Raw genomic sequence first — 56,744 nt, 5'->3', positions numbered from 1 at the left:
TTGATGCGCAGCGAGGTCACGTCCCAGCCGCGGGTGCGCAGGCGCGCCGTCAGGGCGGGCACCATGTGGCGCAATTTGGCGGCCGCTGCGCTGTTGCCCACCAGCAGGCACCAGGTGTCGCCTTCAGCCGGCCCGGCCTGCAATCCGGGGCGCATTTCGGGGGGAATCAGGTCCTGGATGGCGCGCATTCGCTCGTTCGTGTCGCGCACGCGCTCGGCCAGGCTCGCCAGGGCTGGCGAGGCTTCGGTGGCCTGCTGCAGGGTCACCGCGTTGTAGCGGCGGTTCACGGACGATGACGATGAAGACAAGGTGGCTAAAATCAATGGTTTGCCGGCATCCCGGCGGCCTGGACCGCTTGCATTCATGCATTGCGCGCCCAAGTGTTGCTTTTGTCTATCTTAGGGTTTTCGATCGAAGTGCCTGTGTTTGATTGCGCGTACTTCGATATCCACTCATGGCCACCAATTTCCTGACCCAAATCTTCGGCAGTCGCAATGACCGTCTCCTCAAGCAGTATCGCAAGACGGTAGAACGCGTCAACGCCCTCGAATCCGATTTCGAGAAGCTCAGCGAGGAAGCCTTGCGCGCCAAGACGCAGGAGTTCAAGGACCGCATCGCCAACGGCGAAACGCTCGACTCGCTGGTGCCCGAGGCCTTTGCCGTGGTGCGTGAAGGCTCCAAGCGCATCATGAAGATGCGCCACTTCGACGTGCAACTGTTGGGCGGCCTGGCGCTGCACAACGGCAAGATCTCGGAAATGCGTACGGGCGAGGGCAAGACCCTCACGGCCACGCTGCCGGTGTACCTGAATGCACTCACGGGCAAGGGCGTTCACGTGGTCACGGTGAACGACTATCTCGCAAGCCGGGACGCCAAGTGGATGGGGCGGCTCTACAACTACCTGGGCCTGAGCGTGGGCATCAACCTCCCGCAGATGCCGCGCGAGGAAAAGCAGGCCGCCTACCGCGCCGACATCACCTACGGCACCAACAACGAGTACGGCTTCGACTACCTGCGCGACAACATGGTCTACGAGACGCAGGACCGCGTGCAGCGTGGCCTGAACTACGCCATCGTCGACGAGGTGGACTCCATCCTGATCGACGAGGCCCGCACGCCGTTGATCATCTCCGGCCAGGCCGAAGACCACACCGACCTTTACCTGGCCATCAACAAGGTCGTGCCGCTCCTGACCAAGCAGGAAGGCGAAGCCGATCCGCGCACGGGCGAAGGCGTCACCAAGCCGGGCGACTTCACCGTCGACGAGAAGACGCACCAGGTGTTCCTCACCGAAGACGGCCACGAGAAGGCCGAGCAGGTGCTGGCCGAGTTCAAGCTGCTGCCCGAAGGCGCGTCGCTGTACGACCCGGCCAACATCACGCTGATGCATCACCTGAATGCGGCGCTGCGTGCCAAGCACCTGTACCACCGCGACCAGCACTATGTGGTGCAGCAGGGCGAGATCATCATCGTCGACGAGTTCACCGGCCGCCTGATGACGGGCCGCCGCTGGAGCGATGGCCTGCACCAGGCCGTCGAAGCCAAGGAAGGCGTGCAGATCCAGGCCGAGAACCAGACGCTCGCTTCGATCACCTTCCAGAACTACTTCCGCCTGTACGGCAAGCTCGCCGGCATGACCGGTACGGCCGACACCGAAGCCTACGAATTCCAGGAAATCTACGGTCTCGAGACCGTCATCATTCCGCCGAACCGCCCGAGCAAGCGCGACGACCAGCTCGACCGCGTCTACAAGACGACGCGCGAGAAGTACGAAGCGGCCATCGGCGACATTCGCGAGTGCTACGAGCGTGGCCAGCCGGTGCTGGTCGGCACCTCGTCCATCGAAAACTCGGAAATCATCGCGGACCTGCTGACCAAGGCCGACCTGCCGCACCAGGTGCTCAACGCCAAGCAGCACGCCCGCGAAGCGGACATCGTGGCGCAGGCCGGTCGTCCGAAGATGATCACCATCGCCACCAACATGGCCGGCCGCGGCACCGACATCGTGCTCGGCGGCAACGTGGAAAAGGCCATCGAAGCGCTGGAAGCGGACGAAACCGTCGACGAGGCGACCAAGAAGGCCGAGACCGCACGCCTGCGCGCGGAGTGGACCAGGGAGCACGAGTTCGTCACGGCGCAAGGCGGCCTGCGCATCATCGCCACCGAGCGCCATGAGTCGCGCCGCATCGACAACCAGCTGCGTGGCCGTTCGGGCCGGCAGGGCGACAACGGCTCCTCGCGCTTCTACCTGAGCCTGGACGATCCGCTGATGCGCATCTTCGCGGGCGACCGCGTCAAGGCGATCATGGACCGGCTGAAGATGCCCGACGGCGAAGCCATCGAAGCGGGCATCGTCACGCGCAGCATCGAAAGCGCGCAGCGCAAGGTCGAGGCGCGCAACTTCGACGTTCGCAAGCAGTTGCTCGAGTACGACGACGTCAGCAACGACCAGCGCAAGGTGATCTACCAGCAGCGCAACGACATCCTCGACGCGGCCGACCTGCAGGCGCAGATCGCGGCGCTGCGCGAAGGCTGCTTCACCGACCTCGCGCGCCAGTACGTGCCGGCGGAATCCGTCGAGGAACAGTGGAATCTCGATGGCCTCGAAAAGGTGCTGAGCACCGACTGGCACATCGAACTGCCGCTGCGCAAGGAAGTGGAAGCGGCGAGCGCGATTTCCGACGAAGAGGTCGTTGAAAAGGTGGTCAACGCCGCCAACGAAGCCTTTGCCGCCAAGGTCGCGCAGATCGGCCAGGAGAACTTCACGCAGTTCGAGCGCATGGTGCTGCTGCAAAGCATCGACACGCACTGGCGCGAACACCTGGCCTCGCTCGACTACCTGCGCCAGGGCATCCACCTGCGCGGCTATGCGCAGAAGCAGCCCAAGCAGGAATACAAGCGCGAAGCTTTCGAACTCTTCGGGCAGTTGCTCGACTCGGTCAAGAACGAAGTCACGCGCCAGTTGATGACGGTGCGCGTGCAGTCGAGCGAGCAGTTGGAAGAAGCGGCCGAGGCCATGGAAAGCCGCGCCGACAGCATCTCCAACATCACGTACACGGCGCCCACCGAAACCGGTGAAGCCGAGGTGCGGGTGGATGAAGAAAGCCTGCGCCGCGCCGCGACGAGCGGCCTGAGCGCCGGCGCGCTGGCCTTTGCGCGCGTGGGCCGCAACGATCCTTGCCCGTGCGGGAGCGGCAAGAAGTACAAGCAGTGCCACGGCAAGCTGAGCTAAAGCTCGCCCCCAGGCTGCGCGACACTCCGTGTTGCTGCGCCAACCCCCTGCCGGGGGCAACACCAGCGGCCCGGCAAAGCCGGTTCCGCGGTGTTCCGCGAATGGATTGCGCCCTTTAGGAGAAATTGATATGCCGGTGAATTTGTCTGCCCCTGATCCTGCCGCGCTGTTTGCGGTCCCTGGCGTTCGAATCGGTGTGGCGGAGGCGGGCATCCGCAAGGTCAACCGAAAGGATCTGACGGTCGTGCTGATCGACGAAGGTGCTGCGGTCGGCGGCGTGTTCACGCAGAACCGCTTTTGCGCGGCGCCGGTGCAGGTGTGCCGCGACCACCTGGACAAGAACTTCGGCATCCGGGCGATGGTCATCAACACCGGCAACGCCAACGCGGGCACGGGCGAAGACGGACTGGCGCGCACGCGGGCCACCTGCATCGCGATGGCCCGCAAGCTGGAAATCGCGCCGGAACAGGTGCTGCCCTTTTCAACGGGCGTGATCATGGAGCCGCTGCCCATCGATCGCATCGAGGCGGGCTTGCCTGCGGCGATCGCGGACGCGGCGGACAACCACTGGGCGCGTGCGGCCGAAGGCATCATGACGACGGACACGATCCCCAAGGCCTTCAGCGCACGCGCGCAGGTCGGCGGGGCGACGGTCACGATTTCCGGCATCAGCAAGGGCGCGGGCATGATCCGGCCGAACATGGCGACCATGCTCGGCTTCATGGCGACGGACGCGAAGATCGACGCGAAGCTCATCCAGCCGCTGGCGAAATTGCTGGCCGACGGCTCCTTCAACCGCGTCACTATCGACGGCGACACCTCGACCAACGACTCCTTCGTGGTCATCGCCACGCAGAAGGCGGCCAACGCGACCGTCACCTCGCTGGATTCGGCCGATGGCCAGGCACTGGTGGCGGCCATGCAGGACGTGGCACGTCAACTCGCGCAGGCCATCGTTCGCGACGGCGAGGGCGCGACCAAGTTCATCACCGTGCGCGTCGAAGGCGGCCGTGACGGCGCCGAGTGCCGCAAGGTGGCCTACGCGATCGCGCATTCGCCGCTGGTCAAGACGGCGTTTTTCGCGAGCGACCCCAACCTGGGCCGCATCCTGGCGGCGGTCGGCTATGCCGGCATCGACGATCTGGACCAGACGGGCATCGACCTGTACCTGGACGACGTGCACGTGGCCATCAAGGGCGGACGCAACCCTTCGTACCGCGAAGAAGACGGCCAGCGCGTCATGAAGCAAAGCGAGATCACGGTGCGCGTGGTGCTGGGCCGGGGCGACGCCGCGGACACGGTGTGGACCTGCGACCTGAGCCACGACTACGTGTCCATCAACGCTGACTACCGTTCCTGAAGGAAGCGCGCCCATGAACGAGAAGTTCGAGCGCCTGATCGAGCGGGCGGAACAGCTGATCACCCGCATCGAATCGATCCTGCCGCAGCCGCTGTCGGCGCCGGCCAACTGGGATGCGTCGATTGCCTGGCGCTACCGCCGCCGCAGCTCCGGCCACGGCACGCTGGAGCCGGTGCGCCACGTCGCCATGATGGCGCTCGATTCGCTCAAGGAAATCGACCTCCAGAAGGAAAAGATCGAGCGCAACACGCGCCAGTTCGTCGAAGGCAAGCCCGCCAACAACGTGCTGCTGACGGGCGCGCGCGGCACGGGCAAGTCCTCGCTGATCCGCGCGTGCCTGCACGCGTATGCGCATCAGGGATTGCGTTTGATCGAGGTCGACAAGGCCGAGCTGGTCGATCTGCCGGACATCATCGAGGTCGTGTCGCAGCGTCCGGAGAAATTCATCGTCTTCAGCGACGACCTGAGCTTTGACGAGGGCGAGCCGGGCTACAAGGCGCTCAAGTCCATCCTCGATGGCTCCATTGCCGCATCGACGCCCAACGTGCTGATCTACGCGACCAGCAACCGGCGCCACCTGCTGCCCGAGTACATGAAGGACAACCTGAGCTACACCCACACCGAAGACGGTGAGGTGCATCCGGGCGAGGTCATCGAGGAAAAGATCTCCCTGTCCGAGCGCTTTGGGCTCTGGGTGAGCTTCTATCCCTTCACGCAGGCTGAATACCTTGCCATCGTGGCGCAGTGGCTGTCGTCTTTCGGCGCGAGCCCTGAGGCCATCGAGGCGGCGCGGGCCGAAGCGCTCGTGTGGGCGCTGGAGCGGGGATCGCGCAGCGGCCGCGTGGCCTACCAGTTCGCGCGCGACTACGCAGGGCGCGGCCGGTGAGCGAGCCGCGCAAGCACACCGAGGTGGCGGTGGGCATTCTCATCCGCGAGGACGGCGCGCTGCTCTTGTCCACCCGCCCCGAAGGCAAGCCGTACGCGGGCTACTGGGAGTTTCCGGGCGGCAAGATCGAGACGGGTGAAAGCATCGAGGAAGCGCTGCGCCGCGAGTTGCATGAAGAACTCGGCATCACCATCGGCGGCGCCGAGGTCTGGAAAACCACCGAACACGACTATCCGCACGCCCTGGTGCGCCTGCACTGGTGCAAGGTCACGCAGTGGAGCGGCGATTTCGAGATGCGCGAAGGGCAGGCCATGTGTTGGCAGCAGCTTCCGCTGGAGGTGACGCCGGTGTTGCCGGGTGCGATGCCGGTGCTTGAATGGCTTTCGCAGGAGCGTGGGCTGGCGGGTTGATTCGGTCAAACGCTCGGGCTGGATGCTCGCGACGTGTGCGCGCGACGCAAAGGCAGGTCCGTTGATTGCCGAGATCGCGCCCGACGCAAAGGCGCCTGCGGGCCCGGCGTGACGCGCCACTGCAGCGGTCGGTGCTGCGCACCGACTTCCCTCCGATGCTCGCGCGCCCGGCCTGCCGCGGAACTCGCGACGTTCACTTCGTTCACTGAGCTCGGACAGCCGCGGCAAGTCAGATGACGAAGCACGCGTGTCCTTCGGCACGCGTGCAGGCCGGTCGCGCTGCGCTTCTCGGCGCTGCAGAGGCGCGTCACGCCGGGCCCGCAGGCGCCTTTGCTCTGGAAACTGTGGGGGTGCACTACCCGGCAGGGATCGCCCCGACGCGCAATAGCGGCACAGCTTCCGCTCCCCTCTCTGAACAGCACGACGTATCTCGCCGCGGCAGGTGGTCTGCGGCACGGGCGATTTCCGGGGCGGCGAGGAGCGCAGGGCGCGGGGCGGCGCGTGCCGTAGGACACGCGCTTCGTGAACTGACTCGGTGCAGCTGTTTGAACGGAGCGCGCCGAAGGAGCGCGCAGTGAGTTCTGCACCGCGCCCCGCGACCGAGCACCGGAGTGCAGTCGATGCGCAGCATCAACCGCCCCGGATGAGCCCGTGCCGCAGACCACCTGCCGCGGCGCGCCCCAAGCGCACCATTGCAGGAGATCCGAAAGTGTCGACTGCCCATGATGAGCCCGCACCGCAGACTACTTGCCGCGGCGCACCCCCAACGCCGCTATTGCAGCCTCGGATCCCCAAACGGTTCGTCATCCGGCGGTGCATCCGCCGGCAACTTGAATTCTTCGCTCGCCCAGGCGCCCAAGTCCACCCCCTTGCAGCGCGCGCTGCAAAATGGACGGTAAGCATTGGTGGGTGCGTAAACGCTGTCGTTGCCGCATGCGGGGCACTTCACGATGCGGGGTGCAAAGTTGGTGGCGTCAGTCATTGGAATAGCGTTGTCACAGTGCGCCGTGGCGTTCGTTTCGCAAGCGGCCGGGCCGCTCAAGCGCACAAGGTCAATTCGAAAGCGGTGTTGTCGGTGCTCTGGTGGAGCCGGTCGTCGGCTTCATGGCGCATCAGCCGCACAGACACCATCAGCCGGTTGCCGCTGATTTCCGGCACCAGCCCCAGCGACGAGTCGATGCGCAGGCGCAGCAGCTGAAACGTGCGGCCCTGCGGCAGCGTTTGCTGAAACTGCCCGTTGTTGGCCATGACCTTGTAGGGCACGTCCGCGTCGCGCAGCAGCTTGAGCAGCAAGTAAACGGATTCGGCCAGCGGCGCCAGCGTGGTCGCCCAGCGCTCGACGTCCGCGCGGCGCGACGCCGCACTGCGATGCTGCCACGCGTAATAGCCGGGCAGGTCGAACTCGCAGGTGCCGCCCGGAATGTTGGCGCGGCTGCGGATGCTCATCAGCCATTCGTTTTCGGTGAGCGACTGCCCGGCTTTGCCCGGCACCGTGTTCAGCGTGTTGAAGTTGCGCTCGAGTTGCGCAATCACCTGGTCGAGCACCGTCTCGGAAATCGCAGGATTTCCGCGGTAGCTGTTGAACACCGCCTTGTGCTTGTCCAGGTCACGCAGCACGTCGGCCTTGAGATCGGCTCGCGCCGCGACGTCCATGATCTCGAAGATCGTGACCAGCGCGTAGTGATGCGATAGCGGTGAATCGGCGGGCACCAGTTCCCCGAGACGGCGGAAGAGGTGCTCCAGCCGCAGGTAGGTCCGGATACGCTCGTTGAAGGGGTACTCGTAGAGAATCACGCGTGTCGGTTTCCAGTCGCGGTCATCATATCGTCAAGGCGCTTGATCGACGAAGATCTGCGCGATAGACAGCACTTCGCACTCCAGTTCCGCAAGACTCATATTTTCGTTGTATATGACCGCGTCAGCCGCCGCACGACGCAATGCCCGCGTGGCCTGCTGGTCGATCACGGCGCGAACCGCTTCAGGTGCCCAACCCGATCGTGTGACGACTCGTTTCAACTGAAGCTCCTCGCTTGCATCGACAACGAGCACGCGATCGACGATGGCGCGCCAGCGTCGCGACTCCACCAGCAAGGGCACATCGAACACGAGCAGCGACCCGGTGGCGGCGGCCGCCTGCCGCTCGCACTCCTGGCCAATCAGCGGATGCAGGATCGCTTCGAGCCGTCGCTTGGCCTGCGCATCGCCAAAGACCAACTCGCGCATGTGGGCGCGGTCCAGTCCGCCGTCAGGCGCGATGACGCCGGGTCCGAATTCCGCCTCCAGCGCGGGCATGGCCGCGCCGCCGGGCTGCGCAATGGCGCGGGCGATGGCGTCGGTGTCGATGAGGGTTGCGCCGTGCGCCACCAGCATGGCCGCGACGGTGCTCTTGCCGCTGCCAATGCCGCCCGTCAGGCCGATGCGTAGGGCAGTCACCGCGCGCCCTCGCTCACAGGCCGATCGCTTGCAGGATCGCGTTGGGGCCGAAGATCATGGCGGTGAGTCCGGCGCCCGCCAGAAATGGGCCGAAGGGAATGTAGCCGCCTTCGCGCAGGCCATGGAACACCTTGAGCGCAACGCCGACGATCACACCGATCACCGAGGACATCAGGATGATCGGCACCAGCGCCTGCCAGCCGAACCACGCGCCGAACACCGCGAAGAGTTTGAAGTCGCCGTAGCCCATGCCTTCCTTGCCGGTGGTCAGCTTGAAGAGCCAGTAGATCGCCCACAGCGAGACATAGCCCGCGGCCGCGCCCCACACGGCGTTGGCGAGCGTCACACCCGTCAGTCCCATCGAAGCCGCCAGCAGTCCAGCCCACAGCAGCGGCAGCGTGATGTCGTCGGGCAGCAGCGTGGTGTCCCAGTCGATGAGGGCCAGCGCGACCAGCGCAGCTGCAAATCCGCACCACGCCAGTGCGGCGTAGTTGCCGGGCATGCGCCAGACGCAAAAGGCAAAAAGCGCCGCCGTGACCAGTTCTACCAGCGGGTAGCGCAGGCTGATCGGCGTCTTGCACGCGGAGCACTTGCCGCGCAGGATGACATAGCTGAGCACCGGCACATTCTCATACCAGCGGATGACGTGCCCGCAGTTCTGGCAGCGCGAGCGCGGCACCATCAGGTTGAAGCGCTCCGGCTCGGCCGGCGCATCGGCGGCCTTGTTGCCGTCGGCGGCGACGGCGTATTCCGCACTTTCGGCCGCCCATTGCATCTCCAGCATCTTGGGCAGCCGGTATATGACCACGTTCAGGAAACTGCCGATCAAAAGCCCCAGGACGCCGGCCAGCGCGGCGTCGAACCCCTGCGAAACGAGCATCAGACGACCTGGCCCAGCTTGAAGATCGGGAGGTACATCGACACCACGATGCCGCCGATGATGACCCCGAGGAACACGATGATGATCGGCTCCATCAGGCTGGAGAGGCCCGCCACCATTTCGTCCACTTCCGATTCGTAGAAGTCGGCCGCCTTGCCCAGCATGTGGTCGATGGAGCCGGATTCCTCGCCGATCGCCGTCATCTGCAGCACCATCGAGGGGAAGAGGTTGGCGTTGGTCATGGCCGTGGTCAGGCTCGTGCCGGTCGAGACTTCCTGCTGGATCTTGACCGTGGCGTCCGCGTAGACCGAGTTGCCCGATGCGCCGCCCACCGAGTCGAGCGCCTCCACCAGTGGCACGCCTGCGGCAAACATGGTGGCCAGCGTGCGCGTCCAGCGTGCGGTGCACGACTTTTCGATCAGGATGCCGAAGATCGGCAGCTTGAGCAGCAGCCGGTCCATGAAGGCCTGCACGCGCTCATTGCGCTTCCAGGCCTGGAAGAAGAAGTAGAGCCCGCCGCCGATCACGCCGAAGATCAGCCACCAGTACGCCACAAAAAACTCGCTCATGGCCATCACCAGCAGCGTCGGGGCCGGGAGATCGGCGCCGAAGGAGCTGAACACCGACTTGAAGGCCGGAATCACGAAGATCATGATGATCGCCACCACCACGAAGGCCACCACGACCACCGAGGTCGGGTACATCAGTGCCGACTTGATCTTGCCCTTGATGGCTTCCGTCTTTTCCATGTAGGTGGAAAGGCGGTCGAGCAGCTCTTCGAGAATACCGGCCGCTTCACCGGCTTCCACCAGGTTGCAATACAGGTTGTCGAAGTACTTGGGGTATTTGCGAAAGGCCGACGACAGCGAGGTGCCGGTTTCCACGTCGCTGCGGATGTCGTTGAGCAGCTTCGACACGCTGGCGTTGGCGTTGCCGCGGCCCACGATGTCGAAGGCTTGCAGCAGCGGCACGCCGGCTTTCATCATCGTCGCCAGCTGGCGCGTGAAGATCGCGATGTCCTTGGGCTTGATGGCCTTGCCCGAGCGGATGCGCTTCTTCTTGATCTTGGTCGTCAGCACGCCTTGGCGCCGCAGCGAGGCGCTGACCTGGTTTTCGCCGGACGCGCGCATTTCGCCGCGCACGATCTTGCCGTTGCGGTCCTTACCTTCCCATTCGAAGATAAGTTCCTTGTGTTGATTTCGGCTGGAAGCTGCGGTGGCCATTGATTCTCCGATGCGCAGTGTTATTCGTTGGTGACCGCCACCACTTCTTCAAGCGATGTCAGACCCTGCATGACTTTTTGCAAGCCCGATTGCCGCAGGGAGCGAACGCCCTCGGCCTCGGCCTGCCGCGCGATGTCGAGCGAACTGCCGTCACGCAGGATGATCGACTGGATTTCTTCGCTGATCGGCATGACCTGGTAGATGCCCACGCGGCCCTTGTAGCCGCCGTTGCAGGCGGCGCAGCCCACGGCGCGATAGGGTTTCCATTTGCCGGTGAGGTCCGACTCCTTGAAGCCCGCGTCCACGAGCGCCTCGCGCGGCACTTCGTGGATTTCGCGACACACCGTGCAAAGGCGCCGAGCCAGGCGCTGCGCGGTGATCAGGATCACGCTCGATGCGATGTTGAAGGGCGCGATGCCCATGTTGCGCATGCGGGTGAGGGTGGTCGGCGCGTCGTTGGTGTGCAGCGTCGACAGCACCAGGTGACCCGTCTGGGCCGCCTTGATGGAAATGTCCGCCGTTTCCAGGTCGCGGATTTCGCCGACCATGATGATGTCGGGATCCTGCCGCAGGAAGGCGCGAAGCGCGGTGGCAAAGGTCAGCCCCGCCTTTTCATTGACGTTGACCTGGTTGACGCCCGGCAAGTTGATTTCGGACGGGTCTTCGGCCGTCGCGATGTTCACGCCCGGCTTGTTCAGCAAATTCAGGCAGGTGTAGAGCGACACCGTCTTGCCCGAGCCGGTGGGCCCGGTGACCAGCACCATGCCGTAAGGGCGGCCGATGGCCGTCAGCAGCCGCTCTTTCTCGACCGCGTCGTAGCCCAGCGCGTCGATGCCCAGGCGCGCACTGCTCGGATCCAGGATCCGGATCACGATCTTTTCGCCGAACAAGGTCGGCAAGGTGCTCACCCGGAAATCGATGACGCGCTCGGGGCCGATCTTGAGCTTCATGCGGCCGTCTTGCGGCACGCGCTTTTCGGAGATGTCCAGCCGCGAGATCACCTTGATGCGCGAGGCCAGCTTTTCCTTGATGACCACCGGCGGCGAGGCAATTTCGCGCAGTTCGCCGTCGACCCGGAAGCGCACGCGGTAGTTGTGCTCGTAGGGCTCGAAGTGGATGTCCGACGCGCGCATGCTGAAAGCGTCCAGCAGCATCTTGTGCAGGAAGCGAACGACCGGTGCGTCGTCCACTTCCGCGATGTTCTGCTCGTTGCTGTCGGAGGTGTCGGCCGCAACCTCGTCGAACTCGAACTCGACGCCCACGATGCTGTCGATGGTCTCCGAGGCGGAAACCGCCGCGGCTTCGACCATGCGCGAAAGCTTGTCGTATTCGGCAATGACCCAGTCCACGCCCATCTGCGAGGCGAACTTGATCTTCTCGACTGCCTGCTGGTCCGACGGATCGGCCGTGGCCACGATGAGGCGGTTGCTGCGCTTGCTCAGCACCACGATGCGGTAGGCCGCGCACATCTTGGGATCCAGCAGATCCTTGGGCAGGCGTTGGGCGTCGATGGCGTCCAGGTCGAGCAGCGGCGCGCCGAAGGCGCTGGACAGGGTGTGGGCGAGGTCGGCGGCCGAGACGGCGCCGGTGCCCGTCAGCTCCGCGATGAAGCTGGTGCGCGAGCTTTGCGACTTCTGGTAGATCTCTTCGGCGACCTTGGCCTGCAGCTTGCCAGCCGATATCAGCGCGCGGGCAAGCCCCGGTAGCGCGATCGGTGAGCTTTCTTTGGCAAGGGGTTCGGCGGCTGCCATCAACTAGCTATCAGTAAAACTCGTCACAAATTGATACTTGATCATCGCTGATCAACAACATGCTGTAAACCGCCGAACTCTTCAGACTCCGAGTAGCATTTGGCACTACACAAAGATAATTCGGTCAGAATTTTCAGGCGATGCGCACACGCCCCGACGCCTCTTCAGCACGGCCATCCGGAGGATAGCGCAATGCCGCCGACGCACGACGGCCATTGAGCCAACACCTCAAAGGTTGTCAACTCCACGCCACGTTTGTTAGTGATTCTTTACAACTTTGGTGTCGCTCAACGGGCCTTGATCCAGACGGATTTGCCCTGCAGGAACTCGTCCATGTGCCCCGTGCCGGATTCGCGGCCGTAACCCCCAAAGTTGTAACCGCCGGAGGGCACGGCCGGGTCCACGGCGCGGTAGCAATTGATCCAGACCGTGCCCGTGCGCAGGTGCTTCGCCACGCGGTGCGCATTGCCGATGTCGCGGGTCCAGATGCCGCAGCCCACTGCGTGGCGGTTGTCGCTGGCGCGCCGCATGAGGTGCTCGACGCTGTCGAAGGCCATGACGGCCAGCACAGGGCCGGAGATCTCCTCGCGCGACAGCACCATGTGGTCCTGCACGCCGGCAAACACCGTGGGTGCCACGAAATAGCCCTTTGACAGGGGCCCTTCGGAAAGGCGTGCGCCGCCGGCGACCGTTCGCGCGCCCTCGGCCTTGCCGATTCGCAGGTAGCCGACGATGCGCTCGAGTTGGGCCTCACTCACCAGGGGCCCGATCTGGGTCTTGACGTCCAGTGGGTCACCTGCCTTCAGGGATCGCGTGAAAGCGGCCAGGCGCTCCACGAATTCGACATGGATCTCCCGCGCGACGAACAGGCGCGTGCCGGCGGAGGATGCCTGGCCCGCGTTCGCGAACACCGCCAACGCGATGCCCTGCACTGCTTCCTCCACATTGGCGTCGGCAAAGACGACGTTGGGCGACTTGCCACCCAGTTCTGCCGACACCCGCTTCATGTGGCCCGCGGACGCCCGGATGACCTGCTGGCCCACTTCGGTGGAGCCGGTGAAGGCGACCTTGTCCACGCCCGGATGCGCGGCCAGCGCCGCGCCGACTGCACCGAAGCCCATCACCACGTTGACCACGCCGGGCGGGATGCCGGATTCAAGACACCACTCGCCCAGCAGCAAGGGCGACAGCGGCGCGTGCTCGGAAGGCTTGAGCACCACGGTGCATCCCGCCGCCAGGGCAGGTGCGATCTTCGCGATGGCCAGGCCCAGCGGGCAGTTGCAGGCGTTGATGGCCGCCACCACACCGACCGGTTCCCGCGTGGTGTAGGAGACATGAACGCCGGTCATCGAGTTGGCAATGGACTGGCCGTGCGTCGAGGTGGCCAGTCCCGCGAAGTGGCGCAACTGTGCAACGACCCGGCGACGCTTGTCGCCCATGCCGGCCACGGGCGCGCCCATGTCCAGTGTGTCGAGCAATGCGAGGTCGTGGAAACGCGCGTCCACCAGATCGGCCAGCCTGAGGAGCACCGCCTGCCGGTCGAAAGGCTTGAAGCGGCTCCACGGCCCTTCGAAGGCCCGGCGGGCCGCGGTCACGGCCTGGTCGACGTCGGCTGCGCTGGCGTCTGCCACCTCGGCCAACACCCTGCCTGTGCTGGGATTGATCGTCGCAAAAGTCCGTCCGGACAGGGCCGGCACAAGCCGTCCGTCAATCAGGAGCAACTTGGCGCGCCCGTCAAGAAAGTCGTGACGGACTTGGTCATGCGCGAATGCTTCCATGGCGTTGACGGGCTCGGTCATGCAGGCGCGAGGCACTGCCGTTCAACGGGCCGTGAAGCCGCCATCGACCGGAAGCGCGACGCCGGTCACGAAGGAGGCGTCGTCCGACGCCAGCCACAGCGCGGCATGCGCAATTTCCTGCGGACGCGCGAGGCGGCCCATTGGCACCGCGGCCAGCACGCGCACCTGTGCGGCCTTGGCTTCCTCGACGCTGGCCCCCGGGTCGAAGAACAAGGGCAGCATGGGCGTCTCGACCAGGCCGGGGCAGATGGCGTTGACGCGAATCTTGTCTGCCGCCAGCCGCAACGCGAACGACTTGGCCATGCCCACGACGGCGAACTTGGCCGTGGAATAGATCGGGCTGACCGTGGCGCCCACGAGGCCGGCGATCGAGGCGGTGAACAGCACCGAGCCACCGCCCGAGCGACGCAGATGCGGCAGCGCGGCGCCGGTGGCGCGGAAGGCGCTGCGCACGTTCAGGTTCATGCAGGTGGCGTAGTCGTCCTCGGACAAGGTCTCGATGCCGCTCACGCCCGCGATGCCGGCGTGGTTCCAAAGCACGTCGAGGCCGTCCATGCGACGGGCGGCTTCGTCGATCCAGCCGGTGCAGTTGTTGTCGCTGAGCAGGTCGGCGCGAATGGCCGAAATGTGCCCGCCCCCGGCGCGGATGGCTTCCACCATGGCGTCGAGCCGCGGCTGGTCGATGTCCACGGCGACCACCGTGGCGCCTTCGCGCGTGAACAGTTCGCAGCCCGCACGGCCCATGCCGGATGCTGCAGCGGTGATGACGACGCGCTTGTCTTTCAGTCTCATGTGGTGAACCTCCCATTCGTGTTTTGTTGACGGCGATGTGCCTGTTGACCTGCAGACCGCTTCATCCGGTACGGCATCGGCAGCGAGAACGTTGCGTCAAAAGAGTTCATTGCGCGCTGCCTTGTCCTGGAGCAACTGCGGCGGCGCAAAGCGCTCGCCATAGCGCTCGGCCAGGTACGCCGCGCGCGCCACCGACTTGTCCAGCCCGTACTGGTTGAGGAACTGGAAAACGCCGCCCGTCCACCGCGGAAAGCCGATGCCCAGCACCGAGCCGAGGTTGCCGTCGCCCACGTGGTCGAGCACGCCTTCTTCCAGCGCACGCACCGCTTCGATGGCCATGCAGAACAGCAGGCGATCCTGCTTGTCCTGCTGCGGAATCTGCGCGCCGGGCCGCAAGAAGTGCTCGGCGAGTCCGGGCCAGAAGTGCTTGCTGCCGCCTTCGGGATAGTCATAAAAGCCGCCACCCGAGGCGCGGCCCTTGCGTTGGAATTCGCCCAGCATGCGCTCCATGACCGCGTCCGATGGATGGGCGGGCAGGGGCTTGCCTTCCGCCGCATGGGCCTTGAGCGTTTCGCAGCGGTTGTTGTACGACAGCGAAAGGCTCACCTCGTCGAGCACCGCGAGCGGTCCGACTGGAAAGCCCGCGAACAGGCCTGCCGACTCGATGGCCGCGGGCTCCTGCCCTTCGCCGACCATCGCCGCGCCCTCGCGGGTGTAAGTTCCGAACACGCGGCTGGTGAAAAACCCCCGGCTGTCGTTGACGACGATGGGCGTCTTGCCCAACTGCATCACGAAGTCGAGCGCGTGCGCGAGCGTTTCGCGCGATGTCTGCGCGCCCTTGATGACCTCGACCAGGGCCATGCGGTGAACCGGCGAAAAGAAGTGCAGGCCGATGAACCGCTCGGGCCGGGTCGATGCCTTGGCCAAACCGGTGATCGGCAAGGTCGAGGTGTTCGACGCCCAGAGCGCCTCATGGCCCAGCAGCGGTTCAGCACTGCACGTGATCTCGTCCTTGAGAGCGGGTGTCTCGGGCACGGCTTCCACCACGAGATCGACATGGGCCATGTCGTCATAGCGCTCGATGGCGTGCATGCGCGAGGTGATGTCGCGGCGGCGGGCCCCATCGATCTCGCCTTTTTCTTCGCGCCTGGCCAGCAGCTTGTCGGCGGCCGTGATGGCACCCTGGGCCAACGCCTGCGTGGCGTCCTTGATCCAGACCTCCATGCCACGTGTGGCCGCGACGTAGGCGATGCCCTTGCCCATCATGCCGGCGCCCAGCACCGCCACGGTCTTGACTGCGCGCTTGTCCACGCCGGCCGGCCGCTGCGCGCCGGACTTGATCTCGTTGGCGCGAAACCAGAAGGTGCCGATGATGTTCTTGGACACCTGGCCGGTGGCGAGCTGGACGAAGTAGCGCGTCTCGATGCGGCTGGCGGTGTCGAAGTCCACCTGCATGCCTTCGACGCTCGCGCAGACGATGGCTTCCGGCGCGGGGTAGCAGCCGCGCGTCCTGGCACGCACCTGCGCGGCCGCGCTGCTGATCCAGCGCTTGGCCTCCGGCGTGTCCGCATAGCCGCCCGGCGGCGTGTAGTCGGGCGTGTCCCATGGCTGGCGGGGTGCGGGTGTCGCGAGGATCCACGCGCGGGCCTGCGCAAGCATCGCTTCGACCGTGTCGGCAACGGCATCGATCAAGCCTGCTGCGAGCGCTTCGGCAGGCGACATCAGCTTGCTCTCCTGCAAATAAGGCTGGCTCGCCGCGAGGCCCAGCAAGCGGTTCAGACGCACCACGCCGCCGGCGCCGGGCATCAAGCCCAGCGTGGCTTCGGGCAGACCGAGGCGGACCTTGGCGTCGTTCAGCGCAATGCGGTGATGGCAGGCCAGCGCAATCTCGAATCCACCGCCGAGGGCCGCGCCGTTGAGGGCAGCCACGACGGGCAGGCCGAGTGTCTCCAGGCGGCGCAACGATTGCTTGCCCCGTTCCGTGGCATCGAACAGCTTCTGCGCATCGGCGGGCTGCATGTTGTAGAGCCGCTTGAGATCGCCGCCCGCGAAAAAACTCTCCTTGGCGGAGCGCAGGATGACGCCGGTGAGCGTGTCCTTTCCGGCCTCGAGTTGCGCAACCCGTTGCGCAAGGCATTCGCGCATCGCGTCCGTCATGGTGTTGACGCTTTGCCCGGGCGCGTCGAAGGTCAGCGTGACGATGCCGTCGTCGGCGCGGTGGTAGTGGATGGGGTCTTGCATTCTGGTCAGCCTGCCGTTTGATTCAAAGGCGCTCGATGACCGTGGCCACGCCCATTCCACCCGCCACGCAAAGGGTGACCAAGCCATGGCGCAGTTGCCGGTGTTCCAGCTCGTCGAGCAAGGTGCCGAGCAGGATGGCGCCCGTGGCACCGATGGGGTGTCCCATCGCAATCGCGCCGCCATTGACGTTGATCTTGTCCATGGGTACGCACAGTGTTCGGGCGAAGTGCAAGGGCACCGCGGCGAAGGCCTCGTTGACTTCGAAGAGGTCGATGTCGTCCACACGCAGTCCTGCGCGTGCCAATGCCTTTTGCGACGCGGGCACCGGCCCCGTGAGCATCAGGGTGGCATCGACCGTGGCGAGGCCGGTGCCAAGGATGCGCGCACGCGGCGTGAGTCCCAGTACTTTGCCGATGCCTTCACTGCCGACCAGCACCAGCGCAGCGCCATCGACGATGCCCGATGAGTTGCCCGCGGTGTGCACTGCTGCAATGCGGTCGAGTTGCGGATGGCGCTGCCGTGCCACCAGCGTATTCGCCGCAGCCGAAGCGCCGCCGAAGGCCGGCTTGAGCGCCGCAAGGGACGCCGCGCTCGTGTCTTCGCGGATGTACTCGTCGTGATCCAGCACCATGAGGCCGCTCGCGTCGCGTACAGGCACAAGCGACTTGCCGAAGCGGCCACGGCGCCGCGCGTCGGCGGCCCGTTGCTGCGATTGCAGTGCGATGCCGTCCAGCAGCTCGCGGTCGAAGCCCTGCAACGCGGCCAGCATGTCTGCACTGAAGCCCTGCGGCACATAGCCGATCTTCAGGCTGGTCGCGGGGTCGTAGATCCATGCGCCGCCGCTCGCGCCCAAGCCAAGGCGCGACATCGATTCCACGCCGCCGGCGGCGATCAGCTCATGCCAACCCGAACGTACCTTGTCGGCCGCGAGGTTCACCGCCTCCAGGCCGGAACCGCAAAAGCGCTGCAAGGCCAGGCCGGGCACATCGCGCCAGCCGCTACGAGCGCACAGCGCCGCGATGCGGGGCAGGCAGGAGCCTTGGTCGCCCACGGCGGAACTGATGCCCATGATGAGGTCGTCGACGCGCGCGGGGTCGAACCCCGATCGTTCGACCAATGCGTCAAGCAAGCTGACGACCAAGTCGATGGGCCTGGTTTCATACAGCGCCCCGCCTGCGCGTTTGCCTTTTCCACGCGGCGTTCTTACGGCGTCATAGATGAGCGCCTCTCCCATTTTTTCTTCTCCCTGATGCGAATTCAGTGTCTCGTATTTTGTTGAGGTGGTCAATTATTTTGAGCACAATGGACGCAGGGATACACTAAATGGAACCAGAGTCTCGATTTGCAGATGCTCAGGGCGATGCGGACAAGCCGGGCGGGAGCGCGCTCGCCCGCGGCGTGAGCATCCTTCAGGCCTTCACCATCGAAAGGCCGACCATGACGACGCGCGAACTCATGGTCGCGACCGGTCTTCCCAAGCCCACGCTTTTTCGTCTCGCCACCACGCTGTGCGAGGCGGGCCTGCTGCGCTACGAAGAGTCCGATGGGCGCTTCATGCCGGCGCCCGGACTCGCACGCCTTGCGGCACCCTTGCTCGCGCGCATTTCGATTCGCCAGTTGGCCTTCGGGCCGATGCAGGCGCTGGCCGAGCGGCTGTGCGCGCAGGTCTCGCTGGCCTTGGGCCTGGGGCTGGACCTGGTGTTCATCGAACTCGCACAGTCCCGCGATTGCGTGACGGTGCGTCCCGCCATGGGGAGCCACATCTCGCTTTCGCGCACGGCGTCGGGCCGCGCCTATCTCGCCGCATTGCCGCCGCAGCAACTCGAGCAATATATGGAAGAGGTGCGCACGAAGAGTCCGGCCGGCGCCGACGTGCTGGCCGAGCGCATGCAGGAAACCCGTCGCGATCTGGCCGAGCGGGGCTTTTGCGTGAGCCATGGCGATCTTCATCGCCAACTCGAAGCCGTCGCCGTGCCCTTGCGCGCAACAGGCAGGCACGACGAGATCTACGTCTTTGCGTGCACCGTGCCCAGCTTCGAACTGAAGCCGGGGCAGTTGTTCGAGGACATCGGTCCGCGCCTGGCCACGCTGGCGCGCAGCATCGAAGCCGGATTGGGCGCACCGCCCACCATGGGGGCCTGAGAGCGTTCATTCATGAACTTCAACTTCTCTCCTGAACAGCACGCACTGTGCGACGCGGTCGAGCGCATCTGCACACGCTTTGACGACGACTACTGGCTGCGAAAGGACAAGGAAGGCGGCTTTCCCTTCGAGCTGCACCAAGCGCTGGCCGAGTCGGGCTGGCTGGGTGTCTGCATTCCGGAGGCCTATGGCGGCTCCGGACTCGGCATCACCGAGGCGGCGTTGATGATGCAAACCATCAGCGCCTCCGGTGCGGGCATGAGTGGCGCGTCCGCCGTGCACATGAACATCTTTGGACTCTCGCCGGTGGTGATCTTCGGCACCGAGGCGCAAAAGCAGCGGATGCTGCCGCCCCTGGTCAACGGCACCGACAAGGCCTGCTTTGCGGTGACCGAGCCCGATGCGGGCCTGAACACGACCCGGCTGAAGCTGCGCGCCGAGCGGGTGGGCGAGCACTACGTCCTCAACGGTGCCAAGGTCTGGATATCGACCGCGCAAGTGGCGCAGAAGATGCTCATCCTTGCGCGCACCACGCCCATCGAAGAAGTGCAGCGCCACACCGATGGGCTGAGCCTGTTCTACACCGACCTCGATCGCCGCTTCGTGGAAGTGCGCGAGATCGACAAGATGGGCCGCAAGGCGGTGGACTCCAACCAGGTGTTCGTCGATGGACTGCGCGTGCCGGTGGAGGACCGCATTGGCGAGGAGGGCAAGGGCTTCCACTGCATCCTGCACGGCATGAACCCCGAGCGCATCCTGATCGCGGCAGAGGCGATCGGTCTTGGCCAAGCCGCATTGCGGCGCGCCACGCGCTATGCCAACGAACGCGAAGTGTTCGACCGCCCCATCGGCCAGAACCAGTCCATCCAGCACCCGCTGGCCGAATGCTGGATGCAACTGGAAGCGGCCAACCTGATGATGTTCAAGGCCGCCGATCGCTTCGATCGCGACCTGCCGTGCGGTGCCGAAGCCAATGCCGCGAAGTTCCTTGGCGCCGAGGCGGGCTACCAGGCGTGCCTGCAAGCCGTGATGACGCACGGCGGCTATGGCTACGCACGGCAATATCATGTGGAGCGCTATTTGCGCGAAAGCTTGATCCCACGCATTGCGCCGATCAGCCCACAACTCATACTGTGTTTCATAGCGGAGAAAGTATTGGGACTGCCGAAGTCCTATTGAGTCTCGAAGAATAAAAAGGGAGGATGGATGGACACACTCGCCGCCGTTGACCGGCTGGCGCACTGGGCACGCGTATGCCCCCGCAAGGCCGCAGTGCACCTTGTCGACGAGGAGGTCGTCACGACATTGAGTTTTCGTGCGCTCGATGCGCGCGCGACTCTCGTTGCCAAATGGCTCGTGTCCCTTGGCTTGCGCGAAGGCGATTGCATCGCGCTGTTGATGGAAAACCACCCCGACTTCTTTGCGTTGGCGTGGGGCGCACGCCGGGCGGGTCTTTACTACACACCGGTCAGCACGCAACTTCATCCAGAGGAGGTGCACTACGTCCTTGCGGATTGCGGCGCCAAGCTGCTGGTCGTCACCCGCAAGACCGCGCCGCTGGTCGGCGAATGGTCCGGCCTGTGTTATCTGAGCGATGGCGACGCACGTGGATTCCGCTCACTGTCCCGAGCCATTGCGGACTCTGCCGGTGCATCGTTGCCACGGCGCTGCGTGGGCCGGGACTTTCTTTATTCGTCGGGCACGACCGGGCGGCCCAAGGGCATCAAGCGCGCGCTAACGCCATTTGCCAACCGCTTTCACGATCCGCACGATGCGGTGGTGTGGCGCGACTACTTCGGTTTTGGTGCCGATTGCGTTTACCTCACGATGGCGCCGCTCTACCATGCCGCGCCCTTGCGCAGCAGCATGCGCAACATCGAATGGGGTGGCACCTGTGTGGTCGCGAGCCGCTTCGACGCCGCACGGGCCTTGCGCCTGATCGCCCGGTTCCAGGCCACGCACAGCCAGTGGGTGCCGACGATGATGATTCGCATGCTGGCCTTGCCCGAGGACGTGCGCGCGCAGGCCGATCTCTCCAGCATGCGTGTGGCCATTCACGCCGCCGCGCCTTGCCCGCCTGCGATCAAGCGACAAATGATCGATTGGTGGGGACCGGTCTGGTATGAGTACTACGCGGGTTCCGAGGGCATCGGGCTCACTGCCGCCGACAGCGCGCAGTGGTTGCAAAAGCCGGGCACGGTGGGGCGAGCCATTCTGGGCGTCGTCCACGTCAAGGACGACGAAGGGCGCGAACTGCCGGCGGGCGAACAGGGCCGCATCTGGTTCTCCGGCACGCCGCGCTTCGAATACAACAACGACCCGGAAAAGACCGCCGCCGTCTACGACGCCCAGGGTTGCGCCACGCTGGGCGACATCGGCCACGTGGATGCGGAAGGCGACCTGTTCCTTTCGGGGCGGCGCACCGATCTCATCCTCTCGGGTGGCGTGAACATCTATCCGCAGGAGATCGAAAACCTCCTGGCCACCTACCCGGGTGTGGGAGACGTCGCCGTCATCGGCGTGCCGCATGCGGAGTTCGGGGAAGAGGTCAAGGCCGTCATCGAACTGCGTGATGCCAGCTCCGCCACGCCTGAACTGGCCGCGCAGATCATCGGCTGGTGCCGCCAGCACATGGCCCATCTCAAATGCCCGCGCAGCGTGGACTTCGTGCCCGCGTTGCCGCGCATGGACAACGGCAAGCTCTACAAGCGCCTGCTGATCACTCAATACCACAACCACAACGCTGTCACGCCCAGGGAGGGCCCGGATGCGCACTGCACTTAGGGAAGACCACGAACTGTTCAGGGACCAGGTCCGCCGATTCGTCGCCCGCGAGATCGTCCCGCATCACCACGATTGGGAAAAAGCTGGCATCGTGCGGCGAGAGACCTGGCGCAGGGCGGGCCAGGAGGGCTTGTTGCTGCCAGCCATCCCTGAAGCGTATGGGGGAGGCGGCGGTGATTTCGGCCATTGCGTCGTGGTCATCGAAGAGTTGATGCGCGTGGTGGCCACCGGGCCGGGCTTTGCGTTGCACTCCGACATCGTGGCCCCGTACCTGCTCGCCTACGGCAGCGAAGCGCAACGCCAGCGATGGCTGCCAGCCATGGCACGAGGAGAGCAAGTCGGCGCCATCGCCATGAGCGAGCCCGGCATCGGCAGCGACCTGAAGGCTGTGCGCACGACCGCCAGGCGAGAGGGCGAGCACTACATCGTCGACGGCGCGAAGACCTTCATCACCAACGGCGCGAACTCGGACATCGTCATCGTCGTGTGCAAGACCGACCCTGCGGCCGGCACGCGCGGCATCAGCCTCATCGTCGTCGAAGCAGGCATGAGCGGCTTCAGCAAGGGGCCCTTGCTGGAGAAGATTGGCCTGAGGGCGCAGGACACCTGTGAGCTTTTCTTCGACGAAGTCCGTGTGCCGGTGGCCAACTTGCTGGGCGAGGAGGGCAAGGGATTTGGCTACCTGATGGAGCAATTGGCCAAGGAGCGACTGATGGTCGCGGTGCGCAGCCCCGCCCTGATGGAGGCGATGCTGGAAGAAACCGTGAGCTACACGCGCAACCGCAAGGCCTTTGGCCAGTCGGTGTTCGAGCACCAGAACACGCGCTTCACGCTGGCCGAGGTCAAGACGAAAACGGTGGCGTGCCGCGTGTTCGTGGACCACTGCATCGCGCTTCACCTGGAAAGCAAGCTGACGCCGGAGCTTGCCGCCATGGTCAAGCTCTACGCCACCGAGGCGCAGGGCCAGGCCGTCGACCAGTTGCTTCAATTGCACGGCGGCTACGGATTCATGCGCGAGTACCCGATCGCGCGTGCCTTCGTCGACAGCCGGGTGCAGCGCATCTACGGCGGCACCTCCGAAATCATGAAAGAAATCATCTCGCGTGGGTTGTGACGCCATGCTGAAACCCATGCTCAATCCAACCATCATCGACACCAGCCTGCGCGCCCTGGCCGAACCCACGCGCAGGGCCATCATCGAGCGCCTGAGCCGCGGCGCGGCCAGCGTGAGCGAGTTGGCCAAGCCTTTCGACATGACACTGGCCGCCGTCGTGCAGCACCTGCAGGTGCTGGAAGAAAGTGGCCTCATCCAGACCAAGAAGATCGGCCGCGTGCGCATGTGCCGGCTGGACACGGGAGGCCTTGACTGTGTCGCGGACTGGGTCGCTGCGCGCCGTACCTTTCTGGGGACCCGCATTGAACGCAGCGGTCCGGACGACATCGGGGGCGGCGGCGGCCTTCCGATGTGAGGCTTGGCAGCGCGTGAAAACAAAAAAGCCCGCCATCGTTGGATGGCGGGCTTTTCGGCACTCGCGAGGAGAAATTTTGGTGGGCCCTGAGTGACTCGAACACTCGACCTACGGATTAAGAGTCCGCTGCTCTACCAACTGAGCTAAGAGCCCCTGAATCAACATTGCTGTGATCAGGCAATCCCACGATTATAGCCAGCTTTTGAGTACTTCTGCCAGTGGCTCCAAATTCTTTGACATTCAACCCGATCGCGCGGCGAAGGGTGCTGCTTCGGCGAGGCTGCTCAAGCCAGTCGACGAGAACGCCTAAGAAGAAGGTCTACAGCGCGCCGCGCGAGCCAAATCATCGCTTGAAGCAAAGGCGCTGTCGGCGCCAACTAATGCCCAAATTGTTAACGGCGAGATGACATTTGACGGCGCAGTGACGACCTCGGGCCCCTAGGATCGGCGCAACCAACCGAGAGTCAATCCATGTTCTTTCCGCATGCACGTGTGCCCCAAGCGATCCTCGTCCTGACCCTTGCAGCCGCCAGTGTTGCCGCGTCCGCCGAAATTCATCGCTGCAAGGACGACAGCGGTCAGACGGTGCTTTCCGATCGTCCGTGCGGCGCGGACAACGCAGCGCAAGATGCGCGCAGGGCGCCGGTTGGTGTCGTGGCGGACCGCATCGCCGCGCCTGAAATGGTCAGCACGCGGACGCGGGATCTTTCAGGGCAGTACGAATTCATCGCCGAGCGAGGTGCGAAGTCCGCCGCGCGGGCAAACCCATCGAAATAAGGGTTCGCAGCGACGTTGAGCACAAGGCGCTGCAAGCGCCTTGCAAATGGTCTGCCGCGTCGGTGCCTTCGCACGCACGCAGCGGTGTGACGTGAAGTTGGCAATTACTCGCCCGATGCGCGGACTCGACAGTCCTTCAAAGTCGTTGGTGGAGAGGATGAGGATCGAACTCACGACCTCCGCATTGCGAACGCGGCGCTCTCCCAGCTGAGCTACCCCCCCAACGCACGATTAGTTTAGCGCGGAAGCACCCGATGGCGCTTGGTGCAAACGCCATGACAAGATCTCGGCTTTTCAATCCGGACAGCAAGGAGAAACGCTCGATGGCTCAGTACGATCCCGCCTGGCTCGAAGTCATGTACAACAACCGGGCGCGCGTGCCCGAGCACGGCGACTACTTTGCGCGATGGGCGCTCGAGTCCGCCCGGGTTCGCGACTCGCAGCCGTGCAGCATCGACCTTGGGTACGGCGACGGCGTCAACGAAACCCTCGACATCTTTCCCGCGCAGCGGGCCGACGCACCGGTGCTATTCTTTGTCCACGGCGGGTACTGGCGGGCGCTGGACAAGAGCCAGCATTCCTTCATCGTGCCGCCATTCACCCGCCGCGACGTATGCGTGGTGCTGCCCAACTATGCGCTGTGCCCAGGCACGGCCGCGGCGCCGGTCACCATTCCCGACATCGCGCTCCAGATGGCGAAGGCGCTGGCGTGGACGCATCGCAACATCGCCGCACACGGCGGCGATCCGGCGCGCATCACGGTGGCGGGCCATTCGGCCGGCGGGCACCTGGCCGCCATGCTCTTGGCTTGCAACTGGAAAAAAGTCGGGCGCGACTTGCCGGCGCAGGCCGTGCGCAACGCCTTCTCGATATCAGGCTTGTTCGACCTGGAGCCCATGTACCTGACGCCGTCGTTCCAGTCGTCGCTGAACCTCACGCCGGAGGATGTCCGGCGCACGAGCCCTGCGCTGTGGCCCGCACCGAAGTCCGGCGTCCTGTACTCCGTGGCAGGCGCCGAAGAGAGCGAAGAGTTCCTGCGCCAGAACGCATTGATCGAGGCCACCTGGGGCCAAGGCGTGGTTCAAGTGTGCGAAGCGGTGCCGGGCTGCAATCATTTCAACATCCTGGATGCCTTCGCCAACCCGGAGCACCGGCTCCACCAGCAGGCGATGCACTTGCTGGAGAGCTGAGAAAAAGCGCGGCAGCGGGGCCGCGCCGCGCGGCTTACATCAGCAGGTGTTCGCCCGCGTTGTCGCCGCCCAAAGTCACGTAGTTGACCTTGCGGATGTCCATGAGCTTCTTGCCGCCGGCGTAGCTGATGGAGCTTTGCACGTCCTGCTCCATTTCGACCAGCGTGTTGGCCAGCTTGCCCTTGATGGGTTCAAGGATGCGCTTGCCCTCGACGTGCTTGTATTCGCCCTTGTTGAAGTCGCTGGCCGAGCCGTAGTACTCCTTGTAGGCTACGCCGTCGACCTCGACCGTCTTGCCGGGCGATTCCTCATGCCCCGCGAACAGCGAGCCGATCATGACCATCGAGGCGCCGAAGCGGATGCTCTTGGCGATGTCGCCGTGGTCGCGAATGCCGCCGTCGGCAATGATCGGCTTGGTGGCCACGCGTGCGCACCATTTCAGCGCCGACAACTGCCAGCCGCCCGTGCCGAAACCGGTCTTGAGCTTGGTGATGCACACCTTGCCCGGGCCGATGCCGACCTTGGTGGCGTCCGCGCCCCAGTTTTCCAGGTCGATCACGGCTTCCGGCGTGCCGACGTTGCCGGCGATTATGAAGGACTTCGGCAGCTTTTCCTTCAGGTAGCCGATCATGTTCTTCACGCTGTCGGCATGGCCGTGGGCGATGTCGATGGTGATGAATTCAGGCACCAGCTTTTCAGCAACGAGCTTGTCGACCGTTTCGTAGTCCGGCTTCTTCACGCCCAACGAGATCGATGCGAACACGCCTTTGGCGTGCATGTCCTTGACGAACTTGACGTTGTCCAGGTCGAAGCGGTGCATCACGTAGAAGTAGCCGCTCTTGGCGAGCCAGGTGCAGATGGTCTCGTCGACCACCGTTTTCATGTTGGCCGGAACGACCGGAATGCGGAACTTGTGGCCGCCGAGTTCGACGCTGGCGTCGCACTCGGAGCGGCTTTCCACGCGGCACTTGCGCGGGAGGAGGAGGATGTTGTCGTAGTCGAAAATCTGCATGAACCAGGCTCCTGAATGGAATCGTTGATAACGCTTGAGCGCTTGGTCCGGCCGGTTTTTGTGGTCCGCTAGAGAAAGCTTCGGCCACAAAAAACCGGGCGCAAGAAACTTGGGCCCGGTGTCTGATTTTACGCTACCTGCCAGACCCACGTAACAAGCGGGTTCATATCACCGTCATCCGCCGTGCTTTCTACAATGGGTCAATGTTTACCGAACTCCCGGCGGTTGCCGAATCTCCGCTGCTGCACAACCTGAACCCCGAGCAGCGCGCCGCCGTCACCTTGCCAGAGGGAAACGCCCTCATCCTCGCCGGCGCAGGCTCGGGCAAGACCCGTGTGCTCACCACCCGAATCGCCTGGCTCATGCAAACGGGCCAGGTCTCGCCCGGCGGCATCCTGGCTGTTACCTTTACGAACAAAGCCGCCAAGGAAATGCTGACGCGCCTGTCGGCCATGCTGCCGGTGAACGTGCGGGGCATGTGGATTGGCACCTTTCACGGCTTGTGCAACCGCCTGCTGCGCGCGCACTGGAAACTGGCCAACCTGCCTTCGACTTTCCAGATCCTCGACACGCAAGACCAGCTCTCGGCCATCAAGCGCCTGATGAAGCAGTTCAACGTCGATGATGAGCGCTTTCCGGCCAAGCAGACGCAATGGTTCATCGCCGGCGCCAAGGAAGACGGCCTGCGTCCGCGCGACGTCGAGATCCGCAACGAGGACGACCGCAAGAAGGTCGAGCTGTACCAGCTTTACGAAGAGCAATGCCAGCGCGAAGGCGTGGTCGACTTCGGCGAACTCATGCTGCGCAGCTTCGAACTGCTGCGCGACAACGATCCCATTCGCGAGCACTACCAGCGGCGTTTTCGGCACATCCTGATCGACGAATTCCAGGACACCAACCGACTGCAGTATTCGTGGATCAAGATGCTGGCCGGCAACGTGGTCAACGGCCAGTTCGTGCCGGGCGGCGCCAATAGCGTGATTGCCGTGGGCGACGACGACCAGAGCATCTACGCATTCCGCGGCGCGCGCGTTGGCAACATGGCCGACTTCGTGCACGAGTTCGATGTGCGCCACCAGATCAAGCTGGAGCAGAACTACCGCAGCTTCAGCAACATCCTGGATTCGGCCAACGAACTCATCAGCCACAACACCAAGCGCTTGGGCAAGAACCTGCGCACCGACCAAGGGCCGGGCGAACCGGTGCGCGTGTACGAGTCGACCAGCGACTTCGCAGAAGCGCAGTGGATGGTCGAGGAGATGCGCCAACTCGCACGCGATGGCATCGAGCGCAAGGAAATGGCGGTGCTCTACCGCAGCAACGCGCAGAGCCGGGTGATTGAAACCGCGCTGTTCAACGCCAGCGTTCCCTATCGCGTGTACGGCGGCCTGCGATTCTTCGAACGCGCCGAAATCAAGCATGCGCTGGCCTACCTGCGTCTGCTGGAAAACAAGGACGACGACACCAGCTTCCTGCGCGTCGTCAACTTTCCGCCGCGCGGCATCGGCGCGCGCAGCCTGGAGCAACTGCAGGATGCCGCGCGTGCCGGCGGCAAATCGCTGCACGACGCCGTGAGCGCGCTCAGTGGCAAGGCCGGCGCCAACCTCTCGGCCTTCGTGGCCAGGATCGACGTGCTGCGCGAGCAAACGCAGGGCATCACGCTGCGCGAGATCATCGAACTGGTGCTGCAGCACAGCGGCCTCATCGAGCACTACAAGGCGGACCGCGAAGGCGCCGACCGCATCGAGAATCTGGAAGAACTGGTGAACGCGGCCGAGAGCTTCGTCACGCAGGAAGGCTTCGGGCGGGACGCCGTCGCCATGCCCATCGACGAACTGCGCCAGTCGCCGGCCAGCCAGGGCATCGACACCTCGCGCCCCGTGCTCGACGACATCCTGCCGCCGCCAGATGCCGACACGGGCGAGACCCTGAGTCCGCTCGCCGCCTTCCTGACCCATGCCGCCCTCGAATCGGGCGACAACCAGGCGCAGGCCGGGCAAGACGCCGTGCAGCTCATGACGGTGCACGCCGCCAAGGGGCTGGAATTCGATTGCGTCTTCATCACCGGCATGGAAGAAGGGCTCTTTCCGCACGAGAACTCCATGAGCGACCACGAGGCGCTGGAAGAAGAGCGGCGCCTGATGTACGTGGCCATCACGCGGGCGCGCAAGCGCCTGTACCTGAGCCACTCGCAGACGCGCATGCTGCACGGCCAGACGCGCTACAACGTCAAGAGCCGCTTCTTCGAGGAACTGCCCGAAGGCGCGCTTAAGTGGCTCACGCCGAAGAACCAGGGCTTCGCGCCCTCGGCTTTCGGCTATGGCGGCGGCTACGCCACCACGCGCGGAGGCGCCGGCGGCTACAGCAAGGAAAACTTCGCCAGCCCGCCCGTGCCGCCGCAAAAAGCAGCACCGTCACACGGCTTGCGATCGGGAATGCAGGTGTTTCACAACAAGTTCGGCGAAGGCACCGTGCTGGCGCTGGAAGGCACGGGAGACGATGCGCGCGCACAGATCAATTTTCCGCGCCACGGCGTGAAGTGGCTGGCGCTCAGCGTCGCGAAGCTCACCCCCGTTTGATTCGGGGAGGGCGGCTCAGTCGGCCGTGAAGCTGTCGCGGAAGGTGAACCAGATCGAGCTGAAAAACATGGCGGCCATCACCAGGGCGCCGCCGACCATCAGCGCTCCGCCCAGTGCCGTGACACCCTCGCCGGCACCCATCGCGCCAATCGCCATCAGCAGGCCGGTGACCAAGCTGATCACGATGCCGGCCGCAATGAAGACGCCGAGCCAGACGATGCCGAAGATCGTCAGCGCGCCGATGTTGCGCAGGCACGCCACCATGCTGAAGAAAATGCTCTTGATGGGCGGCACCTTGTGCCAGTGCATCAAGGCCGGCGCATGCCAGAAAGCCAGCGACAGCGGCATGTACAGCGCCATCGCGATCCACAGCGCGACTTGGAACTCGGTGGTCTGCGCGACTTCGCGCGTCAGCGGGCGGCCCAGCAGATAGACCCCGGCGAACTGGCCGCCATCGGCCAGCGCGGAGATGGCCATCACGGCCAGGAACGCGACGGCGTAGGCCACGCCCAGCACCAGCAGGGGACGGATGTCGCTGCGCACGGCCTGCATCGCGGACATGAAAACGCTGCCGGCGGGCGGCTTTTCTGCTTCCGCGGCCCGCGCGGTGGCGGCCATCAGGGCCAGCGTCATCGTGGGCAGCAGCATCAGGGCGAGTGCGCCGCCGACGACGGGAATCTGCGAGGCGATGGACACCACCGCCATGAAAAAGAAAAAAAGCGCCGTGAATGCGAGCGGTTGCCGGAAAAAGGCCTTCAGGCCCTGTCGCACCCACTGGGTGCCATTGCGCGCGGGAACGAGGTTCAGCTTCATTCGTCAGGTGGCCATCTCGGCCGATTCCTCGTAAAGATCAAAGGCAGGCAGGTGCATGGCACGCGCCCGCAGCACGCGTTCGAAATGCGTGGGGTCATGCGGCTTGAGCATGGACGCCTCGCGCGGAAGGTAGAAGTCCCACAGGCGCGAAATCCAGAAACGCAAGGCCGCGGCGCGCAGCATGCCCGACAGCAGGGAACGCTCGGATGCGTTCAACGGCCGCACCGATTCGTAGGCCGCCAGCAGGGCGGTGGCGCGCGGCAGGTCTTCGACGCCGGTGGGCAGGTCGATGGCCCAGTCGTTCAAGCACACCGCGATGTCGAACAGCCAGCTGTCGGTGCCTGCGAAGTAGAAATCGAACACGCCCGTGAGGTGCGGTGGATGTCCGGGCTCGCCTTCGCGCGTAGCGAACATGACGTTGTCGCGGAACATGTCCGCGTGGATCGGGCCACGCGGCAGCGCGGCATAGGCCGACGACTCCGCAATGTGGTTCTGGTAGGCGAGTTCGCTCGCCAGCAGGGTGGCCTGCGCGGTGTCCAGGTAGGGCAACACCACCGGGGCGGTTTCGTTCCACCATGCAAGGCCGCGCAGGTTCGGTTGGATGCGCGGAAAGTTGCGGCCTGCCAAGTGCATCGCGGCCAACAGGCGGCCGAGTTCCGCGCAGTGCGCCACGGTGGGCGCCAACTCGCTCTTGCCTTCGAGTCGCTGCACCACGGCAGCAGGCTTGCCGGCCACCAGATGCAGGAATTCGCAAGGCGCGTTGGCCGGAATTTCGAGCGCGTGCCCGTCTGGCGGCGCAATGGCCAGGTCGGCGACCGGCGCCGGCACCGCGATGCCCCGCTCCGCCAAGTGCTTCATCAGGCACAGGTAATAGGGAAGCTGCTCGGCGCCCAAGCGCTCGAACAGTGTCAGCACGTATTCGCCACCGTCGGTCGTGGCGAAGTAATTGGTGTTCTCGATGCCGCCCTCAATGCCCTTGAGTGCCTGCAACTTGCCCAAACCGAGGCGCGCCATCAGCGCGTCGGCTTCGTCGAACCCGACTTCTGTAAAGACAGCCACTGACCGATCAGAACTTCAGGACGTTCCAGACCGCGGGTCCGGTGCCGCCGACGCCTGTCTGACCCTTGCCGTCCGCATTGGGGCCGCTGCTGTTGGGCAGCACCTCGTACGAAGGCATGTTGTTCTTGGGCGTGACGGTGATGCTCTGGGTTTGGCCGCCGTAGCGCTGTTCGTCGATCTTGGCGCCCGAATCCTCGATGTGGATGTTCTCGATCTTCTGGTTGCGCCGGCCGGCGTCGACCGGATCGTCCTTCACCGAGTTGGTGCCAGGCGCCGGCGCGGGCGGGGGAACGTTCTGCGCCTGGGCCGCGCCAAGGGCCGTCATGCAGGCCAACGCCAGCATGGCGCTGCGAAGAGACAAGATATTGAGGCGGGACATGAGTCCATTGTAGGTCGCACAGCGGACTTCTGCTAAGCGCCTTCGCCGTCTTTTTGGTGCGGGTCGAAGGCCCGCGGCGACGGGCAAAATGGCCGCATGACCGATAACAAGACCTTGCTGCTCGTGGATGGTTCGAGCTACCTTTACCGCGCCTTTCATGCCATGCCGGACCTGCGCGCGGTGCCGGGCGACAACACCAGCCCCGCCACGGGCGCCATCCGCGGAATGATCAACATGATGACGGCGCTTCGCCGCGAAGTGCGGGCCGACTACGCCGTCTGCATATTTGATGCGCCCGGAAAAACCTTCCGCGATGAGTGGTATCCGCAGTACAAGGCCAACCGCTCGCCGATGCCAGACGACCTGCGCAGCCAGATCGACCCCATCCACGAAGTGGTTCGCCTCCTTGGCTGGCCGGTGCTGTGCGTGCCCGATGTCGAGGCGGACGACGTCATCGGCACGCTCGCCCACGTCGGCGCGCAGCAGGGCATCGAAGTCATCGTTTCGAGCGGCGACAAGGACTTGAGCCAGCTGGTGAACGAGCACATCACCATCATCGACACGATGAACGGCAAGAAGCGCGACGTGGCCGGTGTCACGGCCGAGTTCGGCGTGCCGCCCAGCCTCATGATCGACTACCAGACGCTGGTGGGCGACACGGTCGACAACGTGCCTGGCGTCGAGAAGGTGGGCCCGAAGACGGCGGCCAAGTGGCTGCTCGAATACGGCTCGCTCGATGCGCTGGTGGCACGGGCCGCCGAAGTCAAGGGCGCGGCCGGCGAGAACCTGCGCAAGGCGCTGGACTGGCTGCCGCAGGGAAGGCGCCTCGTGACGATTCGCACTGATTGCGACCTGAGCGCCCACGTGCAGGGCTTGCCCGCGCTGGACGCCATTGCCATCGGCCCGCAGCAGGTCGATGCCCTCAAGGTGTTCTACGACCGCTTCGGCTTCAAGAGCCTGGTCAAGACGCTTGAAGCGCACGAGACGCCGCCCGAGCTGATCGAGGAATCGAAAAAGAAGAACGCGCCCGAAGGCGGCACCGGCCTGTTCGACGACCCGAATTTCGAAGCCGTCTCCAAGGCCAGCAACCTTGAATACGACACGGTGTTGACCTGGGAGATGTTCGATGCGTGGCTGGCAAAGCTGGAAGCAGCTGACCTGGTCGCGATCGACACCGAAACGACCTCCCTCGATGAAATGGTGGCCGAAATCGTCGGCTTGTCGTTCAGCGTGAAGCCGGGCGAGGCAGCCTACATTCCGGTGGCGCACAACTACCCCGATGCACCCGCGCAATTGCCGCGCGACGAAGTCCTCGCGCGCCTGAAGCCCTGGCTGGAAAACGGCGCCAGGAAAAAGCTCGGCCAGCACGTCAAGTACGACCGCCATGTGTTTGCCAACCACGGCATCGAAGTGCAGGGCTACGCACACGACACGATGCTGCAAAGCTACGTGCTCGAAGTGCACAAGCCGCATGGCCTGGCGAGCTTGGCCGAACGGCATCTGGGCCGCACCGGCATCGACTACGAAGACTTGTGCGGCAAGGGCGCGCACCAGATTTCCTTTGCGCAAGTCGACATCGCCAAGGCGGCGGAGTATTCCTGCGAGGATTCCGATCAAACGCTGGACGTGCACCACGCACTGTGGCCGCAACTTGAGGCCAATGAAAAGCTCGGCTTCATCTATCAACTCGAGATGGACAGCAGCGAGGCCCTTTACCGCGTCGAGCGCAACGGCGTGATGATCGACGCGCAGCAGCTCGCGGCGCAAAGCCACGAGCTGGGCACGCGGATCATGGGGCTGGAGCAGGAAGCCTTCACCATCGCGGGACAGCCTTTCAACCTGGGCAGCCCCAAGCAGATCGGCGAGATCTTCTTCACCAAGCTGGGCCTGCCCGTCATCAAGAAGACCCCGAGCGGCGCGCCAAGCACGGATGAAGAAGTGCTTGAGAAACTGGCGGAAGACTATCCCTTGCCGGCGAAGATCCTCGAGCATCGAAGCCTCTCGAAGCTCAAGGGCACCTACACCGACAAGCTGGGACAGCTCGCCAATCCGCGCAGCGGCCGCGTGCACACGCACTACGCGCAGGCGGTGGCCGTGACGGGGCGCCTGTCCAGCAACGATCCGAACCTGCAGAACATTCCGATTCGCACCGTTGAAGGCCGGCGCGTGCGCGAGGCATTCGTGGCGCCTCCCGGCCGGGTGATTGCCAGCGCGGACTACTCGCAGATCGAATTGCGCATCATGGCGCACATCAGCGGCGACGCGGCCTTGCTGCGCGCCTTCACCGAGGGCATGGACGTGCATCGCGCAACGGCCAGCGAGGTGTTTGGCGTGCCGCCGGACCAGGTGAGCAGCGAGCAGCGGCGCTACGCCAAGGTCATCAACTTCGGCTTGATCTACGGCATGAGCAGCTTTGGGCTGGCGCGCAACCTGGGCATCGAGAATTCGGCGGCCAAGAGCTACATCGACCGCTACTTTGCGCGCTATCCGGGCGTCAAGGCGTACATGGACGAGACGCGGCTGTCCGCCAAGGCCAAGGGCTACGTCGAAACCGTGTTCGGCCGGCGCCTGTACCTGCCCGAGATCAACTCGCCCAACGGCCCGCGCCGCGGCGGCGCCGAACGCGCCGCCATCAACGCGCCGATGCAGGGCACGGCCGCGGACCTGATCAAGCTGAGCATGGTCAAGGTGCAGGACGTGCTCGACACCCAGAAGCGGGACACCAAAATGATCATGCAGGTGCATGACGAACTGGTCTTCGAGGTGCCCGAAGCGGAAGTCGAGTGGGTGAAGGACGAGATTCCGCGCCTGATGGCGGGGGTGGCGCAGCTCAAGGTGCCGTTGCTGGCGGAGATTGGGGTGGGGCCCAACTGGGACAAGGCGCACTGATTTCGCTGTTTTCGGAGTTGCGGCGGGAGGCAGCGGCTCTTCGAGTTCGCCGAGCGGCGCATCAGGCGCCTCAATGGCGCGCCTGCGGTTTTGAGCGCGAATGCGATGTTTGCCGTCTCTTTTCTTGCAGAGGGGTCTTATTTTCCGCGTTTAGTTAAAGTGTACTTATATAGATTGGATGATTTCGGCCATCACGGGTCTGCCTGTCCCGCAAGGCGACTCGCCACGGGCGAAAATCCGGGCGCCCTTGCTGTGCTACTGGATGGGCGCCAGCGAACTCAACGAAACTGACGCGCCAATCCAGTCGGTCAGGCGGCCGCCCCGATCTCCTTCGAGATCCGCAACGCCGAGCCAAACGCCAGCGTGAAACCCAGGGCGCCATGCCCGGTGTTGAACAACATGTTGGAAGGCGCACGCCCGCACCGGCCGATGATCGGCACGCCCGTTGGCGTCGCGGGCCGCATGCCGGTCCACGGGTGCACGTCGTCGAAGTGGCTGCAGTGCGGAAACAGGTCGCGCGTGGCTTGCGTCAACGTCTCGATGCGCTCGGCGGGAATGCTCGCATCGTGGCCGACCAGCTCAGCCATGCCCGCGACGCGCAGCCGTGATCCGATGCGTGCGAAAACCACCTTGCGCGCGCTGTCCGTGACGTTGACGATCGGCGCAGCGCCGGGCGTGTCGTCGATGTCCACAGTGATGCTGTAGCCCTTGAGCGGATAGACCGGCAGGTAGGCACCCAGCTCGCGCCCCAGCCGCTGCGACGCGGTGCCCAGCGCCATCACGAATGCGTCGGCCTCGAAGGGGCCGGCGCTGGTGCGCAGCGCCTTGACGCGGCCTTCGCTGCATTCGAAACCCTGCACGTCGGTGCCAAGGTGAAAGCCCACGCCGCGGTGCGCCAGCACCCGCGTCAGTTCGGCACAGACCTTCAGGCAGTCGGCAGCGCATTCGCCCGGCGTGTAGACGGCCCCGGCGACGTGGTCGCGGTAGTGGGCCAGCGCGGGTTCGAGGGTGATGCATTCGTCCGGCGTCACCATCCGCTGCGTGCTCCCCAGTTCCCGCTGCAGTTGAAGCTGCCGACGTGCGCCTTCCACCGCTGTGGCGCTGGCATACAGCACGAGTTTGCCGGTGGCCGAGAAGTCGCACTCGGGCTGCACCTCGGCCATCATCTGCTCAAAGCCCGCGCGGCTTGCGGCGGCGAGTTCCAGCAGCAGGACGGTTGTCTCGCGAGACGTGCGTGCGTTGCACGCGGCCAGAAAGGCGAGCCCCCAGCGCCATTGCACCGGATCGAGTTGCGGCCTCAGCTTGAGCGGTGAAGTGGGAGAAAAAAGCAGCTTGGGCAGCTGCTTCCAGATCGACGGGTCCGCCAGCGGCTGGACGTACGAATAGCTCAGTTGCGCCCCGTTGCCCCCGCTGGCCCCGTGGCCGGGGGCGGAACGGTCGATGACGCTCACCTGATGGCCGTCGCGCTGCAGTTGCCATGCAGTTGCCAGTCCCACGATGCCGGCGCCAAGCACACAGATGTGCATCAAATTCTTTCCGATTGCGATGGCGCGAGGCTACGGGTGAAAAGGAATTGCATCAAGTTGCAACTCGTTCTTACACTGAATCTTTCACACATTCCATAGAGGGTTCGCATGAAGTTTTCCGTCCTGATGGCCGCGGTTTTGCTGACCGCCACCGGCGCGCACGCGGCCGATACGCTGGCCAAGATTGCGCAGTCCGGCAAGATCACGCTGGCGTATCGCGAGTCTTCGGTGCCGTTCAGCTACCTGAACGGGCCTGACAAGCCCATCGGCTTCTCGGTCGAGTTGTCCAACGCGGTGGTCGAGGCGGTAAAGAAGAAGCTCAACAAGCCGAACCTCGAAGTCGCGCTGATGCCGGTCACCTCGCAAAACCGCATTCCGCTCATCACCAACGGCACGGTGGACCTGGAGTGCGGCTCGACCACCAACAACTCCCAGCGCGCCAAGGACGTGAGCTTTGCCGTCAACCACTTCTATACCGGCACGCGCCTGCTGGTGAAGAAGTCCTCGAAGATCAAGGACTACGCCGACCTGGCGAAGAAGACCATGGCGACGACCACCGGCACGACGAACGCGCAGGTCATGCGCAAGTACAACAACGACAACAACCTGGGCATGGACATCGTGCTGGCCAAGGACCATGCCGACGCCTTCCTGCTGGTCGAGTCCGACCGCGCCGTGGCCTTTGCGATGGACGACATCCTGCTGTACGGCCTCATGGGCAACGCCAAGACGCCGTCGGACTTCGAAGTGGTGGGCGAAGCGCTGCAGGTCGAGCCCTACGCCTGCATGCTGCCCAAGGACGATCCGGCCTTCAAGCAACTGGTGGACGACACCTTCGTCGGCCTCATGAAGAGCGGCGAGTTCGAGAAGATGTACACCAAGTGGTTCCTCTCGCCCATCCCGCCCAAGAACACGCCCGTGGGCCTGCCGATGAGCCAGCAGCTCAAGGACAACATCAAGGCGCCAAGCGACAAACCCGCGACATGAAGCTCGCCCCCAGGCTTGCTCACTTCGTGTAGCCTCCAACCCCCTACCGGGGGCAACACCAGCGGCCCGGCGAATTGTTGCTCGCCCCCAGGCTTGCTCACTTCGTGTAGCCTCCAACCCCCTGCCGGGGGCAACACCAGCGGCCCGGCAAAGCCGGTTCCGCGGTGTTCCGCGAATGATCGCGTTCCCGCTTGAAGCGGTGGGATCGTATGTGACGCCAACGAGCGAGAGCGCTTGACACGATTGTTAAGATCAAAGGCGTGCCGCAAAGCGGCGCGGGTCCCCCTCTTGACGGAAAAGCCGACGAAGGTCGGCTTTGCTTTTTCTCAGCGCCCATGAATCTGGTAGCAATCATCGCCGCGACGCTCGTCTCGGGCATCGGCAGTGTCTGGATCGCAGCTTTGCTGCTTCGCCTCGGCGTGGACCGCAGCGGTGCGGGCGAGGCGGGGCAGGGCGCGCAGTCGCTGCTCAGCCTTGCGGCAGGCGCTTTGCTGGCAACGGCCTTCATGCACCTGTTGCCCGAGGCCTTCGAAAGCGGCATCGAGCCGGCCGTCCTGTTCGCCATGCTGCTGTTCGGGCTGGTGTTCTTCTTCCTTCTTGACAAGGCGGAGCTGTGGCACCACGGCCATGAACACCACCACGGCGGCGAAGGCGAGCACGGCAAGGCGCACGACCATGGGCACGCACACCACCATCATCACCACAACGGTCACAACGACGCGCATGGCCACGCCGCTCCGCGTGCCGGTGGATGGGCCGTGCTCACCGGCGACAGCGTCCATTGCTTCGGCGACGGCATCCTGATCGCCTCGGCCTTCACGGCGGACCTGCGGCTCGGCGCGGTCGCCGCGCTTGCCGTGCTCGCGCACGAGGTGCCGCACCACATCGGCGACCTGGTCGTGCTGCGCCAGACGTCGCCCGATGCGCGCATGGCCTTCGTCAAGGTCTCGCTGGCGGGCACCATGACGGCGCTGGGCGGGCTGGTGGGCTGGTGGCTGGTGGACCAGTTGCACAGCCTGCTGCCCTATTTCCTCGTGCTTGCCGGCAGCAGCTTCATTTACGTGGCGCTGGCGGACCTGATTCCGCAGCTCCAGCGGCGGCTCACCGCACGCCAGACCGGGATGCAGATCGCGTGGCTGGCGGCGGGAATCGTCATGGTGACGCTGGTGAGCCGGCTGGCCCACGGCGACCACGGGCACGAACGCGAAACGGGCGCGGCGCCGCACACGCACCAGCCGGCCAGCCGCGCACCCTGACACGGGGCTGAGCGCAGGGACCGCCTCCGGGACCGCGCCGGCGCGGCACATTTTCTGACATCGTCGTTTGGCCTTGACTCTGGCGCTGGGCGCCAAACGCGCGCAACATCGGGTTTTGTCCGCCGGTGGCCTGTGCAGGCCGCTGGTCCCCGTCATCAAGGAATCCAATCATGACGCGCGCCGTTTCAAAGCCTCCATCCGCCCAGCCTCCCAGCGTCAAGGCTGGCAAGCAGATGCCGGAAGGCGGTTTCGAGCCGGAAGAGGCCGAAGAAGAAGACGATCCCGATGCGCCGGACGAACTCGCCGACGAAACGGGGCTGGACCTCACTGACGCGAGCGAGCTCGACGCCGACAACGTGCTGGCGGACGAGGAGTTCGACCGCGTGATGCAGGCGCCCGACTGACCACGCCTGCGTCGCCGGGCCTCGCGGCCAGTGCGCTGCACGCCCCGGTCCTTCGCAATGCTCGATGTTGCATCGCGGGGGGCGGCCCTGCAGGGATGATGCTGGCCCTGCTGCTGGCACGGGCCGGGATTGATGTCGTCGTTCTGGAAAAGCACGGCGATTTCCTGCGCGACTTTCGTGGGGACACGGTGCATCCGTCCACGCTCGCCGTCATGTCCGACCTCGGACTGCTCGATGCCTTTCTCGCCCGGTCCCACGACAAGGCGACGCTCTTGCGCGGCACCATTTCCGGCCAACGCGTGGTGCTGGCCGACTTCGGGCGATTGCGCAAACACCCACCCTTCATCGCGATGGTTCCACAATGGGAGTTCCTGGACTTCGTGCGCGACGAGGCGGAGCGTTACGCAAACTTTCGCCTGATGCTCGACGCGGAAGCCGTCCACCTCGTGCAACGCGGCGGCCACGTCAGGGGCGTGGAAATCAAGGATGTCCATGGCGCGCTGGCGAACATCACGGCGGACCTGGTGATTGCCGCGGATGGGCGCCATTCCGTCTTGCGCGGTGCGGCGGGCCTGAAGGTGCGCGACATCGGCGCGCCCATCGACGTGCTCTGGCTGCGCTTGCCCAAGCGCACAGGCGACCCGAACGAGACCGGCGGCTTCATCGACACGGGGCATTTCATGGCCACCATCGACCGCGGAACGTACTGGCAATGCGCCTTCGTCATCGGCAAGGGTGGCATCGAGGCGACGCAAGCGCGGGGCTTGCCGGCGTTCCGTGCCGAGGTCGCGCAGGTTGCGCCCTTTCTGCACGACCGCGTGGACCACATCGCGTCATGGGATGACGTGAAGCTCCTGAGCGTCACGGTCGATCGCCTTGAGCAGTGGTGGAAGCCGGGCTTGCTTTGCATCGGCGACGCGGCCCATGCGATGTCGCCGGTCCGTGGCGTTGGCATCAACCTCGCGGTGCAGGACGCCGTTGCCACGGCCAACCTGTTGCGCGACGCGCTGGCCGATCCGCGCGTCACGGCGGACGAACTGACGCCGCTGCTCGCAACGGTGCAGGCGCGGCGCCTGTTTCCGGCGCGCATCACGCAAGCGGTTCAGGTCGCGATCCAGAACCGCCTGCTCAAGCCCGTGCTCCAGAGCAGCGGGCGCGGCACGCCCTTCCAGGTGCCGTGGGTGGTGAAGCTCTTGCAGCGATTCCCCGCGCTCCAGGGGATTCCGGCCTACGCCGTCGGCGTCGGCGTGCGACCCGAGCGGGTGCGGCCGGACTGAACGGATTTCAGGGTTCCGCCCCTTGGCGAGTAGGCAATCCCGGCGTGTTGGACCATTCGCTCCAACTGCCCGCGTACAGCGCCGCCGTGCCCAGGCCGGCCACCTGCATGGCGAGGAGGTTGGGCACGGCGCTGACCCCGCTGCCGCACTGGTGCACAACCGTCGCGGGATCGCGGCCCGCCAGCAGGGCCTCGAACTCGGCACGCAATTGCGCCGCCGGCTTGAACTTGCCGTCCGACCCGATGTTTTCGCTGAAGGGCCGGTTGAGCGCGCCGGGGATGTGGCCGGCGATCGGGTCCAGCGGCTCCACTTCGCCGCGGTAGCGGGGCGCAGCCCGCGCATCCACCAGCGTTTGCGTCGGTGATTCGAGCCGGCTGGCGACGTCCCGGGTGCCCAGCAGGGTGACCAGGGGCTCGCCCTGCACGAAGTTCGACTGGAAATGCGTCGGCTCCTCGCGATCGGTCACCTCGCCACCTTCGGCTTGCCAGCCCTGCAGGCCGCCATCGAGCACGGCTGCGGCGTCGTGGCCCATCCACTTGAGCATCCACCACAGGCGTCCGCAGTAGTTGGCGCCGTTGCGGTCGTACACGACGGCCTGCATGTTGTTGGCAAATCCGACACTCGACAGCCACGCCGCAAAGCTTTCGCGGCTGGGCAGCGGATGGCGCCCGCCAGAGCAGGGCTCACCGGATTCCTGCGCCACCACCACACCGCCCTTGCCCGGAACGCCGTGCTTGGCGCTCAAATCGGTGTCGAGGTTGGCATAGACCGCGCCGGGAATGTGCGCTCCGCGGTACTGCTGTACGCCGGCCTCGGGGTGCATCAGGTCAAAGCTGCAGTCGAACACCATGAATGGCGTGGCACTGGCCTGCAGGGCTTGCAGCTGCGCCGGCGTGATGAGGGTGGCGTAAGGCATGTCGGATTCTCCTTGGCGAAGTTTCTTCTTTTTCAATGCTCTTCGGCCGGCGCCCTGGGCACTGCGCGCTGGCGCAGCACGGTGGCCGCAATGCCGCTGGCAACGATCAGCGCCATGCCGGCCCAGCCGAGCCCGTCGATGCGGTCATTGAACACCACGAGGCTGTACATCCCCGCAAAAACGATGCCCGAATACTGAAGGTTGGCCACAAGCAGCGTACCGCTCTCGGTCTTTGCGGTCGCGTAGGCGCGGGTCATGCAGAGTTGTCCGAGCGCGGCCAGCACGCCCACCGGCAGCAGCCAGATGGCATGACGCCAGTCCCAGGGCGACAGGCCTGTCGCGATCGAGCCGCCGGCGCCTGCAATGGCGGAGCCGAGGGCAAAGTAGAAAACGGTGCGCGTTTCAGGCTCGCCGATGCGCGAGAGCGCCACGACCTGCATGTACGCAAAGGCGGCCGTCAGGCCCGACAGCAGCCCCATCAGCCCCGCGAAGCCCTGGTTGTCGCCGACGGTGGGACGCAGCATGAGCACGACGCCGCCAAAGCCCGCCAGCACGGTGAGCACCAGCGGCGCCTGCAGCGGCGGGCGCGTGGCCCGGCCATCGCGACCCGGCACGGGCACCCATGCCAGCAGCGCACCGCCCACCAGGAAAGCCGCGATCCACACGCTGCTCATGTAGTTGAGCGTCATGGCGGTGGCCAGCGGCATGTGGGCGATGGCGTAGAACCACGCGCCGAGCGAGGTCACGCCAATCAGGCTTCGCCACGCATGCATGCCCGGATAGCGCGTGGCCAGCGACACGCCGCGGTGCCGCGCCAGCAAGCCGATGAAGATGATGCCGATGACGCCGCGCCAGAACACCAGTTCGGCACTGCCGTACCAGTCTGAAGCAAGCTTCACGCACACGCCCATCGATGCAAAGATGAAGGCGCCCAGAACCATCCAGAGGGCTTGCATGCAGTTTGTTCTTTTTCGTCGTCAGAAAGGAAATGACCAGCCCACGCCGCACGTGGGCGCAGGATCGCGAAGGCCGGGAATCAGGCAGCCGCCGCCAGGGGTGGCTGCATCTCCGTGCGATACCACTCGTGGAACTGCTGCATGCCATCTTCCATGGGGCTCTGGTAGGGGCCGCTTTCGTCGTCGCCACGCAGCATGAGCGCGCGGCGGCCGGCGTCCATGCGCTCGGCGATCTCGTCGTCTTCCACGCAGGTTTCCATGTAGGCGGCGCGCTGCGCCTCGACGAACTCGCGCTCGAAAGCGACGATCTCCTCGGGGTAGAAGAACTCCACCATGTTCAGCGTTTTCTGCGGCCCGACGGGGTGCAGCGTCGACACGGTGAGCACGTGCGGATACCACTCGATCATCACGTGCGGGTAGTAGGTGAGCCAGATGGCGCCGAACTTCGGCGGCTTGCCTTCGCGGTATTTCAGCAACTGCTCTTGCCAGTGCTGGTACACCGGGCTTCCGGCGCGCCCCAGCCGATTGGCCACGCCCACGGTCTGCACGGAGTAGTTCTTGTTGAACTCCCAGCGCAGGTCGTCGCAGGTGACAAAGCTGCCCAGGCCCGGATGGAACGGCCCCACGTGGTAGTCCTCGAGGTAGACCTCGATGAAGGTCTTCCAGTTGTAGTTGCACTCGTGCAGCTCGACGTGGTCCAGCGCGTAGCCTTCGAAGTCGAGTTCGGCGCGCGGGCCCAGCCGGGCGAGATCGGCGCCGATGTCGCGGCCGTTGTTCTCGAACAGCAGGCCGTTCCACTCGGTGATCGGATAGTTGTGCAGGTTCAGGCAGGGGTCCTGCGAGAAATGCGGTGCACCGATCAGTGTGCCGGTGGTGCGCGGATCGGCCGCGGCGTAGGTCCAGCGGTGCAGCGGGCACACGATGTTGCCGCCCGTTTGCGCCTCGAGCGTGCCTCGCCCTTGCAGGATCACGGCCTGGCGGTGGCGGCAGACGTTGGAAACCAGCTCCACGCCCTTGGGCGTGTGCACCAGCGCGCGGCCCTGGTGTTCCTGCGGCAGGGTGTGGAAGTTGCCCGGCTCCGGCACGGCAAGGCGGTGACCGACATAGCGCGGCCCGCCAGCGAAGAGCGTCTGCATCTCGCGGGCGTAGAGCGTTTCGTCGAAATACGCTGAAACGTGAAGTTGGCTGGCAGCCTGTTGCAGTTGAAGACTTAAATCAGACATGGGCGACCTGACCAAGCTCCCTACACGGCGAAAGAGGGAGAAAAGCGAAAAAACAATTGAACAACGAATGGTGCAATCGGTATGCGATGCACCGCTTGGGCGTTGCCGGTGAAGAGCCCCGGATTGTACCCGGCAGTGTGACTTTGTACCCCGCCCTAAAATGACTGGTTTCACCCAGAGTTCGCATGCCCAAGGCGCCCCCATCCTCCACCACCGCAAACGAGACCACCGAGTTGCCAGCCACGTACGAGGCGGGGCTCCAGGAACTCGAGCAACTCGTTGCCGCGCTCGAATCGGGGCAACTCCCGCTGGATCAGCTGTTGGGCGGCTACCAGCGCGGCGCCGCCTTGCTCGCCTTCTGCCGCGACAAGCTGCAGGCGGTCGAAGATCAAATCAAGGTGCTCGATGCAGGCAGCCTGAAAACGTGGTCCAACGAATGACAACTTCCGCACTCGAAGCCCCCGCGCAGTGGGACGCCCAACGGCTGGCCGCCTGGAGCCAGCCGCACCTGGACCGCGTGGAGGCGGCCCTGTCGCGTTGGGTGGGCGTCGATGCGCCGGTCCTCCTGGGCGACGCCATGCGCTATGCCGTGCTCGACGGCGGAAAGCGCCTGCGGCCCCTGCTGGTGCTGGCGGCCAACGAGGCCGTGGGCGGCAACCCCGAAGCAGCGCTGCGAGCCGCCTGCGCGACCGAACTCATCCACGCCTATTCGCTGGTGCACGACGACTTGCCCTGCATGGACAACGATGTCCTGCGCCGCGGCAAGCCCACGGTGCACGTCAAGTTCGGCGAAGCCGATGCGCTCCTCGCCGGCGACGCACTGCAGGCGCTGGCCTTTGAACTCCTCACGCCCGACGACGCCGGCATCCCGGCCGCAGTGCAGGCCAGGTTGTGCCGCCTGCTGGCGCGCGCCGCCGGCAGCGAAGGCATGGCGGGCGGACAGGCCATCGACCTGGCCAGCGTCGGCGTCGCGCTCGACGAAGCCAGCCTGCGCCAGATGCATCGCCTGAAGACGGGTGCCCTGCTGCAAGGCAGCGTCGAAATGGGCGCGGCGTGCGCTGCTGAACTGGCGCCGGCGAAGCTGGCCGCGCTGCGCGAATACGGCGCCGCACTTGGCCTTGCATTTCAAGTGGTGGACGACATCCTCGACGTCACGGCCGACTCGCACACCCTGGGCAAGACAGCCGGCAAGGACGCCGCCAGCGACAAGCCCACCTATGTTTCCCTGCTGGGGCTCGAAGGCGCACGCGCTGAGGCCAGCCAGCTGCTGGATGAAGCGCTGGCCGCACTCGACCGCTGCGGCCTTCCCGAAACGGGCGCGCTGCGCGCGCTCGCCAAAATGGTCGTCGACCGCGACCGATAACAAAAGAAGACCCCCCGATGGTTCCGCTTCTTCCCACCATTTCCGATCCCTCCGCGCTGCGTCGCCTCGATCGCCAGCAGCTCAAGCAGCTGGCCGACGAGGTACGCGCCTGCGTGCTCGACAACGTTTCGCGCACCGGCGGACACTTGAGCTCCAACCTCGGCACGGTCGAGCTCACGGTGGCGCTGCATCACGTGTTCAACACGCCGCACGACCGTCTCGTGTGGGACGTGGGCCACCAGACCTATCCGCACAAGATCCTCACGGGCCGGCGCGATCGCATGCCGTCCCTGCGCCAGCTCGGCGGCCTCTCGGGCTTTCCGCAGCGCAGCGAGAGCGAATACGACACCTTCGGCACCGCGCATTCGTCGACCAGCATTTCCGCGGCGCTGGGCATGGCCATGGCCGCCAGGCAGAAGGGCGAGGACCGCCATGCAGTGGCCATCATCGGCGACGGCGCGCTCACGGCCGGCATGGCCTTCGAGGCCCTGAACAACGCGGGCGTGTGCGACTGCAAGCTGCTCGTGATCCTGAACGACAACGACATGTCGATCAGCCCGCCCGTGGGTGCGCTCAACCGCTACCTGGCGCAATTGATGAGCGGCAACTTCTACGCGGCTGCCAAGAACGCCGGCAAGACGGTGCTGCGCAAGGCGCCGCCGTTGTTCGAGCTGGCCAAGCGCCTGGAAGAACACGCCAAGGGCATGGTCGTGCCCGCCACGCTGTTTGAGCAGTTCGGCTTCAACTACGTGGGCCCCATCGATGGCCACGACCTCGATTCGCTGATTCCCACGCTGGAAAACCTCAAGCACCTGAACGGCCCGCAGTTCCTGCACGTCGTCACCAAGAAGGGGCAGGGCTACAAGCTGGCCGAGGTCGATCCGGTGGCCTATCACGGGCCGGGCAAGTTCGATCCTTCCGTCGGCCTGGTCAAGCCCGCAACGGTACCCAAGACGACCTTCACGCAGGTCTTCGGCCACTGGCTGTGCGACATGGCCGCGCAAGACGGCCGGCTCGTGGGCATCACGCCGGCGATGCGCGAAGGCTCGGGCATGGTGGAGTTCGAGCAACGCTTTCCCGGTCGCTACTACGACGTCGGCATTGCCGAACAACACGCCGTGACCTTCGCCGCGGGTCTGGCCTGCGAAGGGCTCAAGCCGGTGGTCGCGATCTACTCGACCTTCCTGCAACGCGCGTACGACCAGTTGATTCACGACGTCGCGATCCAGAACCTGCCGGTGGTGTTTGCGCTCGACCGTGCGGGCCTTGTCGGCGCTGACGGTGCAACGCATGCTGGCGCCTACGACATCCCCTTCCTGCGCTGCATTCCCAACATGAGCATTGCGTGCCCCGCGGACGAAGCGGAATGCAGGCAGCTGTTGACCAGTGCCTTCGAGCAGGACCACCCGGTGGCGGTGCGCTATCCGCGTGGTGCCGGCGTTGGCACGGTGCCCAGGCTGTCGCTGGATTCGCTGCCGTTCGGCAAGGCGGAGATCCGCCGCGAAGGCTCGCGCATTGCCATCCTCGCTTTTGGCACGTTGCTGTATCCCGCGCTGAAGGCGGCTGAAGCACTCGACGCCACGGTCGTCAACATGCGTTGGGCCAAGCCGCTGGACGAGACCATGCTGCTGCAAATCGCGCGAACGCATGAGGCCATCGTCACGGTCGAAGAGGGCGCTGTCATGGGTGGTGCCGGCAGTGCCGTGTCAGAGGCGCTGCAGGCCGCTGGCATTGCACGGCCTACGCTGCATCTGGGACTGCCCGATCGCTTCATCGAGCATGGCGATCCGGCCAAGTTGCTTGCGGGCGTCGGGCTCGATGCGACGAGCATCGAGCAATCCATTGCAGAGCGATTCGGTCGTCCAGCTGAGCACAATGTATTCGCAGGGAAAACCCGCACCAGTGCCCTGTAAGCAGTTTTTACAATTGCAGGGGCTTGAACAGTCGACAACGCGGCCAGCTGCCGCGTTTTCTTTTTTCCAATTGCACTCGGAGTCATTTCACAATGGATCGTCGTTCACTCATCAAGAATGCTGGCATCGCCGGCGTTCTGGCTGCCGGCATCGCGCCAGCAGTCCATGCCCAGGCCGCCGTTCGCTGGCGTCTGGCTTCCAGCTTTCCCAAGCCACTCGACACGATCTATGGTGGCGGTGAAGTGTTCGCGAACGCGGTCAAGGCCATGTCCGGTGGCAAGTTCGAAATCTCCGTGCACGCAGCTGGCGAACTGATGCCTGCCTTCGGCGTGGTGGATGGCGTGCAGCAAGGCTCGGTCGAGGCTTGCCACACGGTGCCTTACTACTTCTACGGCAAGAACCCCGCATTTGCGATGGGCTCGGCCATTCCCTTCGGCCTGAACGCACGCCAGATGAACGCGTGGATGATGCACGGCAACGGCCGCAAGCTCATGGACGAGTTCTATGCCAACTACGGCATGCGCAGCTTCGCCGGCGGCAACACCGGCACGCAGATGGGTGGCTGGTTCCGCAAGGAAATCAAGACCCCCGCTGACCTCAAGGGCCTGAAGATGCGCCTGGGCGGCGGCCTCGTGGGCGACGTGATGACCAAGCTGGGCGTCGTGCCGCAAAGCATCCCTGGCGGCGAAATCTATCAAGCCCTCGAAAAGGGCACGATCGACGCGGCCGAATGGGTGGGTCCGTACGACGACCAGAAGCTGGGCTTCAACAAGGTTGCACCGAACTACTACTACCCCGGCTGGTGGGAAGGCGGTCCGGAAGTGGACTTCTTCATCAACCAGAAGGCCTTCGATGCCCTGTCGGCCGAGAACAAGGCCATCATCTCCGCCGCTTCGGCATTGGCTGCGACCGACATGCTGGCCAAGTACGACGCACGCAACCCGACGGCACTCAAGCAACTGATCGGTGCCAAGACCAAGCTCTTGCCCTTCAGCAAGGAAATCCTGGATGCGTCGTACAAGGCTTCGCTGCAGGTGTACGAAGAGAACAGCGCCAAGAGCCCCGAGTGGAAGAAGATCTACAGCGACTTCGCCACTTTCCAGAAGGACCAGGTGGCATGGTTCCGCGTGGCGGAAGGTCGCTTCGACAGCTACATGCAGTCGATCAAGCTCTGAGCATGCACCGCATCAGTGGGCCGGCAAAGCCGGTTCACTGAGTCCTTTGGGTCTTCAAAAAACCGCGCTCTTTCAGCGCGGTTTTTTTGTGGGCGCAGCGTGGTGGCGAGAGGGCATCGTCGCAGTGCAATCGAGCGCGCTGCGAAGAAGCGCTGCACCAAAGTCCAGTTGCGCAGCAATGAGGCGCTTGTTACCTTTGAACTGAGCCCAACAACGGAGACAGCCATGCAAGTTTCAGCATCACTCAACCGCACAAGCGACCTCGCCGAGGCCGCGTGGGCATTTGCAAACAGCAATCACATGACATGTCGGCGGTGTGGTGAAGGCCTTCGAATCTACAGCGCGCCGGTGCCTGACCTGTTCATGTTTGGCGACGACGAAGGCAAGCGCAATTCCTTTCTTGCCAGCCGCGGGCCTCTGGCCATCTGCGATCAATGCAACACAAGCATGGATGTGATCTCCGTGCTGCGTTTGTAGTGCGTCATATCCAGGCAAACGCAACGGAGTGGGATCGTGGCTACCATCAACGCAGCAATAGCTGCGTGCGGGGAGGGCGCTCAGAACGCGCGCGCAGCCTTGAGTTCGGCGACGAGTCGCTGGAACTCGCGGATCATTTCGGGTGATGCGGCGTAGAACACGGCGAACTTGCCGACGAGCGTGCGCACGTACAGGCGCGGCGCGATGAGCCAGTCGAGGCCGGGCACCCGGATCAGTTTGGCGAAGGCCAGGTCGTCCAGCGCCATGTGCTTGTCCCAGATCCAGCGCTGGTAAAGGCCGCTTGCATCGAGCCGGGTGCGGCTGCGCATGATGGCCAGCCAGGTCCAGCCCATGAGGGCCATGCCGGCAAGAAACCAGCCGAGGCCGCCGGTCTTCGCGCTGCCCAGCGCACCGGCAGCCCACAGCTGTGCAAGCCAGAAGGCACAACCGCCAACGATGACGGTGGCCAGCAGCTTGAACGGCAACGAGAACGCCGGACCCTCGACCACGCCGCCGGGCGTGGACGGCTCGAAACGGAACGGTGCGGGACCCAAGCGCGCTTACTTCTTCCCGGGCTCGGCCGGGGCCGGAGCGTCCGGCTTGGCGGGCTCTTCCTTCGGCGCGTCGCCGAACGGATTCTCGCCAGCGCTCTCGCCCGTGCTGCCAGGCGCGGCCGGCTCCTTCGTGGCATCGCCGAACGGGTTCTCGCCCGCGCCGGTGTCACCGGACTTCGAGTCGCTGCTTTCCATCGGCACCTCGATCTGCACCTTGTCGATGTCGACGGCTTCTTCCTTGGTGAGGAACATCGTCACCGTTTCCGGCACGAAGATCACGATCGCCACCAGGATGAGCTGCATCAGCACCCACGGAATCGCGCCGAGGTAGATGTCGTTGGACAGCACCGGTTTCTCGATGCGCTTTTCCTTGAACAACGTGTCGGCGATGCCTCGCAAATAGAACAGCGCAAAGCCGAATGGCGGATGCATGAAGCTGGTCTGCATGTTCACGCACAGCAGCACGCCGAACCACACCAGGTCGATGCCCAGCTTGGCCGCGACCGGGCCGAGCATCGGCAAGATGATGAAGGCGATCTCGAAGAAGTCTAGGAAGAAGGCCAGGAAGAAGATGAACAGGTTGACCGCGATCAGGAAGCCGATCTGGCCGCCCGGCAAGCCGGTGAGCATGTGCTCGACCCACTTGGCGCCGTCCACGCCCTGGAACACCATCGAAAACACGCGTGCACCAATCAGGATGAACACCACCATGGCGGTGAGGCGCATGGTGCCGACCATCGCTTCCCACATCAGCGTCAGCGACAGGCGCTTGTGCATCGCGGCCAGGATCAGCGCGCCGACCACGCCCATCGCGCCGGCTTCCGTCGGCGTGGCGATGGCGGTGTCGATGCCGGGCAGGCCGCCCATCGAGCCAAGCACCGCGAAGATCAGGATGGCCGAGGGAATGATGCCGCGCAGGCACTTGGCCCAGAGCTTGGCGCCGCTGAGCGTGCGCGCCGTTTTCGGAATGCCGGGGATGTGGTGCGGCTTGAACACGCCGAGCAGGAAGGTATAGCCCGCGAAGATCAGCACCTGCAGGATCGACGGACCCCACGCGCCGCGGTACATGTCGCCCACCGAGCGGCCGAGCTGGTCGGCCATGACGATGAGCACCAGCGACGGCGGCACCAGTTGCGTGATGGTGCCCGAGGCCGCCAGCACGCCGGTCGCGTAGCGCATGTTGTAGCCGTAGCGGATCATCACCGGCAGCGAGATCAGCGCCATGGCGATCACCTGGCCCGCCACCGTGCCGGTGATGGCGCCAAGGATGAAGCCCACGATGATGACCGAGTAGCCCAGGCCGCCGCGCACCGTGCCGAAGAGCTGGCCCATCGAGTCGAGCATGTCTTCGGCGAGGCCGCACTTCTCGAGGATGGCCCCCATGAAGGTGAAGAACGGAATCGCGAGCAGCAAGTCGTTCGACAGGATGCCGAAGATGTTGATCGGCAGGTTCTCCATGAACACCGCCGGGAACCATCCCATCTGGATCGCGAAGAAGCCGGAAGCCATGCCCAGCGCGGCCAGCGAGAAGGCCACCGGGAAGCCGATCAGCATGATCAGCACCAGACCGCCGAACATGATCGGCGCGAAGTTTTCCATATGCATTTTGTAGGCTGTCCTGTTTGTCTGGTTGTTCAGCGCGCCATCACTGCACTGGCTTCTCGTAGTGGGTGTCCATCTCTATGAGACCCATCAGGTAGGCAACGCGCTTGATCACTTCCGACACGCCTTGCAGGAACATCAATCCGAAGCCCAGCGGCAGCAGCAGCATGGCGGGCCAGCGGATCAGGCCACCAGAGTTGTTCGACATCTCGCCGGAGATGTACATGCCGCGGAACAGCGGCCAGCTCAGCCACGCGATGACGGCCATGGCCGGGAGCAGGAAGACCAGCAGCCCGAACAGGTCGATGTACACCGGGCCGTGGCCTTTGAGCTTGCCGTAGATGATGTCCACGCGCACGTGCTCGTTGAGCTTGAGCACCACCGGTGCGCCGAGCATCACGGTCGCGGCGAACAGGTACCACTGGATTTCGAGCCAGGCGTTGGAACTCGTGTTGAGTCCGAAGCGCACGAAGGCGTTGCCTGCGGAAATCAGCGCGGCGCTCAGCACGGTCCACGCGGCGACCTTGCCGAGCTGGCTGCTGATCCAGTCCATGCAGCGTGAGAATTGAAGAAGTGCGGACAAGGTGTTTGTCTCCCGGCCTGATCAAACAAAAAACGGCGTGCGCGGAGCGGTGCGCACAAAGCCCGCAATGTTAACCGTGCGCTTCGGGGCATCCGCCGGCCTGCTCAAAGGAGTTTCCCTGAGCACCATAATGAGGCAATGGCGCCGTCACCTTCCCATCCGCATTCGATTGACGATCCGGACATGCGCCACGCCGGACGTGAACTGCTTTCGCTGGCGTTGATCGACGCACGCAACCACACGCTGCACCTGCTCACCCTGTACGAACAGGCACTCGCCAAGGCGGGCCTGGCGCAGGTTCCGCAGGTCGACGACGCGGTTCCGCCCGTCTGGCTCGCCGGTCACATCGGCTGGTTCGCGGAGTGGTGGATTGCGCGCAACACGCAGCGCGCCATGGGCGTCGATTGCCCGGTGCGACCCACCCGGCTTGCGTCGATCGAGCCGCTGGCCGATGGCTGGTGGGGCCCCGTGCAGGGCGCTGCCGATGACCATTGGTCGCGCGACTTCCCGGACCTCGTGCAGACCAAGGCCTACCTGCTCGAGACCCTTGAAAGCACGCTGGAACTGCTCGACAAGGCCGCCGAGACCGACGCGGGCCTGTACTTCTATCGCCTCGCGCTGTTCCACGAAGACCTGCGCGGCGAACAGCTCGTGGTGATGGCGCAGACTCTCGGCTTGCAGATCGGCGCCGAGCTGCCGCCGACCCTCGCCACGCGCGAGCCGCTGCTGATGCCCGCCACGCAATGGAGCCTGGGCCGCGAGACCGGCGAGGGCGCCGGCTTTGCCTTTGCGCAGGAATGCGGCGCGCACACGGTGTCCATCCCGGAATTCGAGATCGATGCGCAACCCGTCAACTGGTACCAGTTCGTGGAGTTCGTCGACGACGGCGGCTATGACCGACCCGAACTCTGGTCGCCCGAAGGCTGGGCGTGGCTGCAGGCCAACGAGCGCCGCGGGCCACGCCACGTCGAGCAGATCGGCGCCGCGCGGCACGGCACAGGCGGCTCGGTGCTGCAGCGGCGTTTTGGCGTCACCGTTCGCGCCGCGGGGCATCAGAGCGCGATGCACCTGAGCTGGTGGGAGGCCGACGCATGGGCCCGCTGGGCGGGGCGCCGCATCGCCACCGAAGTGGAGTGGGAGATTGCCGCCCACACCGCCACCCGCCGCGGCTTTCGCTGGAACGACGTGCACGAATGGACTGCGGGCAGCTTGCGACTCTGGCCGGGTTTCCGGGCCGATCCCTGGAGCGCGGATACGGCCTTCGACCCACAACCAGCCGTGGGGCGTGATCGCGTGGTGCGAGGCGCCTCGTTCGCGACACGCGCGCGGCTGCGCTCGCCGCGGTGGCGCGGCTTTGCATCGCCCGGGCGCGACGACTGGTTCCTGGGCTTTCGGACCTGTGCGCTTTAGTTTTGGCCGCGCGGCCGGGCCGGCTTGGGCGTCTTGAAGGTCCACCACGGCAGCAGCGCACTGAGCGATTGCACCTCGCCGCTCGCGGCCACTTCGTAGCCGACCATGGTGCTCAACTGGTGCTGCCACGCGCTGCTGCGCAAGACCGTGAGCAGGGCCTTCGTGGCCGGTTGTTCAAGCGCCGATCGTAGGCATGCCAAGTGGTAGCGCTCGTGCACCAGCGGCACGAAATCCAGGCCGGCAGCGCGAGCGGCGGATTCCAGGCCCAGGCCCACATCGGCCTGCCCGGCCTTGATGGCATGGGCAACCGCCGCATGCGAGGGCTCGCTGTGTGCGTAGCCCTTGAGTGAGCGGGCGTCCAGTTTGGCCTCGCCCAGCAGTTCGTCGAGCAGCACTCGCGTGCCGGTGCCGATCGCACGGTTCACGAATCGCGCCTTCGTCCGTGCCACGTCGGCAATGGATTGCAGGCCCTTCGGATTGCCTGGCGCCACCATCAAGCCCTGGGTTCGGCGTGCAAAGCCGATGATCTTGTGCAGGCCCGGCTGGAGCAGCGGCTTGTAGGTGCGCTGTGTCAGCGAACCCATGGCCGGCCGCTCCTGCGTGTGAAAACCCGCCATCACGCAGCGCCCCTGGTTCAGCGCACGGATGGCGTCGACGCTGCCGGTGAACTGGATGTCCAGGTGCACCGCGGCCTTGGCGGCGCTGTGCGCGCGCAGGGCCACCAGTGCGTCGTCATGGCTGGCGTGCAGGCTGAGCACATGCGTGCCATCGTCGAAGGCCAGCGCAAAGGCGCGCTCCAGGTCGGCGTGCAGCGCCTCGATCTGCGCCGCAAGACGCGCCTGCGCCTGTCGCTCGGCCCACAGCATCTTGTCCCCGAATTCGGACAGCTGGGCCGGCTGGCCCGGATCGCCTGACACCAACGCGTGGCCCAGTTCGGTTTCCCAGCGCCTGATTTCGCCCCACACGTGGCGGTAGGACAAGTCGAGCTTGCGTGCCGCCGCCGAGAGGGAGCCGCCGTCACGGATGGCCTGCAAGAGCTCCATCAGCGGGTTGCGGATGCGGCGAGTGCTCGCCCCGCCGGAAGTGATTGCGTAGGAAAGCTCGATCTGGTGCACGTTCGACGTTTTCTGGGAAATGTCATGGATTATGGTGTTCGGTACCAACCTATGAAATGGATTGCATAGGTGGCCGGCTGTCACACATCGATACTTGTTGGTTTCGATGGCCTGGGATTCGTGACGATCGAATGAACACCTTCTCCGATAGCGCTGCGGCCTCGTGGCAGTTGCTGACTTCAGCCGACCCGGTGTTGCTGGCCATCGTGGGCCGTTCACTGTTCGTGAGCGCCTGCGCCTGTGTGCTGGCGTGCGGCATGGGCCTGGTGCTTGGCGCGTGGCTCGGTGTGGCGCGCTTTCCGGGGCGCTCGGCCGTGCTGACCCTGCTCAACACCTTGTTGGCGCTGCCCTCGGTGGTGGTTGGCTTGGTGATCTATCTGCTGCTCTCGCGCTCGGGGCCGCTGGGCTTTCTTGGATGGCTCTTTTCCTTCAAGGCCATGGTGCTGGCGCAGGCGGTGCTGGTGTTGCCGGTGGTCACGGCGCTCACACGGCAGGTCATCGACGACGCCGACCGTGGCCACGGCGAGCAACTGCGTTCACTCGGCGCGTCCCCCATGGTGCGGGCGCTGCTGCTGGCGTGGGACGAGCGCTATGCCCTCGTCACCGTGCTCATCGCGGCCTTCGGCCGGGCTGTGTCGGAAGTGGGCGCCGTCATGGTGGTGGGCGGCAACATCGACGGCTTCACCCGCGTGATGACGACGGCCATTGCGCTGGAAACCAGCAAGGGCGATTTGCCGCTCGCGCTCGCGCTGGGCCTCGTTTTGCTGCTGGTCGTGCTGGCGCTCAACCTGGCGATTGCCGGCGTCAGGGGATGGCGCGAACGCGTGGACGGCGCCGCGACGCAGGCGTTGCCGCATCGGGCGATGGCATGACAACAGAGCCTCTCTTCGGTCTGCGGGACGTCGACGTGCGTTTCGGCGCGGTGGCTGCGCTGCACGGTGCATCGCTTGCCATCCACGCTGGCGAACGCGTGGCGCTCATCGGCGCCAACGGAAGCGGAAAGAGCACCCTGCTGCGCCTGCTGCACGGGCTGGTGCCGAATGCCTCGGGCAGCTTCACGAGCACGGCGCCGCATCGCACGCAGGCCATGCTGTTCCAGCGACCGCACATGCTCCGCGCCAAGGCGCGAACCAACGTGGCGCTGGCCATGTGGCTGCGTGGTGCGCGCTGGTCGGACGCCAAGCGGCGCGCCATGGAGGCACTCGACCACGTCGGCCTGGCCGGCATCGCGGAACGCAACGCGCGCACCTTGTCGGGCGGTCAGCAGCAACGCCTGGCGCTGGCCCGCGCGTGGGCGCTGTCGCCGGCAGTGCTCTTTCTCGATGAGCCGACGGCCAGCCTGGACCCCACCGCCAAGCGCGACGTGGAAGCGCTGATTGGCCAGGTGGCCGACGGCCGCACGCTCATCTTCGCGAGCCACAACCTCGGTCAGGTCAAGCGGTTGGCAACGCGCGTCATTTACCTGGAGCACGGCCGCATCCTGGCCGACCTGCCGGTCCACGATTTTTTCAATGGCCCCTTGCCCAGGGAAGCCATGCTGTTTGTCAAAGGAGAACTCGCATGAAGAAGATGTTGAAGCAGTTGGGTGTCGGCGTGTCCGCGCAGGGCGCGATGCTGGCGGTTGCGCTGATGGTGGGCCTCGGCTCGATTCACGAGGTGAGCGCACAGCCCATCACCATGGCGTCCACCACGTCCACCGAACAGTCGGGGCTGTTTGCGCACATGCTGCCGGCGTTCAAGCAGGCCACGCAGATCGACGTGAAGGTGGTTGCGGTCGGCACGGGCCAAGCCATCGACATGGCCAGGCGCGGCGATGCCGATGTGCTCTTCGTGCACGACACGGCCGCAGAAGAGAAGTTCGTCGCCGAAGGCTACGCCGCCAAGCGCTACCCCGTCATGTACAACGACTTCGTGCTTGTAGGACCCAAGGGCGACCCGGCGGGCGTCAAGGGGCAGGACATCGTCGCGGCCCTCAAGAAGATCGCCGCGGCCAATGCGCCATTCGTTTCACGCGGCGACAAGAGCGGCACCGATGCGGCCGAGCGGCGCCTGTGGGCGCAAACCGGCATCGGCGAAGCGGGCCAACCCGTGACCAACGACAAGAAGGGCTCAGCCTACAAGGAGTGCGGTTGCGGCATGGGTCCGGCGCTGAACATCGCCGCATCGAGCAACGCCTACGTGGTGGCCGACCGTGGCACCTGGCTCAGCTTCAAGAACCGTGCGGACCTGGCCATCCTCGTTGAAGGCGACAAGCGCCTGTTCAACCAGTACGGCGTGATGGTCGTGAGCCCGGCCAAGTTCCCGCAACTCAACAGCGCGGGCGCGCAGAAGTTCGTGGACTGGGTGACCTCGCCGGCGGGCCAGGCGAACATCGCCGAGTACAAGATCGGTGGCGAACAACTCTTCTTTCCCAACGCGACGAAGTGATGTCGGCGGCTTCTTGACCTGGGAGGTTATCGACCCTTGGCGCCGGCGCGGCGACCATTCCTTCACCCCCGCAATCCAGCGGGTCAACACTGAAAGGAAGTCGCCATGAACACCACCGCCACCACCCAGGCCGCCGAAGTCGCACAAGCCTACATTGCCGTGTGGAACGAGGCCGACCCGGCTCGCCGGCTGCATTTGCTGGAAGCCGGCTGGACGGCCGATGCCCGCTACGTCGATCCGATCGGGAAGGCCAGCGGACGCGAGGAAATCAACGCCATGGTCGGCGCCGTGCAAGCGCGCTTTCCCGGCTTTCGCTTCAGCCTGCTGGGCAAGCCCGACGCACACGGCGATCACCTGCGCTTTTCGTGGACGCTCGGGCCAGAAGCGGCGCAGGACTTGATTCAGGGCACTGACTTTGCGCAGTTGGCCGCGGGGCGCCTGCACACAGTCACGGGCTTCCTGGACAAGGTGCCGGCCGCGGCGTGATTCGGGCCGGCGTGCCAGTCACGTGACCGGCGTTGAGGGCTTTCCACGCCGCCCCGCCAAGTCCGCCAATGCGCTGTCGAGCTGCGGATGGCGAAATACATAGCCGGCTGCCAAGGCCGCGCGCGGAACGACGTTCTGACCTGTCAGCAACAGCGTCGCCATCTCGCCGGCCATCGCTCGCAGCGGCGCGCCCGGCATGCGAATCAAAGCCCGGCGCCCGAAGGATGCAGCCAGCGACTTGGCAAAGCGAGCTTGCGACGGCGTGTCGGGTGCAACGGCGTTGATCGCACCCGCAAGTTCTGACTTGTCCATGGCGAAGCGGATCAGGCCGATCGCGTCGTCCAGATGGATCCACGGCGCCGCTTGGCGCCCGCTGCCGAGCACCGCGCCCAGGCCCATGCGTGCCGCAAGGGCTTGCATCGGATAGGCGCCGTCGCCGCGGCCCAGCACCACGGCAAAGCGCATGCGCACGACGCGCACCCCCAGTGCCTCGGCGCGGCGCGCCTCGTGCTCGATGGCGGCACACAGGTCGGACTGGAACTCGCCGGGGCGCGGCGGGCCGGACTCGTCGAGCGGCTCGAATGAATCGTCCGGCGACCCGCCGTAGAACCCGATGGCCGATGCGCTGACCAGCACGCGCGGCGGTTGTTGCAGCCGGCGCATCAAGTCCAGCAGCGCGTTCATGAGACCCGCGCGACTCGCGAGCAGCGTGCGGCGGCGCGCGGCCGTCCAGGGCATGCCGAGCACGCGCGCGCCGGCCAGATGCACGACCGCGTCGATACGTGTTTCGGAGGGGATCGCGTCGAGGCTCTCCACCGTCCACACGCCCGGCCCCAGGCTCGCGCTCGCCTGTCGCGCATCGCGCGTCAACGCAATCACGCGGCGCCCGTCGCGCTGCAATTCGGCCACCAGCGCACTGCCGACGAAGCCGGTGGCGCCGGTGACCAGCACGGCCGGCGCAATCAGGTGGCCATGTTGCTGGCCGGGTATCGGC

General features: G+C 65.1%; 51 protein-coding genes and 2 tRNA genes (2 of these 53 only partly in view). 27 read left to right on the top strand and 26 right to left on the bottom strand.

What is annotated here, in order from left to right:
- On the bottom strand, positions 1-287 hold the 5' portion of the coding sequence (locus QTI66_RS15795; RefSeq protein WP_286560734.1) for a DciA family protein. Its footprint begins 19 nt before the window's first position; the window shows 287 of its 306 coding nt (coding positions 1-287); the start codon lies at positions 285-287; the stop codon falls past the left edge of the window.
- Positions 288-454: 167 nt separating this feature from the next.
- Here QTI66_RS15795 and secA point away from each other — a divergent pair, with 167 nt between their 5' ends.
- The 4 genes from secA (at position 455) to QTI66_RS15775 (ending at position 5,888) form a co-directional block, all read left to right on the top strand.
- On the top strand, positions 455-3,232 hold the full coding sequence (secA, locus tag QTI66_RS15790; RefSeq protein ID WP_286560733.1) for a preprotein translocase subunit SecA: 2,778 nt from the start codon (positions 455-457) through the stop codon (positions 3,230-3,232).
- A gap of 130 nt (positions 3,233-3,362) precedes the next feature.
- On the top strand, positions 3,363-4,592 hold the full coding sequence (gene argJ, locus QTI66_RS15785; protein ID WP_286560732.1) for a bifunctional glutamate N-acetyltransferase/amino-acid acetyltransferase ArgJ: 1,230 nt from the start codon (positions 3,363-3,365) through the stop codon (positions 4,590-4,592).
- A 13-nt stretch (positions 4,593-4,605) separates the two neighbouring features.
- Entirely contained in the window at positions 4,606-5,478 is an 873-nt protein-coding gene (locus QTI66_RS15780; RefSeq protein WP_286560731.1) for an ATP-binding protein, read from the top strand.
- Entirely contained in the window at positions 5,475-5,888 is a 414-nt protein-coding gene (locus tag QTI66_RS15775) for an NUDIX domain-containing protein (RefSeq protein ID WP_286560730.1), read from the top strand. Before QTI66_RS15780 ends, QTI66_RS15775 begins: the two co-directional genes overlap by 4 nt.
- Before the next feature lie 772 nt (positions 5,889-6,660).
- Here the strand turns inward: QTI66_RS15775 and QTI66_RS15770 are convergent.
- From QTI66_RS15770 to QTI66_RS15725, 10 genes are all read right to left on the bottom strand, one after another.
- The gene (locus tag QTI66_RS15770) at positions 6,661-6,870 is read right to left on the bottom strand and encodes a DNA gyrase inhibitor YacG (protein WP_286560729.1); all 210 of its coding nucleotides are present in this window, start codon (positions 6,868-6,870) and stop codon (positions 6,661-6,663) included.
- A 56-nt stretch (positions 6,871-6,926) separates the two neighbouring features.
- Positions 6,927-7,682 carry a cell division protein ZapD gene (zapD, locus tag QTI66_RS15765; protein WP_286560728.1) on the bottom strand — a complete coding sequence of 252 codons (756 nt, stop codon included), beginning with the start codon at positions 7,680-7,682 and terminating at the stop codon, positions 6,927-6,929.
- A 33-nt stretch (positions 7,683-7,715) separates the two neighbouring features.
- Complete coding sequence (gene coaE, locus QTI66_RS15760; protein ID WP_286560727.1) at positions 7,716-8,321, bottom strand: dephospho-CoA kinase; 606 nt, start codon at positions 8,319-8,321, stop codon at positions 7,716-7,718.
- 13 nt (positions 8,322-8,334) lie between these two features.
- Positions 8,335-9,201 carry a prepilin peptidase gene (locus QTI66_RS15755; protein ID WP_286560726.1) on the bottom strand — a complete coding sequence of 289 codons (867 nt, stop codon included), beginning with the start codon at positions 9,199-9,201 and terminating at the stop codon, positions 8,335-8,337.
- Positions 9,201-10,424 (bottom strand): type II secretion system F family protein, encoded by a 1,224-nt coding sequence (locus tag QTI66_RS15750; RefSeq protein WP_286560725.1) that lies wholly within the window; start codon positions 10,422-10,424, stop codon positions 9,201-9,203. The genes QTI66_RS15755 and QTI66_RS15750 overlap by 1 nt, the downstream gene beginning before the upstream one ends.
- A gap of 20 nt (positions 10,425-10,444) precedes the next feature.
- Complete coding sequence (gene pilB / locus QTI66_RS15745) at positions 10,445-12,175, bottom strand: type IV-A pilus assembly ATPase PilB (protein WP_286560724.1); 1,731 nt, start codon at positions 12,173-12,175, stop codon at positions 10,445-10,447.
- Between the two features lie 287 nt (positions 12,176-12,462).
- Positions 12,463-13,974 carry an aldehyde dehydrogenase family protein gene (locus QTI66_RS15740; protein ID WP_286560723.1) on the bottom strand — a complete coding sequence of 504 codons (1,512 nt, stop codon included), beginning with the start codon at positions 13,972-13,974 and terminating at the stop codon, positions 12,463-12,465.
- 21 nt (positions 13,975-13,995) lie between these two features.
- Complete coding sequence (locus tag QTI66_RS15735; RefSeq protein WP_286560722.1) at positions 13,996-14,766, bottom strand: SDR family NAD(P)-dependent oxidoreductase; 771 nt, start codon at positions 14,764-14,766, stop codon at positions 13,996-13,998.
- A gap of 96 nt (positions 14,767-14,862) precedes the next feature.
- Positions 14,863-17,007, bottom strand: a complete 2,145-nt coding sequence (locus QTI66_RS15730; RefSeq protein ID WP_286560720.1) for a 3-hydroxyacyl-CoA dehydrogenase NAD-binding domain-containing protein — start codon at positions 17,005-17,007, stop codon at positions 14,863-14,865.
- 22 nt (positions 17,008-17,029) lie between these two features.
- Positions 17,030-18,241: an acetyl-CoA C-acetyltransferase gene (locus QTI66_RS15725; RefSeq protein WP_286560719.1), complete on the bottom strand. Its 1,212-nt coding sequence runs from the start codon at positions 18,239-18,241 to the stop codon at positions 17,030-17,032.
- Positions 18,242-18,330: 89 nt separating this feature from the next.
- Here QTI66_RS15725 and QTI66_RS15720 point away from each other — a divergent pair, with 89 nt between their 5' ends.
- The 5 genes from QTI66_RS15720 to QTI66_RS15700 are packed head-to-tail and all read left to right on the top strand — an operon-like array spanning position 18,331 to position 23,402.
- On the top strand, positions 18,331-19,149 hold the full coding sequence (locus QTI66_RS15720; RefSeq protein WP_286560718.1) for an IclR family transcriptional regulator: 819 nt from the start codon (positions 18,331-18,333) through the stop codon (positions 19,147-19,149).
- 12 nt (positions 19,150-19,161) lie between these two features.
- Positions 19,162-20,328 (top strand): acyl-CoA dehydrogenase family protein, encoded by a 1,167-nt coding sequence (locus QTI66_RS15715; RefSeq protein ID WP_286560716.1) that lies wholly within the window; start codon positions 19,162-19,164, stop codon positions 20,326-20,328.
- 27 nt (positions 20,329-20,355) lie between these two features.
- Positions 20,356-21,933: an AMP-binding protein gene (locus QTI66_RS15710; protein WP_286560715.1), complete on the top strand. Its 1,578-nt coding sequence runs from the start codon at positions 20,356-20,358 to the stop codon at positions 21,931-21,933.
- Positions 21,917-23,047, top strand: a complete 1,131-nt coding sequence (locus QTI66_RS15705) for an acyl-CoA dehydrogenase family protein (protein ID WP_286560714.1) — start codon at positions 21,917-21,919, stop codon at positions 23,045-23,047. The genes QTI66_RS15710 and QTI66_RS15705 overlap by 17 nt, the downstream gene beginning before the upstream one ends.
- Before the next feature lie 4 nt (positions 23,048-23,051).
- The gene (locus QTI66_RS15700) at positions 23,052-23,402 is read left to right on the top strand and encodes an ArsR/SmtB family transcription factor (RefSeq protein WP_286560713.1); all 351 of its coding nucleotides are present in this window, start codon (positions 23,052-23,054) and stop codon (positions 23,400-23,402) included.
- 77 nt (positions 23,403-23,479) lie between these two features.
- Here QTI66_RS15700 and QTI66_RS15695 read toward each other — a convergent pair.
- Positions 23,480-23,555: transfer RNA gene (locus tag QTI66_RS15695), tRNA-Lys, on the bottom strand.
- A 339-nt stretch (positions 23,556-23,894) separates the two neighbouring features.
- On the opposite strand from QTI66_RS15695, the gene QTI66_RS15690 reads away from it, so the two are divergent.
- Entirely contained in the window at positions 23,895-24,179 is a 285-nt protein-coding gene (locus tag QTI66_RS15690; RefSeq protein ID WP_286560712.1) for a DUF4124 domain-containing protein, read from the top strand.
- Positions 24,180-24,325: 146 nt separating this feature from the next.
- On the opposite strand, the gene QTI66_RS15685 is transcribed toward QTI66_RS15690, so the two are convergent.
- Positions 24,326-24,401, bottom strand: a tRNA-Ala gene (locus QTI66_RS15685).
- A 101-nt stretch (positions 24,402-24,502) separates the two neighbouring features.
- Here QTI66_RS15685 and QTI66_RS15680 point away from each other — a divergent pair.
- Entirely contained in the window at positions 24,503-25,369 is an 867-nt protein-coding gene (locus QTI66_RS15680; protein WP_286560711.1) for an alpha/beta hydrolase, read from the top strand.
- 34 nt (positions 25,370-25,403) lie between these two features.
- Here QTI66_RS15680 and QTI66_RS15675 read toward each other — a convergent pair whose 3' ends face one another.
- Positions 25,404-26,381, bottom strand: coding sequence for a GMP reductase (locus tag QTI66_RS15675; protein WP_286560710.1), 978 nt, complete (start codon positions 26,379-26,381; stop codon positions 25,404-25,406).
- A 203-nt stretch (positions 26,382-26,584) separates the two neighbouring features.
- On the opposite strand from QTI66_RS15675, the gene QTI66_RS15670 reads away from it, so the two are divergent.
- Entirely contained in the window at positions 26,585-28,960 is a 2,376-nt protein-coding gene (locus tag QTI66_RS15670; RefSeq protein ID WP_286560709.1) for a UvrD-helicase domain-containing protein, read from the top strand.
- A gap of 15 nt (positions 28,961-28,975) precedes the next feature.
- On the opposite strand, the gene QTI66_RS15665 is transcribed toward QTI66_RS15670, so the two are convergent.
- Genes QTI66_RS15665 through QTI66_RS15655 form a run of 3 tightly spaced genes read right to left on the bottom strand, consistent with a single transcriptional unit; the run spans position 28,976 to position 31,211 of the window.
- Complete coding sequence (locus tag QTI66_RS15665; protein ID WP_286560708.1) at positions 28,976-29,773, bottom strand: BPSS1780 family membrane protein; 798 nt, start codon at positions 29,771-29,773, stop codon at positions 28,976-28,978.
- 3 nt (positions 29,774-29,776) lie between these two features.
- Complete coding sequence (locus QTI66_RS15660) at positions 29,777-30,832, bottom strand: homoserine kinase (RefSeq protein ID WP_286560707.1); 1,056 nt, start codon at positions 30,830-30,832, stop codon at positions 29,777-29,779.
- A gap of 7 nt (positions 30,833-30,839) precedes the next feature.
- The gene (locus QTI66_RS15655) at positions 30,840-31,211 is read right to left on the bottom strand and encodes a hypothetical protein (protein ID WP_286560706.1); all 372 of its coding nucleotides are present in this window, start codon (positions 31,209-31,211) and stop codon (positions 30,840-30,842) included.
- 96 nt (positions 31,212-31,307) lie between these two features.
- Between QTI66_RS15655 and polA the strand changes: the two genes are divergently transcribed.
- A complete protein-coding gene (gene polA, locus QTI66_RS15650; RefSeq protein WP_286560704.1) occupies positions 31,308-34,100 on the top strand; it encodes a DNA polymerase I in 2,793 nt (930 codons plus the stop codon).
- A gap of 308 nt (positions 34,101-34,408) precedes the next feature.
- Here the strand turns inward: polA and QTI66_RS15645 are convergent, their stop codons facing one another.
- A complete protein-coding gene (locus tag QTI66_RS15645; RefSeq protein WP_286560703.1) occupies positions 34,409-35,626 on the bottom strand; it encodes a D-amino acid dehydrogenase in 1,218 nt (405 codons plus the stop codon).
- Between the two features lie 108 nt (positions 35,627-35,734).
- On the opposite strand from QTI66_RS15645, the gene QTI66_RS15640 reads away from it, so the two are divergent.
- The 4 genes from QTI66_RS15640 to QTI66_RS15625 all read left to right on the top strand — a co-directional run bounded on the left by QTI66_RS15640 (position 35,735) and on the right by QTI66_RS15625 (position 39,550).
- Positions 35,735-36,613, top strand: coding sequence for a transporter substrate-binding domain-containing protein (locus tag QTI66_RS15640; protein WP_286560702.1), 879 nt, complete (start codon positions 35,735-35,737; stop codon positions 36,611-36,613).
- Positions 36,614-36,948: 335 nt separating this feature from the next.
- Positions 36,949-37,869: a ZIP family metal transporter gene (locus tag QTI66_RS15635; protein ID WP_286560701.1), complete on the top strand. Its 921-nt coding sequence runs from the start codon at positions 36,949-36,951 to the stop codon at positions 37,867-37,869.
- Positions 37,870-38,039: 170 nt separating this feature from the next.
- A complete protein-coding gene (locus tag QTI66_RS15630; protein WP_286560700.1) occupies positions 38,040-38,273 on the top strand; it encodes a hypothetical protein in 234 nt (77 codons plus the stop codon).
- A complete protein-coding gene (locus QTI66_RS15625; protein WP_353506200.1) occupies positions 38,270-39,550 on the top strand; it encodes an FAD-dependent oxidoreductase in 1,281 nt (426 codons plus the stop codon). The genes QTI66_RS15630 and QTI66_RS15625 overlap by 4 nt, the downstream gene beginning before the upstream one ends.
- A gap of 7 nt (positions 39,551-39,557) precedes the next feature.
- Here the strand turns inward: QTI66_RS15625 and QTI66_RS15620 are convergent, their stop codons facing one another.
- The 3 genes from QTI66_RS15620 to QTI66_RS15610 form a co-directional block, all read right to left on the bottom strand.
- Positions 39,558-40,466: a sulfurtransferase gene (locus QTI66_RS15620; RefSeq protein WP_286560699.1), complete on the bottom strand. Its 909-nt coding sequence runs from the start codon at positions 40,464-40,466 to the stop codon at positions 39,558-39,560.
- 32 nt (positions 40,467-40,498) lie between these two features.
- Positions 40,499-41,422, bottom strand: a complete 924-nt coding sequence (locus QTI66_RS15615; RefSeq protein WP_286560698.1) for a DMT family transporter — start codon at positions 41,420-41,422, stop codon at positions 40,499-40,501.
- Positions 41,423-41,502: 80 nt separating this feature from the next.
- Entirely contained in the window at positions 41,503-42,645 is a 1,143-nt protein-coding gene (locus QTI66_RS15610; protein ID WP_286560697.1) for an aromatic ring-hydroxylating oxygenase subunit alpha, read from the bottom strand.
- A 185-nt stretch (positions 42,646-42,830) separates the two neighbouring features.
- Here QTI66_RS15610 and xseB point away from each other — a divergent pair, with 185 nt between their 5' ends.
- The 5 genes from xseB to QTI66_RS15585 all read left to right on the top strand — a co-directional run bounded on the left by xseB (position 42,831) and on the right by QTI66_RS15585 (position 47,573).
- Positions 42,831-43,085: an exodeoxyribonuclease VII small subunit gene (gene xseB, locus QTI66_RS15605; RefSeq protein ID WP_286560696.1), complete on the top strand. Its 255-nt coding sequence runs from the start codon at positions 42,831-42,833 to the stop codon at positions 43,083-43,085.
- Positions 43,082-44,008: a polyprenyl synthetase family protein gene (locus tag QTI66_RS15600; RefSeq protein ID WP_286560695.1), complete on the top strand. Its 927-nt coding sequence runs from the start codon at positions 43,082-43,084 to the stop codon at positions 44,006-44,008. Before xseB ends, QTI66_RS15600 begins: the two co-directional genes overlap by 4 nt.
- Positions 44,009-44,025: 17 nt before the next feature.
- Complete coding sequence (gene dxs / locus QTI66_RS15595; protein ID WP_286560694.1) at positions 44,026-45,921, top strand: 1-deoxy-D-xylulose-5-phosphate synthase; 1,896 nt, start codon at positions 44,026-44,028, stop codon at positions 45,919-45,921.
- Between the two features lie 92 nt (positions 45,922-46,013).
- Positions 46,014-47,096, top strand: a complete 1,083-nt coding sequence (locus QTI66_RS15590; protein ID WP_286560693.1) for a TRAP transporter substrate-binding protein — start codon at positions 46,014-46,016, stop codon at positions 47,094-47,096.
- Between the two features lie 15 nt (positions 47,097-47,111).
- Complete coding sequence (locus tag QTI66_RS15585) at positions 47,112-47,573, top strand: hypothetical protein (RefSeq protein WP_286560692.1); 462 nt, start codon at positions 47,112-47,114, stop codon at positions 47,571-47,573.
- 80 nt (positions 47,574-47,653) lie between these two features.
- Here QTI66_RS15585 and QTI66_RS15580 read toward each other — a convergent pair whose 3' ends face one another.
- The 3 genes from QTI66_RS15580 to QTI66_RS15570 are packed head-to-tail and all read right to left on the bottom strand — an operon-like array spanning position 47,654 to position 50,312.
- Entirely contained in the window at positions 47,654-48,127 is a 474-nt protein-coding gene (locus QTI66_RS15580) for a hypothetical protein (protein ID WP_286560691.1), read from the bottom strand.
- Between the two features lie 6 nt (positions 48,128-48,133).
- Complete coding sequence (locus QTI66_RS15575) at positions 48,134-49,732, bottom strand: TRAP transporter large permease (protein ID WP_286560690.1); 1,599 nt, start codon at positions 49,730-49,732, stop codon at positions 48,134-48,136.
- A 40-nt stretch (positions 49,733-49,772) separates the two neighbouring features.
- Positions 49,773-50,312, bottom strand: a complete 540-nt coding sequence (locus tag QTI66_RS15570) for a TRAP transporter small permease subunit (protein WP_286560689.1) — start codon at positions 50,310-50,312, stop codon at positions 49,773-49,775.
- 183 nt (positions 50,313-50,495) lie between these two features.
- Between QTI66_RS15570 and QTI66_RS15565 the strand changes: the two genes are divergently transcribed.
- On the top strand, positions 50,496-51,722 hold the full coding sequence (locus QTI66_RS15565; protein ID WP_286560688.1) for an SUMF1/EgtB/PvdO family nonheme iron enzyme: 1,227 nt from the start codon (positions 50,496-50,498) through the stop codon (positions 51,720-51,722).
- Here the strand turns inward: QTI66_RS15565 and QTI66_RS15560 are convergent.
- Positions 51,719-52,837 carry a substrate-binding domain-containing protein gene (locus tag QTI66_RS15560; RefSeq protein ID WP_286560687.1) on the bottom strand — a complete coding sequence of 373 codons (1,119 nt, stop codon included), beginning with the start codon at positions 52,835-52,837 and terminating at the stop codon, positions 51,719-51,721. The two genes, QTI66_RS15565 and QTI66_RS15560, sit on opposite strands and share 4 nt — an antisense overlap.
- Positions 52,838-52,968: 131 nt before the next feature.
- On the opposite strand from QTI66_RS15560, the gene QTI66_RS15555 reads away from it, so the two are divergent.
- The 4 genes from QTI66_RS15555 (at position 52,969) to QTI66_RS15540 (ending at position 55,750) form a co-directional block, all read left to right on the top strand.
- Positions 52,969-53,709, top strand: a complete 741-nt coding sequence (locus QTI66_RS15555; protein WP_286560686.1) for an ABC transporter permease — start codon at positions 52,969-52,971, stop codon at positions 53,707-53,709.
- Complete coding sequence (locus QTI66_RS15550; protein ID WP_286560685.1) at positions 53,706-54,401, top strand: ABC transporter ATP-binding protein; 696 nt, start codon at positions 53,706-53,708, stop codon at positions 54,399-54,401. Before QTI66_RS15555 ends, QTI66_RS15550 begins: the two co-directional genes overlap by 4 nt.
- 47 nt (positions 54,402-54,448) lie before the next feature.
- Positions 54,449-55,264 (top strand): ABC transporter substrate-binding protein, encoded by an 816-nt coding sequence (locus QTI66_RS15545; RefSeq protein WP_444815008.1) that lies wholly within the window; start codon positions 54,449-54,451, stop codon positions 55,262-55,264.
- A gap of 105 nt (positions 55,265-55,369) precedes the next feature.
- Positions 55,370-55,750, top strand: coding sequence for a nuclear transport factor 2 family protein (locus tag QTI66_RS15540; RefSeq protein ID WP_286560684.1), 381 nt, complete (start codon positions 55,370-55,372; stop codon positions 55,748-55,750).
- Positions 55,751-55,768: 18 nt separating this feature from the next.
- Here QTI66_RS15540 and QTI66_RS15535 read toward each other — a convergent pair whose 3' ends face one another.
- Positions 55,769-56,744, bottom strand: partial view of a TIGR01777 family oxidoreductase gene (locus QTI66_RS15535; protein ID WP_286560683.1) — the 3' portion only. Its footprint extends 521 nt past the window's final position; 976 of the gene's 1,497 nt are visible here — the last part of the coding sequence; the start codon falls outside the window, past its right edge — the gene reads right to left on this strand; it ends in the stop codon at positions 55,769-55,771.

This window comes from Variovorax brevis (assembly GCF_030317105.1).
GTDB classification, from domain to species: Bacteria; Pseudomonadota; Gammaproteobacteria; order Burkholderiales; family Burkholderiaceae_C; genus Variovorax; species Variovorax brevis.
Note: the sequence above shows the minus strand (reverse complement) of the source record. Positions and strands in the feature narration are given on the sequence as shown.

What these genes read in the sequence shown, in the direction of transcription:
- QTI66_RS15645 (WP_286560703.1), bottom strand. Translation starts at nt 35,626, where the DNA reads ATGCACATCTGTGTGCTTGGCGCCGGCATCGTGGGACTGGCAACTGCA.
- QTI66_RS15670 (WP_286560709.1), top strand. Translation starts at nt 26,585, where the DNA reads ATGTTTACCGAACTCCCGGCGGTTGCCGAATCTCCGCTGCTGCACAAC.
- QTI66_RS15545 (WP_444815008.1), top strand. Translation starts at nt 54,449, where the DNA reads ATGCTGGCGGTTGCGCTGATGGTGGGCCTCGGCTCGATTCACGAGGTG.
- pilB (WP_286560724.1), bottom strand. Translation starts at nt 12,175, where the DNA reads ATGGCAGCCGCCGAACCCCTTGCCAAAGAAAGCTCACCGATCGCGCTA.
- QTI66_RS15715 (WP_286560716.1), top strand. Translation starts at nt 19,162, where the DNA reads ATGAACTTCAACTTCTCTCCTGAACAGCACGCACTGTGCGACGCGGTC.
- QTI66_RS15680 (WP_286560711.1), top strand. Translation starts at nt 24,503, where the DNA reads ATGGCTCAGTACGATCCCGCCTGGCTCGAAGTCATGTACAACAACCGG.
- QTI66_RS15540 (WP_286560684.1), top strand. Translation starts at nt 55,370, where the DNA reads ATGAACACCACCGCCACCACCCAGGCCGCCGAAGTCGCACAAGCCTAC.
- QTI66_RS15705 (WP_286560714.1), top strand. Translation starts at nt 21,917, where the DNA reads ATGCGCACTGCACTTAGGGAAGACCACGAACTGTTCAGGGACCAGGTC.
- QTI66_RS15555 (WP_286560686.1), top strand. Translation starts at nt 52,969, where the DNA reads ATGAACACCTTCTCCGATAGCGCTGCGGCCTCGTGGCAGTTGCTGACT.
- QTI66_RS15700 (WP_286560713.1), top strand. Translation starts at nt 23,052, where the DNA reads ATGCTGAAACCCATGCTCAATCCAACCATCATCGACACCAGCCTGCGC.
- QTI66_RS15640 (WP_286560702.1), top strand. Translation starts at nt 35,735, where the DNA reads ATGAAGTTTTCCGTCCTGATGGCCGCGGTTTTGCTGACCGCCACCGGC.
- QTI66_RS15725 (WP_286560719.1), bottom strand. Translation starts at nt 18,241, where the DNA reads ATGGGAGAGGCGCTCATCTATGACGCCGTAAGAACGCCGCGTGGAAAA.
- QTI66_RS15565 (WP_286560688.1), top strand. Translation starts at nt 50,496, where the DNA reads ATGCGCCACGCCGGACGTGAACTGCTTTCGCTGGCGTTGATCGACGCA.
- QTI66_RS15675 (WP_286560710.1), bottom strand. Translation starts at nt 26,381, where the DNA reads ATGCAGATTTTCGACTACGACAACATCCTCCTCCTCCCGCGCAAGTGC.
- argJ (WP_286560732.1), top strand. Translation starts at nt 3,363, where the DNA reads ATGCCGGTGAATTTGTCTGCCCCTGATCCTGCCGCGCTGTTTGCGGTC.
- QTI66_RS15590 (WP_286560693.1), top strand. Translation starts at nt 46,014, where the DNA reads ATGGATCGTCGTTCACTCATCAAGAATGCTGGCATCGCCGGCGTTCTG.
- QTI66_RS15635 (WP_286560701.1), top strand. Translation starts at nt 36,949, where the DNA reads ATGAATCTGGTAGCAATCATCGCCGCGACGCTCGTCTCGGGCATCGGC.
- QTI66_RS15735 (WP_286560722.1), bottom strand. Translation starts at nt 14,766, where the DNA reads ATGAGACTGAAAGACAAGCGCGTCGTCATCACCGCTGCAGCATCCGGC.
- QTI66_RS15780 (WP_286560731.1), top strand. Translation starts at nt 4,606, where the DNA reads ATGAACGAGAAGTTCGAGCGCCTGATCGAGCGGGCGGAACAGCTGATC.
- QTI66_RS15550 (WP_286560685.1), top strand. Translation starts at nt 53,706, where the DNA reads ATGACAACAGAGCCTCTCTTCGGTCTGCGGGACGTCGACGTGCGTTTC.
- QTI66_RS15770 (WP_286560729.1), bottom strand. Translation starts at nt 6,870, where the DNA reads ATGACTGACGCCACCAACTTTGCACCCCGCATCGTGAAGTGCCCCGCA.
- QTI66_RS15615 (WP_286560698.1), bottom strand. Translation starts at nt 41,422, where the DNA reads ATGCAAGCCCTCTGGATGGTTCTGGGCGCCTTCATCTTTGCATCGATG.
- polA (WP_286560704.1), top strand. Translation starts at nt 31,308, where the DNA reads ATGACCGATAACAAGACCTTGCTGCTCGTGGATGGTTCGAGCTACCTT.
- xseB (WP_286560696.1), top strand. Translation starts at nt 42,831, where the DNA reads ATGCCCAAGGCGCCCCCATCCTCCACCACCGCAAACGAGACCACCGAG.
- QTI66_RS15575 (WP_286560690.1), bottom strand. Translation starts at nt 49,732, where the DNA reads ATGCATATGGAAAACTTCGCGCCGATCATGTTCGGCGGTCTGGTGCTG.
- QTI66_RS15655 (WP_286560706.1), bottom strand. Translation starts at nt 31,211, where the DNA reads ATGTCCCGCCTCAATATCTTGTCTCTTCGCAGCGCCATGCTGGCGTTG.
- QTI66_RS15665 (WP_286560708.1), bottom strand. Translation starts at nt 29,773, where the DNA reads ATGAAGCTGAACCTCGTTCCCGCGCGCAATGGCACCCAGTGGGTGCGA.
- QTI66_RS15730 (WP_286560720.1), bottom strand. Translation starts at nt 17,007, where the DNA reads ATGCAAGACCCCATCCACTACCACCGCGCCGACGACGGCATCGTCACG.
- QTI66_RS15610 (WP_286560697.1), bottom strand. Translation starts at nt 42,645, where the DNA reads ATGTCTGATTTAAGTCTTCAACTGCAACAGGCTGCCAGCCAACTTCAC.
- QTI66_RS15600 (WP_286560695.1), top strand. Translation starts at nt 43,082, where the DNA reads ATGACAACTTCCGCACTCGAAGCCCCCGCGCAGTGGGACGCCCAACGG.
- QTI66_RS15710 (WP_286560715.1), top strand. Translation starts at nt 20,356, where the DNA reads ATGGACACACTCGCCGCCGTTGACCGGCTGGCGCACTGGGCACGCGTA.
- dxs (WP_286560694.1), top strand. Translation starts at nt 44,026, where the DNA reads ATGGTTCCGCTTCTTCCCACCATTTCCGATCCCTCCGCGCTGCGTCGC.
- QTI66_RS15620 (WP_286560699.1), bottom strand. Translation starts at nt 40,466, where the DNA reads ATGCCTTACGCCACCCTCATCACGCCGGCGCAGCTGCAAGCCCTGCAG.
- QTI66_RS15720 (WP_286560718.1), top strand. Translation starts at nt 18,331, where the DNA reads ATGGAACCAGAGTCTCGATTTGCAGATGCTCAGGGCGATGCGGACAAG.
- QTI66_RS15630 (WP_286560700.1), top strand. Translation starts at nt 38,040, where the DNA reads ATGACGCGCGCCGTTTCAAAGCCTCCATCCGCCCAGCCTCCCAGCGTC.
- QTI66_RS15755 (WP_286560726.1), bottom strand. Translation starts at nt 9,201, where the DNA reads ATGCTCGTTTCGCAGGGGTTCGACGCCGCGCTGGCCGGCGTCCTGGGG.
- QTI66_RS15740 (WP_286560723.1), bottom strand. Translation starts at nt 13,974, where the DNA reads ATGACCGAGCCCGTCAACGCCATGGAAGCATTCGCGCATGACCAAGTC.
- QTI66_RS15750 (WP_286560725.1), bottom strand. Translation starts at nt 10,424, where the DNA reads ATGGCCACCGCAGCTTCCAGCCGAAATCAACACAAGGAACTTATCTTC.
- secA (WP_286560733.1), top strand. Translation starts at nt 455, where the DNA reads ATGGCCACCAATTTCCTGACCCAAATCTTCGGCAGTCGCAATGACCGT.